This window comes from Phocaeicola barnesiae DSM 18169 = JCM 13652 (assembly GCF_000374585.1).
In the GTDB taxonomy this organism is placed as follows: Bacteria; Bacteroidota; Bacteroidia; order Bacteroidales; family Bacteroidaceae; genus Phocaeicola; species Phocaeicola barnesiae.
This window is the reverse complement of sequence record NZ_KB894648.1, coordinates 187,513-231,092: the sequence shown is the minus strand read 5'-3', so window position 1 is coordinate 231,092 and position 43,580 is coordinate 187,513. Positions and strand designations below refer to the sequence as shown.

41 protein-coding genes (1 of these 41 running past the window's edge) are annotated in these 43,580 nt (G+C 46.9%); 15 read left to right on the top strand and 26 right to left on the bottom strand.

Annotation, left to right across the window (positions count from 1 at the left end; translation table 11 throughout):
- Positions 1-614 precede the first annotated feature (614 nt).
- Positions 615-1,829: an MFS transporter gene (locus C510_RS0108060; RefSeq protein WP_018710837.1), complete on the top strand. Its 1,215-nt coding sequence runs from the start codon at positions 615-617 to the stop codon at positions 1,827-1,829.
- 177 nt (positions 1,830-2,006) lie between these two features.
- Here C510_RS0108060 and C510_RS0108055 read toward each other — a convergent pair whose 3' ends face one another.
- Positions 2,007-2,201 carry a type II toxin-antitoxin system HicB family antitoxin gene (locus C510_RS0108055; protein WP_018710836.1) on the bottom strand — a complete coding sequence of 65 codons (195 nt, stop codon included), beginning with the start codon at positions 2,199-2,201 and terminating at the stop codon, positions 2,007-2,009.
- An 87-nt stretch (positions 2,202-2,288) separates the two neighbouring features.
- Complete coding sequence (locus tag C510_RS0108050; RefSeq protein ID WP_018710835.1) at positions 2,289-2,684, bottom strand: DUF6249 domain-containing protein; 396 nt, start codon at positions 2,682-2,684, stop codon at positions 2,289-2,291.
- A 140-nt stretch (positions 2,685-2,824) separates the two neighbouring features.
- Between C510_RS0108050 and C510_RS0108045 the strand changes: the two genes are divergently transcribed.
- Positions 2,825-3,367 carry an RNA polymerase sigma factor gene (locus C510_RS0108045; protein WP_018710834.1) on the top strand — a complete coding sequence of 181 codons (543 nt, stop codon included), beginning with the start codon at positions 2,825-2,827 and terminating at the stop codon, positions 3,365-3,367.
- Positions 3,368-3,371: 4 nt separating this feature from the next.
- Positions 3,372-3,749, top strand: a complete 378-nt coding sequence (locus C510_RS0108040) for a hypothetical protein (RefSeq protein ID WP_018710833.1) — start codon at positions 3,372-3,374, stop codon at positions 3,747-3,749.
- Between the two features lie 72 nt (positions 3,750-3,821).
- Here the strand turns inward: C510_RS0108040 and C510_RS0108035 are convergent, their stop codons facing one another.
- The 5 genes from C510_RS0108035 to C510_RS0108015 all read right to left on the bottom strand — a co-directional run bounded on the left by C510_RS0108035 (position 3,822) and on the right by C510_RS0108015 (position 8,466).
- Positions 3,822-5,528 (bottom strand): acyl-CoA dehydrogenase family protein, encoded by a 1,707-nt coding sequence (locus C510_RS0108035; protein ID WP_018710832.1) that lies wholly within the window; start codon positions 5,526-5,528, stop codon positions 3,822-3,824.
- A gap of 5 nt (positions 5,529-5,533) precedes the next feature.
- Positions 5,534-6,553, bottom strand: coding sequence for an electron transfer flavoprotein subunit alpha/FixB family protein (locus C510_RS0108030; protein WP_022339527.1), 1,020 nt, complete (start codon positions 6,551-6,553; stop codon positions 5,534-5,536).
- A gap of 5 nt (positions 6,554-6,558) precedes the next feature.
- The gene (locus C510_RS0108025; RefSeq protein ID WP_018710830.1) at positions 6,559-7,446 is read right to left on the bottom strand and encodes an electron transfer flavoprotein subunit beta/FixA family protein; all 888 of its coding nucleotides are present in this window, start codon (positions 7,444-7,446) and stop codon (positions 6,559-6,561) included.
- A gap of 85 nt (positions 7,447-7,531) precedes the next feature.
- Positions 7,532-8,065 (bottom strand): TlpA family protein disulfide reductase, encoded by a 534-nt coding sequence (locus tag C510_RS16285; protein ID WP_018710829.1) that lies wholly within the window; start codon positions 8,063-8,065, stop codon positions 7,532-7,534.
- Positions 8,065-8,466, bottom strand: a complete 402-nt coding sequence (locus tag C510_RS0108015; protein WP_018710828.1) for a DUF4891 domain-containing protein — start codon at positions 8,464-8,466, stop codon at positions 8,065-8,067. The genes C510_RS16285 and C510_RS0108015 overlap by 1 nt, the downstream gene beginning before the upstream one ends.
- Positions 8,467-8,538: 72 nt before the next feature.
- Here C510_RS0108015 and C510_RS0108010 point away from each other — a divergent pair, with 72 nt between their 5' ends.
- Both C510_RS0108010 and C510_RS0108005 read left to right on the top strand, forming a co-directional pair.
- A complete protein-coding gene (locus C510_RS0108010) occupies positions 8,539-9,738 on the top strand; it encodes a mechanosensitive ion channel family protein (protein ID WP_022339525.1) in 1,200 nt (399 codons plus the stop codon).
- A gap of 10 nt (positions 9,739-9,748) precedes the next feature.
- A complete protein-coding gene (locus C510_RS0108005; protein ID WP_018710826.1) occupies positions 9,749-10,120 on the top strand; it encodes a thioesterase family protein in 372 nt (123 codons plus the stop codon).
- A gap of 87 nt (positions 10,121-10,207) precedes the next feature.
- On the opposite strand, the gene C510_RS0108000 is transcribed toward C510_RS0108005, so the two are convergent.
- From C510_RS0108000 to C510_RS16280, 3 genes are all read right to left on the bottom strand, one after another.
- Positions 10,208-11,806 (bottom strand): aspartate:alanine exchanger family transporter, encoded by a 1,599-nt coding sequence (locus tag C510_RS0108000; RefSeq protein ID WP_025892347.1) that lies wholly within the window; start codon positions 11,804-11,806, stop codon positions 10,208-10,210.
- Between the two features lie 142 nt (positions 11,807-11,948).
- Positions 11,949-13,769, bottom strand: a complete 1,821-nt coding sequence (locus C510_RS0107995; protein WP_244870466.1) for an AAA domain-containing protein — start codon at positions 13,767-13,769, stop codon at positions 11,949-11,951.
- 58 nt (positions 13,770-13,827) lie between these two features.
- Positions 13,828-14,784, bottom strand: coding sequence for a DMT family transporter (locus tag C510_RS16280; RefSeq protein WP_018710823.1), 957 nt, complete (start codon positions 14,782-14,784; stop codon positions 13,828-13,830).
- Between the two features lie 126 nt (positions 14,785-14,910).
- Here C510_RS16280 and C510_RS0107985 point away from each other — a divergent pair, with 126 nt between their 5' ends.
- Positions 14,911-15,735, top strand: coding sequence for an AAA family ATPase (locus tag C510_RS0107985; RefSeq protein WP_018710822.1), 825 nt, complete (start codon positions 14,911-14,913; stop codon positions 15,733-15,735).
- 15 nt (positions 15,736-15,750) lie between these two features.
- Positions 15,751-16,749, top strand: a complete 999-nt coding sequence (locus tag C510_RS0107980; RefSeq protein WP_018710821.1) for a DUF4435 domain-containing protein — start codon at positions 15,751-15,753, stop codon at positions 16,747-16,749.
- 87 nt (positions 16,750-16,836) lie between these two features.
- Here the strand turns inward: C510_RS0107980 and C510_RS0107975 are convergent, their stop codons facing one another.
- Both C510_RS0107975 and C510_RS0107970 read right to left on the bottom strand, forming a co-directional pair.
- Entirely contained in the window at positions 16,837-17,244 is a 408-nt protein-coding gene (locus C510_RS0107975; RefSeq protein WP_018710820.1) for a PaaI family thioesterase, read from the bottom strand.
- Between the two features lie 8 nt (positions 17,245-17,252).
- Complete coding sequence (locus C510_RS0107970; RefSeq protein ID WP_018710819.1) at positions 17,253-18,308, bottom strand: DUF2027 domain-containing protein; 1,056 nt, start codon at positions 18,306-18,308, stop codon at positions 17,253-17,255.
- A gap of 60 nt (positions 18,309-18,368) precedes the next feature.
- Between C510_RS0107970 and C510_RS0107965 the strand changes: the two genes are divergently transcribed.
- Together C510_RS0107965 and C510_RS0107955 are read left to right on the top strand one after the other, a co-directional pair.
- Positions 18,369-19,586, top strand: coding sequence for an S-adenosylmethionine:tRNA ribosyltransferase-isomerase (locus C510_RS0107965; protein ID WP_018710818.1), 1,218 nt, complete (start codon positions 18,369-18,371; stop codon positions 19,584-19,586).
- Positions 19,587-20,145: 559 nt separating this feature from the next.
- Positions 20,146-20,679, top strand: coding sequence for an NUDIX hydrolase (locus C510_RS0107955; RefSeq protein WP_025892345.1), 534 nt, complete (start codon positions 20,146-20,148; stop codon positions 20,677-20,679).
- A gap of 386 nt (positions 20,680-21,065) precedes the next feature.
- On the opposite strand, the gene C510_RS0107945 is transcribed toward C510_RS0107955, so the two are convergent.
- The 3 genes from C510_RS0107945 to C510_RS0107935 all read right to left on the bottom strand — a co-directional run bounded on the left by C510_RS0107945 (position 21,066) and on the right by C510_RS0107935 (position 23,679).
- Positions 21,066-21,533: a nucleoside deaminase gene (locus tag C510_RS0107945; protein WP_018710814.1), complete on the bottom strand. Its 468-nt coding sequence runs from the start codon at positions 21,531-21,533 to the stop codon at positions 21,066-21,068.
- A 191-nt stretch (positions 21,534-21,724) separates the two neighbouring features.
- A complete protein-coding gene (groL, locus tag C510_RS0107940) occupies positions 21,725-23,362 on the bottom strand; it encodes a chaperonin GroEL (protein ID WP_018710813.1) in 1,638 nt (545 codons plus the stop codon).
- 44 nt (positions 23,363-23,406) lie between these two features.
- Positions 23,407-23,679, bottom strand: coding sequence for a co-chaperone GroES (locus C510_RS0107935; protein ID WP_018710812.1), 273 nt, complete (start codon positions 23,677-23,679; stop codon positions 23,407-23,409).
- Positions 23,680-24,100: 421 nt separating this feature from the next.
- Here C510_RS0107935 and C510_RS0107930 point away from each other — a divergent pair, with 421 nt between their 5' ends.
- The 5 genes from C510_RS0107930 to C510_RS0107910 all read left to right on the top strand — a co-directional run bounded on the left by C510_RS0107930 (position 24,101) and on the right by C510_RS0107910 (position 30,334).
- A complete protein-coding gene (locus C510_RS0107930; protein ID WP_018710811.1) occupies positions 24,101-24,949 on the top strand; it encodes an ABC transporter ATP-binding protein in 849 nt (282 codons plus the stop codon).
- 13 nt (positions 24,950-24,962) lie between these two features.
- The gene (locus C510_RS0107925) at positions 24,963-25,844 is read left to right on the top strand and encodes a hypothetical protein (protein ID WP_018710810.1); all 882 of its coding nucleotides are present in this window, start codon (positions 24,963-24,965) and stop codon (positions 25,842-25,844) included.
- The gene (locus tag C510_RS0107920) at positions 25,841-26,209 is read left to right on the top strand and encodes a GntR family transcriptional regulator (RefSeq protein WP_018710809.1); all 369 of its coding nucleotides are present in this window, start codon (positions 25,841-25,843) and stop codon (positions 26,207-26,209) included. The genes C510_RS0107925 and C510_RS0107920 overlap by 4 nt, the downstream gene beginning before the upstream one ends.
- A 173-nt stretch (positions 26,210-26,382) precedes the next feature.
- On the top strand, positions 26,383-28,869 hold the full coding sequence (locus C510_RS0107915) for a TonB-dependent receptor (protein WP_025892341.1): 2,487 nt from the start codon (positions 26,383-26,385) through the stop codon (positions 28,867-28,869).
- 142 nt (positions 28,870-29,011) lie between these two features.
- Positions 29,012-30,334, top strand: a complete 1,323-nt coding sequence (locus tag C510_RS0107910) for a DNA recombination protein RmuC (protein ID WP_022339510.1) — start codon at positions 29,012-29,014, stop codon at positions 30,332-30,334.
- An 87-nt stretch (positions 30,335-30,421) separates the two neighbouring features.
- On the opposite strand, the gene C510_RS0107905 is transcribed toward C510_RS0107910, so the two are convergent.
- The 7 genes from C510_RS0107905 to C510_RS0107875 form a co-directional block, all read right to left on the bottom strand.
- Positions 30,422-31,348 carry a Ppx/GppA phosphatase family protein gene (locus tag C510_RS0107905; RefSeq protein WP_018710806.1) on the bottom strand — a complete coding sequence of 309 codons (927 nt, stop codon included), beginning with the start codon at positions 31,346-31,348 and terminating at the stop codon, positions 30,422-30,424.
- 27 nt (positions 31,349-31,375) lie between these two features.
- Positions 31,376-33,439 carry an RNA degradosome polyphosphate kinase gene (locus tag C510_RS0107900; RefSeq protein ID WP_018710805.1) on the bottom strand — a complete coding sequence of 688 codons (2,064 nt, stop codon included), beginning with the start codon at positions 33,437-33,439 and terminating at the stop codon, positions 31,376-31,378.
- Between the two features lie 113 nt (positions 33,440-33,552).
- Positions 33,553-34,671 carry a glycosyltransferase family protein gene (locus C510_RS0107895; RefSeq protein ID WP_018710804.1) on the bottom strand — a complete coding sequence of 373 codons (1,119 nt, stop codon included), beginning with the start codon at positions 34,669-34,671 and terminating at the stop codon, positions 33,553-33,555.
- Entirely contained in the window at positions 34,668-35,477 is an 810-nt protein-coding gene (locus tag C510_RS0107890) for a UDP-2,3-diacylglucosamine diphosphatase (RefSeq protein WP_018710803.1), read from the bottom strand. The genes C510_RS0107895 and C510_RS0107890 overlap by 4 nt, the downstream gene beginning before the upstream one ends.
- Before the next feature lie 92 nt (positions 35,478-35,569).
- A complete protein-coding gene (gene pth2 / locus C510_RS0107885) occupies positions 35,570-35,983 on the bottom strand; it encodes an aminoacyl-tRNA hydrolase (RefSeq protein WP_025892340.1) in 414 nt (137 codons plus the stop codon).
- A gap of 88 nt (positions 35,984-36,071) precedes the next feature.
- Positions 36,072-37,436: a histidine--tRNA ligase gene (gene hisS / locus C510_RS0107880; RefSeq protein ID WP_026320153.1), complete on the bottom strand. Its 1,365-nt coding sequence runs from the start codon at positions 37,434-37,436 to the stop codon at positions 36,072-36,074.
- A gap of 192 nt (positions 37,437-37,628) precedes the next feature.
- The gene (locus tag C510_RS0107875) at positions 37,629-38,309 is read right to left on the bottom strand and encodes a zinc metallopeptidase (protein WP_018710800.1); all 681 of its coding nucleotides are present in this window, start codon (positions 38,307-38,309) and stop codon (positions 37,629-37,631) included.
- A 279-nt stretch (positions 38,310-38,588) separates the two neighbouring features.
- On the opposite strand from C510_RS0107875, the gene C510_RS0107870 reads away from it, so the two are divergent.
- Positions 38,589-40,745 carry a DNA topoisomerase 3 gene (locus C510_RS0107870; protein ID WP_026320152.1) on the top strand — a complete coding sequence of 719 codons (2,157 nt, stop codon included), beginning with the start codon at positions 38,589-38,591 and terminating at the stop codon, positions 40,743-40,745.
- Positions 40,746-40,815: 70 nt separating this feature from the next.
- On the opposite strand, the gene C510_RS0107865 is transcribed toward C510_RS0107870, so the two are convergent.
- The 4 genes from C510_RS0107865 to dnaE form a co-directional block, all read right to left on the bottom strand.
- A complete protein-coding gene (locus tag C510_RS0107865; RefSeq protein WP_018710798.1) occupies positions 40,816-42,243 on the bottom strand; it encodes a methyltransferase RsmF C-terminal domain-like protein in 1,428 nt (475 codons plus the stop codon).
- Positions 42,244-42,571: 328 nt separating this feature from the next.
- A complete protein-coding gene (locus C510_RS0107860; RefSeq protein ID WP_018710797.1) occupies positions 42,572-42,907 on the bottom strand; it encodes a hypothetical protein in 336 nt (111 codons plus the stop codon).
- A gap of 34 nt (positions 42,908-42,941) precedes the next feature.
- Positions 42,942-43,259 (bottom strand): thioredoxin, encoded by a 318-nt coding sequence (trxA, locus tag C510_RS0107855; RefSeq protein ID WP_018710796.1) that lies wholly within the window; start codon positions 43,257-43,259, stop codon positions 42,942-42,944.
- Positions 43,260-43,300: 41 nt separating this feature from the next.
- Positions 43,301-43,580, bottom strand: the 3' portion of a protein-coding gene (gene dnaE / locus C510_RS0107850) for a DNA polymerase III subunit alpha (RefSeq protein ID WP_018710795.1). 3,518 nt of this gene lie beyond the right edge of the window; the window shows 280 of its 3,798 coding nt (coding positions 3,519-3,798); the start codon falls outside the window, past its right edge; its stop codon occupies positions 43,301-43,303.

The following is a 43,580-nucleotide window of genomic DNA, read 5'->3' as shown; positions in this document are numbered from 1 at the left end:
ACATCCGGCTTACACTCTGTCATCAGAATTTCATTTCTTTAGCGCGTTTCCCTCTCGAAAGCGGTTGCAAAGGTACAGACTTTTGCGGAACCTGCAAGCATTCCTCGAAACTTTTTTGAAACATTTTCTGGAATTAATTCACAAATACCTGATAAACAAAAGAATAAAATTCAACAATTTTCAAGATTCAGAATCAAAAGGTCAAAGAATGACACCATATAAATTTCGCGCACGCGCGTATATAGGCAAGCAAAAACGAACGCACGTTTCCATCCAAACGAACGGACGTTTTCATCCAAACGAACGCACGTTTTATTGAAAACGAACGGACATCTTCATCCAAACAAACGGACGTTTTCGATTGCTGGAAAACAACAGATATACACCTGCCTTAATTTTCGCAAATACTCAACAGCAGACCCTTTCATAGACAAAAAAAACTCATAATATCCACAGAATATTGTAAACTTTTATCGGATACTTAATTTTCTTTCACAAAAGCTTTAAGAATCAATTTATTTATTAAATTTGCAGTCAATATGCCCAATTAACAGAATTTATTAACCGTATGCAATTGTGTCAACCACCTACTGCATAGCTAAAACTAAGAAAAAATGAACACCCAGAAAACAAACTTCATGGTACCATTGGCTTTTGTCGGCGTAATGTTTTTTGCCATTGGTTTTGCGCTCGGAATCAATTCATTCCTGATGCCTGTCCTTGAAAAATCCCTGCAAATGTCTTCGGCAGAATCGAATCTGCTACTGGCGGCAACTTTCGTACCTTTCCTGATTTTCGGTATCCCTGCCACCAAATGTATCGAACATATCGGTTACAAACGGACAATGGCCTTGTCATTCGTTCTTTTTGCAGCCGCTTTCGGACTTTTCATCCAGGCAGCCGCTACCGCATCAATCGTCTGGTTCCTGATAGCATCATTCGTAGCAGGAGCTGCTAACGCCGTACTTCAGGCCTCCGTCAACCCGTACGTTACCATCCTCGGTCCGTTGGAATCGGCCGCCAAACGTATTTCTATCATGGGTATCTGTAACAAGCTGGCCTGGCCTGCAACGACCTTATTCATTACTTTGGTGATTGGAAAAGGCTTGGCAGACATCCAGATGGAAGACCTTTATCTCCCGTTCGAAATCATCATCGGTATCTTTATCATACTGGGTATCATTGCCCTGATGGCACCGCTGCCTGAAGTGAAAGCCGCCGGCGAAGATCCAGCCGATGAAAATGAAGCGGAAAGCCAATGCAGCTATGCAGCCAACAAGACTTCCATCATGCAGTTTCCTCACCTGCTGTTAGGTGCATTCGCCCTGTTCCTGTATGTAGGCGTAGAAACCATCTCGCTGGCTACCGCAACCGGTTACGCCAAAGCGCTGGACCTGGAAGGTGATAATTACGGATTCATCCCCTCTATCGGTATGGTGGTAGGTTATATAGCAGGAGTTATTCTGATACCGAAATACTTGAGTCAAGCTGCCGCCATGAAATTCTGCGCTATCATCGCTCTGATAGGTTCTGTTCTTGTAGCTATCCTGCCAGGCGTATGGTCTGTATACTGTATCTTCTTCATGGCATTGGGATGCTCACTGATGTGGCCGGCACTCTGGCCGCTGGCAATGGCTGATTTAGGAAAATTCACCAAAGCGGGTTCTTCCTTGCTGACTATGGCGATAGCCGGTGGTGCAGTCATGCCGTGGGTAAGAGGTGTCATTCAGGATGCAACCAGCTTCCAGACATCATACTGGATTTGCGTGCCGTGCTTCCTCTTCATCCTGTATTACGGAATGGCCGGTTATAAAATCAGAACCAAATAAACAGATTCAATAGGTCAACCATAACACACAACAAAGGGTAGTCTGAACAAACAAGCAGGCTACCCTATTTTCATTGCAAACAATTGATGCTATAAAAAAAAGCCACCTCCGTATCACACGGACATGGCCCCAGAGAAAGAGAGTTCTCAATGCTAGATATATACAACACGTTTAAAGTCAAGCATAATCTTCCAGATAATAGACGGAACTGACTTCACCGAAGAAATCTTCCGCAACATCCGCCAGATTGTCAAGTGCTTCTTCTTCTGTTTCACCATACGCACAACACTGACGATAGTCCAGCAGATAAGCATAATAGGTACCATCCGGGGTACATTCCACTACATAACTACAGTTATCAAACGGTTCCATAATGTGTTCCTCCTTATTTTTAAGACACCACAAAGTTCATCATCACAGATTACAAAACGGAGTACTACACATTACAATTCGGTGACTTTATTCCGAGTCTCTTTTACTGATTTTCCACTCTATCAAGAATGAAACCAATAAGCCCAATCCTCCACCTAACAATACACAGGCTCCATAAATCAAGGAAGTAATCTCATAAACATTCTGATAATTAGGATAAGCATTACATGTTCCCAAACCGATAAAGAATCCGGCTAAAAGTCCTAATCCCAAGCCAAGCATCAAACAGCCGAAACGCAAGGACGAAAAAGTAAAGGTAGAAAAATTAAAACCAGGACGCTTAGCCCCCCCCTTCATCAACTCTTCACTGGAAAGCTTTTCTATCAGCATCATCCGTTCCTTCTTGCCGACAAACAACTCAAACAATTTATAAACTACACCAAATATAATCGCCACATTGGCAACAACCATTAATTCTTCCATATTTCTACTGTTTTAAATTTAAAAAATTAGTTTCTTTGTCCTTTAGATGCAAGGTTACTAAAAAGGTTACAGCTAAACAAGCAAAAAAAATTTTCTGTAACCTGTGTAACCTTTCGGACGAGTGCTCGTCTAAAGAGCAAATGAAGACAGAAGAGCAACATAAAATAGAACGCATACTGGCCGGAAAGACTGAAGAATTCGCTTACTTTCTGGACACATACGGACAACAGGTATTCACGCTGATTGTCCGCATGACAGGTTCAGAAAGTGATGCCGAGGAACTGACTCAGGACACCTTTCTGAAAGCCTTCCAACACCTGTCTTCGTTCAACGGGAAAAGCCAGTTCTCCACATGGATTTACCGCATAGCTTACAACACAGCTCTGACTGCTCTCCGGAAAAAGAATATCGAACTGACCGCTGACGAGAAACTGTGGAATACCCTCTCGGACACAGAAACCGATGATTTGCTGGACGACACTTCGGAGAATCGGATTGAAAAGCTCAGAGAGGCACTGGACCGGCTTCCGGCCGATGAAAGGGCACTGATAACATTCTTCTACGAAGAAGAGAAAAATATCAGTGAAATAGCCGTCATCACCGGACAGACGGAAGGAAATGTAAAAGTTAAACTATACAGACTGCGCAAGAAACTGGCAGCCTGGATGCAAGAGGAGGATTAAAGTTATGACAGAAAAAGATAAAGGACTGAAAGAAGCCATCCGGAAACAGCCTACTTACCGGATTCCGACAAACTTTACCTACCGGATGATGCAGCAAATCAATGAAGAAATCTACCGGAAGGAAAAACAACAGGAAAAACGGTTGTTCATCCTGATGGTTATTCTGTGTGTGCTGATGATAGGTGGCTTGTGTGCCTGGCTCATCTGGCTGTTCAAACCGGACTTCCAGCATATCCGTGAGAACCTGTCGTTGCAGTTTTCTGAACTCCGGAACCTGACTTTCTACCTGCCCATGATAATGGCTCTTCCTTTATTGGCCTGGTTCAATCATTGGCTTAGAAAAAAATTCCGGTTCTTGGATAATTCATCATCCAACCTATAAAATTCAAGAAAGGCCATATCCAGCTTTATACCGGATACGGCCTTTTTCTATTCATTATTCTAACAGACAGAATCAATTACGATAGCTGGCCAATTCATCAGCCTGAAACTTGCGGATGAAATTGAAATGCTTTTCTACTTCAGATTCTGCATAGTTCACGTATACATTCAATGACTTACCGAACATTTCAGGAGCCTTTGTAGCATCCTGCAGCAGCAGGTGACTCATGACACAAACGGCAGCCATCTCGTACAAACGGCGAGATACCAAATCCAGCAATTCCTGATTCTGAGCATCTTTCACCGCATTGGTACATGCTTCCAGCTTACGGGTCATGTCCTTGATACGGTTCATATAGCCTTCGTATTCAGGAGCACAAGGAACCGATTCAAATTCATGCAGCGTAGCGGCATACGAACCGTTGGTTACATAACGGATGGCAGCCACAGTCTGCAGCTGGGTAGTACCTTCATAGATACTGGTAATACGGGCATCACGGTAAATACGCTGGCAGGCATATTCCATCATGAAACCGGAACCACCGTGAACCTGAATACAGTCATACGCATTCTGGTTGGCATATTCCGAATTCATACCTTTAGCCAGCGGAGTGAAGCTGTCGGCCAGTTTCGCATAACGTTTCTGCTCCTGACGTTCTTCCGGAGTCAGCTTGCGTTCACGGGCAATGTCATCCAAGGCCTTGTAGATATCCACATAGCGGGAAGTCTGATACAGCAAAGCACGGCCGGCATCCAATTTTGCCTTGATGGTGGCCAACATATCGTATACAGCCGGGAATTCGATGATTGCCTTACCGAACTGTTTACGTTCCTTGGCGTATGCCAATGCTTCGTTGTAGGCAGCCTGACTCAGACCGACTGACTGCGCAGCGATACCCAGACGGGCACCGTTCATCAGCGCCATGACGTATTTAATCAGACCCAACTTGCGTTCACCGCAAAGTTCAGCCTTAGCATTCTTGTAAACCAGCTCACAGGTAGGAGAACCGTGAATACCCAATTTGTTTTCGATACGACGTACATCTACACCACCGTCGTTCTTATCGTAGATAAACATAGACAAGCCACGGCCATCGTGTGTACCTTCTTCCGAACGGGCCAATACGAGGTGAAGATTAGCATCACCGTTGGTGATGAAACGTTTCACACCGTTCAGACGCCAGCAGTTGTTGGCCTCATCGTAGGTAGCCTTCAACATCACGCTCTGAAGGTCGGAACCTGCATCCGGCTCGGTCAAGTCCATAGACATGGTTTCTCCGGCGCAGATACGCGGAATGAAACGGCTGTGCTGGTCTTCGTTACCGAACTCATACAAGGTCTCGATACAGTCCTGCAATGACCAGATGTTTCCGAAACCGGCATCGGCCTGAGCCACGATTTCAGCGCACATGGTGTACGGTGTAATCGGGAAATTCAAACCTCCGAAACGGCGCGGCATGGTCATACCGTTCAGACCGGCCTTCACCATGGCATCCAGGTTGGCCTTTGTACCTGATGCGTATTCTACACGGCCATTGGCACAGTGAGGACCTTCTTCGTCCACGCCTTCCGCATTGGCCGCAATGATTTCACCGGTAATCTCGCCGGTAATTTCCAATACTTTATCGTAAGAGTCGATGGCATCGGCATAATCCTGCGGTGCATAATCGTACTCGTCTTTATCTCTGTAATCGCGTTCTTTCAACTGACAGATACGCTCCATCATCGGATTGTTCAAGTGAAACTTGAGTTCCGGATGTTCTGTATAAAAGTTTGCCATAATCTTTACTTGCTGTTCTTTTTGTAGTACTTAATCATTTTCGGAATGACCTCTTCCACGGTGCCGTTGATGACGTAATCGGCAATGGTATTGATCGGTGCGTTCGGGTCATTGTTGACAGAGATAATGATACCTGCATCCTGCATACCGGCAATGTGCTGAATCTGACCGGAGATACCGCAAGCGATATACAGTTTCGGATGAACAGTCACACCAGTCTGACCAATCTGACGGTCATGGTCGCAATAACCGGCATCGACAGCAGCACGGCTGGCACCTACTTCGGCATGAAGTTCCTTGGCCAGTTCGAACAACATATCGAAACCTTCCTTACTACCCATACCGTAACCTCCGGCTACTACGATAGGAGCACCCTTCAGATTATGTTTCGCCTTTTCTACATGACGGTCAATCACTTTCACAACATAATCCGTTTCCGGAACATATTTCGCTACATCGTGTGAAATAACCTCACCCTGATAATTGGCGTCTACGATTTCTTTCTTCATTACACCCTCGCGGACAGTTGCCATCTGCGGACGGTGTTCCGGATTTACGATGGTAGCTACGATGTTACCGCCGAAAGCCGGACGAATCTGATACAACAGGTTTTCGTAAGTGATACCGTTCTTCTTGTCTTCGTGATTACCGATTTCCAACTGCGTACAGTCGGCAGTCAGACCGCTGGTCAAAGCAGAAGACACACGCGGACCCAGGTCACGACCGATAACGGTAGCGCCCATCAGACAAATCTGCGGTTTTTCTTCCTTGAACAGATTGACAAGAATAGAAGTATGCGGAAGAGAAGTATAAGGGAACAGCCCCGGAGCGTCGAATACATGTACGCGGTCTACTCCGTACGGCAAAACTTGTTTTTCTACACCGGCCAGGTCGCTACCTGCACAAATGGCTTCCAACTGGCATCCCAGTTCGTTGGCTAACTTACGACCTTTGGTTAAAAGTTCGAGACTGACATCGGCAACGTGGTTGCCTTCCATCTCACAATATACAAATACGTTATTCATAGTCTTTATCCGATAGTATGGTTAGCCAAGAGTTCAACAATCAAGTTCTCTACGTCTGCATCGCTGCCCGAAATGGTCTTGCTTTCCTTTGCCTGGAAGATGATGTTTTCAATCTTCTTCACTTTGGTCGGTGAACCGGACAGACCGCACTGCTTGGTATCGCCGTTTACATCGGCTACACTCCATTCCACAATGTTCAGATACGGACGTTTCTCATACAGTTCGGCGTATGCCAGTTCAGCACCTTCTTTCGTCAAGGCCGCTTTTTCCTGAGCACCCAAGGCACGTTTGTATTTCTGCACCAGCTTCGCGTTACGCGGACGGCAAGGAGCAGCACTTCCGTTTACGGTAAGAACCATCGGCAACGGACCTTCTACGGTTTCCACGCCTCCGTCAATGTGACGTTTCACGCGGATACGGCCGTCGGCTACTTCCTCTACTTCTTCTACGTAAGTAATCTGAGGCAAACCAAGTTTTTCAGCCACCTGCGGACCTACCTGAGCCGTATCACCGTCGATAGCCTGACGGCCACCGATAATCAAATCGTACTCACCGATTTTACGGATGGCAGTAGCCAACGCATACGATGTAGCCAACGTATCGGCACCGGCAAAAGCACGGTCTGTCAACAGATAACCGTTATCTGCCCCTCTGTAAAGTCCTTCACGAATGATTTCTGCTGCACGCCCCGGTCCCATTGTCAGAATGGTGACAGTAGAGCCTGGATGTGTGTCTTTCAGTCTGAGTGCCTGTTCCAAGGCGTTCAAGTCTTCCGGGTTAAAAATAGCCGGAAGCGCCGCACGGTTGATGGTACCGTCAGCATTCATGGCATCCTTCCCTACATTACGCGTATCGGGAACTTGTTTTGCCAAAACTACGATTTTCAAACTCATTAGATTATTTTTTTGGTATTAGTAATTTATTGATGGCAAATTTAATGAAACCATTTGTTATGCAAAACGATAAAACAAAAAAGTTTCAAAGCGGAAGAGGCAAATCCTGTTCAACCAACACAGAGACAGCCTCGTACAAGTCGGTATAGGAGGCTATCGGGTCGTCCGTGAAAAGATAACGGACAATACCATCCGCATCAGAGATATACACCAAAGGAATCCCTTCCTCCGAGAACAAAGCGTATACATTTCTATCCGGTTGAGCCGAATAAGGGAGTGTCAGCTCGTGCTGCCGCCAATACATGGCCACCTCATCAGCCGCCTCTTCCCGACTGATACAGACGATTTCCACACGGGCATCCTCCCGGTAATACTCATACAGTTTCTGAACAACCGGAAGCTCCCGCTGACAATCCGGACATTCCGTATGGAAAAATACAAGTACGGAAACTTTACCCACCAACGAATGACGGCTGAGTATCGTACCGTCGCTCAATTCGACAGTAAAATCCGGCAACCTATCTCCCGGCTGTACATACTGAATGCTCTCCCCTACATTTTCCCGGATACAGGAGATACATCCCAACCACATCAGCAGCACAAATCCCAATCGGTTCATTATATCTGTTCTTTAAGCATCCTCAAATAAACATATTGTACACCTGGCTTGATTGAACCTTCTTCGAAGAACCGTTGCTTCACCCGGTAACGCTTCAATGTTTTACGGATATATGACTCAACAACCACCGAAGGCTGCTGGGCATATTCCAATACATTGACTGTTCCATCCGGAAGAATATCCACTTTCGTCTTGACGTTCAATACAATCTTTCCCAAAGCAGAATTTCCCCGCAAGTCAAAATCAATCCATAGAATCGCTGTAGCCTTCGGAACAGTATCCGACTCCACTTCAGTCATACGTTCTTCAGTGATTACTTCACTTTCCTTTGCCGACTTTGAAGTACAAGCCCCGAGTATAAACAGGGCACTTATCAGCAGAAAAAAACATTTTTTCATCATAGGCTAACAATTTATATCGAATAGTCAAAGATAACAAATTTTCGTATCTTTGCCCAGACAAGCAAATAGAATATGGAACAAATCAATCAAAGTATCGCCCATCTGTTATTGAATATGGGCATTGACAAAGAAAATATCGACTGGAGTTCGCAGATTCTTCTGGTTCTCGGCATCATCCTGATTTCGTATATCATCACCAAATTATTCAAACATCTGGTGATTCCGGTTGTACAAAAAATCACAGCCAAAACCAAGGCTACCTGGGACGATTACATCTTCAATGAAAAGATGATGACCAGTTTCTGCCGGATGATTCCTCCCCTCGTATATTACATTCTGCTCCCCTTCGTATTCAAAAATGTTCCCTTGCTGCTGGACATCCTGCTGAAAGCCTGTCTAATCTATCTGGTAATATCTACCGTACGGCTTGTAGGAGCTTTTCTGAATTCACTCTATGAAATATCCAACGAACACGAGGCCTTGAAGAATCGTCCGCTGAAAGGTATTTACCAGATGATTAACCTGATTTCTATTGGAGTAGGTATCATTCTCATCATCAGCATCCTGATAGATAAGGATGCAACAACCATATTGGCAGGACTCGGTGCCTCGGCAGCTGTACTGATGTTGATTTTCAAAGACAGCATTTTGGGATTGGTAGCCGGTGTACAACTCTCGGCCAACGATATGCTACGGCCGGGCGACTGGATAACCATGACCAAATATGGAGCCGACGGTTACGTCATCGAGGTTTCATTGACCATTGTCAAAGTACAGAACTTTGACAAGACCATCACAACCATCCCACCATATATTTTGGTAAGTGATTCTTTCCAGAACTGGCGGGGCATGCGCGAAAGTGGAGGAAGACGCATCAAACGTTCACTCTACATTGACATGACAACCGTCCGCTTCTGTACGGAAGAGGAAAAACAAACCTTTATCCGGAAAGGATGGATTACGGAGGAAGAAATGAAAAAAGAAACGGTCAATCTCTATGTTTTCCGCCGGTATGTACAACAATACATTGAACAACATCCGGACATCAATCATGACATGACACAAATGATACGTCAGATGGCCCCGACCACCGAAGGACTTCCACTGGAAATCTATTGTTTCACCAACACTCCCGAATGGATACCATACGAAAATATCCAAAGTGCCTTGTTCGATCATCTGATAGCTGTCATGCCAGCATTCGGGCTACGTATCTTCCAACGACCTGCAGGTACAGACATTCAAGCCGAACGACTTATCAACAGACAATAAAAATATTATTATGGAAAAAGGACTTAGTTACACCAGTAAAACCATCGTAAACAGAAACAATACAGCTATCGCCATGGGTTCAGGCGACCTGGAAGTATTCGCTACCCCCGCTCTGGTAGCATTGATGGAAAATGCTGCCAAACAGGCCGTAGAGAACTACCTTCCGGAAGGTTCCACTACCGTAGGCGCACAAATCCAGACTTCACACATCAAACCTTCGGCACTGGGAGAAGAAGTGACAGCCACTGCCGTACTGGAAGAAGTGGAAGGAAGAAAACTGACATTCAGACTAAAAGCGACTGACAGCCAGGGTATCGTTGGTGAAGGTACACATATCCGTTACATCGTAGATATCTGCCGGTTCATGAGCAAACTGAAATAAAAAAGATGGATAGACCAATATCTCATCGCTATATAACAGGAATGGGATATCGACCGATACCCCATTCCCTTATTATCAGTAACTTTTTTATACAACAGCCGAAGCGATGATTTGAATGAACAGAATCAGGAAAACCATAGCTATCGGATACACCGTAGCATAAGCCACTCCCGGAATATTACTGTCTGTCATGGAATCCGCCGCAGCCAAACCTGGAGTACTGGTCATTCCTCCTGTAATCGTACCCAGCATATCCAGCGTACTGATCTTGAAGACAAATTTCCCGACTATCGCCGCAAGCAACATAGGAACCAATGTTATCAATGCCCCTACACCGAACAACAGGAAACCACTCTCCTGAAAGGTAGAAACCAACGTCTTTCCCGCTGAAGTTCCCACTTCTGCCAGGAACAGCAACAATCCCAACTGGCGAAGCAACTGATTGGCAGGCCCGGACATCGACCACAAAATCGGACCTGTCTTTCCTATAGCACTCAAGATCAATGCCATCATCAAAACGCCACCTGTCAATCCCGGCGAGAACGATACGGTATCTCCCAAAGAAATATTCAGTTTTCCGAACAGTACTCCCAAAACGATACCCATGGCAATCGGAAAGAAATCGGTATCTGACAGACGTTTGGCATCATTTCCCAACAAACGGGCAACTGCCTGTATACCCTCTTTTTCACCTACTACCATCAGCTTATCACCGAATTTCAAAGCCAAATCGGGCGATGGAGAAATGTCGATACCGCTTCGACGGACACGGGTTACCGTACATCCGAAATTCTTCTGAAGATTCAAGTCACCCAACTGCTTGTTTATCATTTCTTTCTTAGTCAACAGCAACGATTCAATTCCCTGTGACTGTTCGAAAGGAATCTCACCTTCCACACGCTCACCAACCAAGGAACCGAATTTATTCAAAGCATCCTCACTACCGACAACCTGTACAAAATCTCCTTCAGACAATACAGTATGTGCTTTCGGAATGGTAATTTCACCTTCGTGTTTCAAACGCGAAATGACTGCTCCCGTCATTCCACGCAAATTCAGATGTTGCAAAGTACGCTGGCAGATGGAAGGATTCGTTACTTTAAACATGGCACTGGAGAGTTCAGGAAACTGACTTCTCCGCTCTTTCTCCAACTGGCGCGCTTCTTCAGTCAAATCCACACGTAACAGTTTTGGAAGTAATTTGACGAATAAAATCACTCCAATCACTCCGAAAGGATAAGCGATACCGTAAGAGATGGAAGCCAACGGAGAGTTTGTACTGTCGATAGCCACAGCCAACCCTGGTGTACTGGTTAACGCACCGGCTATCAAACCGACCAGACTCGGCGTATCAATACCGAACAGATATTTCATACCTACTCCTGTCAGACAGGCAGAAGCCACAATCAATAGAGTAATCAGAATCAACGTCTTTCCTTTGCTACGGAAAGAATGGAAAAAACCCGGACCTGCCTGGATGCCAATGGTAAAGATAAACAAGACCAACCCGAAATTACCCAATTCTTTCGGGATGGTTACCCCCCAATGCCCGAAGGCCAGGGCGATAAAAATTACGGCCGATACATCGAGAGACAATCCCATCACCTTGATACGTCCCAACATGAAACCTAAGGCCACAATCAAGAAGACAGAAAAATAAGACGATTGTAGTAAGTCGAAAAACATAAAATGTAATGAATAATAAATTATAGAAAAAGGTTATAGAACTCGGAGTCAAAGATAGCAAAAACACTCGAATTCTACAACCTTATCTATCGGATTACATGCAACTTATTTCAGTATATCACACAATCCTGCTGACTGATATTCAATGGAGGTCTTCGATATAACGATACAGTTCCGCATAGAAAGTATGACGAGTCAACGTAGAGACATCTCCCAGAATGATCAGCTTCATACGGGCACGGGTAATAGCCACATTCATCCGTCGCAAATCATTCAGGAATCCTATCTGCCCCTCTTCATTGGCTCTCACCAGACTGATGAGAATCACATCCCGTTCCTGACCTTGGAAACCATCTACGGTATTAATCGTAATGGCCGACCGATAAGGCTTAAAGAAATTATCTTTCCGTATCAGTTGGCGCAGGTATTGCACCTGTGCCTTGTAAGGTGATATCAGCCCAACATCGATTTTCTCCTCTAGGAAACGCTCTTTTCCAATCTTCAAAATATAAGCTTTCAACTGGGCAACCGACAACTCTGCTTCCGGTTTATTGATACGGCCATAATTCTCGCCAACAAATTCTTCATTACAGTCCATGCCTTCAGTATTGACCCACTCTATCGGAGTGTCAAAATCCAAGATACTCCGATACTTGACCTCTGGCGCCGATTCCAACATACCTCCATAAAACCAATTGGAAGAAAAACGCATGATTTCATCATTCATCCGATACTGTACCTTCAATAAAGAAACGGTTTCCGGACGGTTCTTTACAATAGACTGCATCAATGTATATCCCAATCCGGCCCGTAATGCCTGTGGATCTTTCACTGTAGGAGGTAACTGGCAATGGTCTCCTGCCAGGATAACCCGATCAGCCTTCCGGATAGCAATCCAGCAAGCAGCTTCCAATGCCTGAGCGGCCTCATCGATAAATACAGTACCGAACTTCTGCCCGGTCAAGATACGGTTTGCACTTCCTACCAAGGTACAAGCTATCACCCTGGCTTCACTGAATAACGCTTCATTGATGCGGATTTCCAGTTCGGTAGCCCTGTCCTTCAATGAATTGATTTTCGTCCGTATCTGTTCACGGTCAGAACTTTTCCTGATTCGGCCATAAAGTTCACGGATAGCTTTACGGATACTCCACAACTGCGTATAATCCGGATGCGATTCAAACCGACGTTCATAGGTGAAGGAAAGCATTTTGTCATTGACCCGGCTCGGATTGCCGATACGCAAAACGCTGACACCCCGGTCTACCAGTTTCTCGCTAATCCAATCGACGGCCATATTACTTTGAGCACAGACCAATACCTGATTCTCCCGATGCAAAGTCTCATAAATGGCCTCTACCAGAGTAGTCGTCTTTCCCGTTCCCGGAGGACCGTGTACGATGGCCACGTCCTTTGCGTGAAGCACTTTATTGACTGCTTCCTCCTGCGTACAGTTCAACCATGGAAACCTAACCGGCTGAAAAGAAAAAGTAGAAGCCGGTTGTGTACCATGAAAAATATCACGTAATTCTGCCAACCGGTTGTTTTTCGCCGATATCACCTGCTTCAAGGCCTCGAACATCAGCCGGTAACTGGTTTCATCGAAATAAAGCTGTACCCCTAAGACTTCACTCCGTTGCAACATCAACAGTGCATCCACATTAGGAAGAATCACCACCATTCGGTCTTCATCTACATAATTGACTGTAGCAACAAAGTTCAGGTAATTCAATTTGCCGGATAATTCCTGAGTAAAGAAACATACAGGACGACCGTATTCAAACAAGTGTTCGATTTCTTTGTCCTCACGGCGCTCTACTTCTACAACCAACTGATTCAAGGCATTGTAATAACTCCGCCCCACATTAATCGGATACCAGCACATTCCCCGCTTGATTTTCCGACCAATTCCCATCAGTTCCGTCTGTTGCCGGAATTGCTCTTTTTCATAAGCATACTCCATCTGCAACAACTCGTAGTGATGCTGTAACCAAAGGACAGGCGATTTGAAACTTTGAGCATTACTTTCCTTCATCATCTGTTCCGCAATTAGAAAGTCCCTCCTGTTGTTTCCGCTCGGCCAGTACCTGAGCGCGAGACTTGCTTTGTGTCACTACATAGACACCGACAAAAATCATGATAGCTGCAAGCGCTTTTACCCAACCGAAAGTAGCCAGCCCCATAAAGACAGCCACACTGGAACCTACCACCGGCTGTACATAATTATACATACTGACCACCGTAGGACGCAACGTCTTCTGTCCGACCACCATCATCAGATACGCAACAAACGTACCGAAGAAGACTACAAATCCTACTTCCAGCCAGACCGTCGATGTAAACATGGAAAAGTCGGTTGACGTAAAATCCCTGTATGAAAACGGAATGAAACAGATAGCCGCATAGGTAAACATCCATTTCATCAGCGTAAAGACATTATATCTGGCTATCAGTTTCTTGAAGATGGTCAGGTAACAGGCAAAGCTCAACTGGGCAGCCACACAGAGCACGTCTCCCCCGATGCTTCCTCCTTCCTGCACATTCCCGACATTACTGACTATCAACACCAAAGCCCCAATGGAACCTAAAAAGATACCGATAACCTTCATCGAAGTAACCGGTTCTTTCAAAAACAATGCAGCCAACACCATGGTGATAATCGGCATGGTAGTAGTCATAATAGAGGCATCAACCGGCGAGGTCAAAGACAGTCCGAATGTAAAGCATCCCTGGTTACAGACGATACCCAACAGCGAAGCAAAAAACAACAGTTGCAAGTCGCGGGAAGAAACTTTTTCTTTGGGAGCAAACATCGAAGCCACCCAAAAACAGACAGCTCCTCCAATCATACGCATATTGGCCAACAGAAGTCCGGTTATACCGGCATCCATTGCCGCCTTTCCAATCGGTGACATCAATCCCCACATACTGGCAGCAGCCAGCAAAGAAAGATGTCCTTTAGCAATTCTTATATCCATTTTCTTTTTACCTTATTTTATGTTACAAAGGTACAAGGTTTTTCAAAAAAACAGGTGAGAGCTTTGATTTATTCCCTGAGAATACCTAAATTTGTTAGTGTTCTACCGACAAAAACTGATACCGTCATGAAGAAACAAGCAGACTATATCAAGCGCATTGAAATAAAAAGCCTTTGGGGAAGACGCAAGAACATTTCGTGGGACCTACGCCCCGATGTGAACATCTTAAGTGGAATTAACGGAATCGGGAAAAGTACCATTCTGAACAACTCCGTACGTATGTTGGACGTACTGGAAGGAAAAGCACTGACCAACCACAGCCAACCGGGAGTTTCTTTCGTATTCTCACCCGAAGATGCTACATTCGTTCATTTCGATGTCATCCGCAGTTTCGACCGCCCTCTCATCGATTCCGGCCTTCTGGAGAAAATCGGCAATCAGAACGTCAAAAGTGAACTTGACTGGCAACTGTACCAGTTGCAGCGGAGATACCTGGACTATCAGGTAAACATCGGCAACCGTATCATCGAATTGCTGACAAGCGGCATCCCGGACGGACAAACCAAAGCAGCCGAAGTATCGCATCCAAAGACCAAATTCCAGAACCTGATAGACCAACTGTTCAGCGAGACCGGTAAGAAAATTATCCGGAAAAGCAATGAAATCCAGTTTGAGCAGGATGGAGACATTCTTTCGCCCTATCAGCTTTCTTCCGGAGAAAAACAAATGCTGGTCATTCTGCTGACCGTATTGGTACAGGATAACCAACATTACACCCTATTTATGGATGAGCCGGAGATTTCGCTCCACGTAGAGTGGCAACAGCAGCTCATCTCTCTGATTCGGAGCCTGAATCCGAACGTACAGATTATCCTGACCACCCATTCGCCGGCCGTCATCATGAACGGATGGCTGGATGCTGTGACCGAAGTAAGTGACATTACAACCTGATAAACCTTTATAACTATGGGAAAAAGACTGACCGAAAACCTTTCTTCCCTTTATATAGGGGCCGCCAATAGCCTGAAGCCCAAGCGCGCAAGAAGAAAAATCGTAGCCTACGTAGAAAGTTACGACGATATATCCTTCTGGCGCTCATTATTGGCCGATTATGAAGACAATACCCGTTACTTCGAGGTAATGCTGCCTTCACAAAGTTCCTTGGCCAAAGGAAAGAAAACTGTTCTGATGAACCAGCTGGGCAACCAGTTGGGAGAAAATATGATAGCCTGTGTAGACAGCGATTACGACTACCTGCTACAAGGACGTACCCAGACTTCCCGATACATCATCAACTGCTCGTACGTACTACAGACCTATGCCTATGCCATCGAGAATTATCATTGCTACGCCGAAGGATTACACGAAGTGTGTGTCATGGCAACATTGAATGACCACATGCTGATCGATTTTCCGGCATTCATGAAACTCTATTCGCAGATAGCATATCCACTCTTCATCTGGTCGGTATGGTTCTATCGCCAGCATAACCTTTCAGAGTTTTCGTTACTCGATTTCTGTTCATACGTCAAATTAGACCAGGTCAGCACCCGGCATCCTGAGAGAAGCCTGGAAGTCATGGCCAAAAAAGTCAACCGGAAACTGAAAGACCTGGAACATAAGCATCCGGAAGGAGTCGCAGAAATAGAGGCGATGAAAAAAGAGCTGAAAGAGCTGGGAGTCTATCCGGATAATACCTACATGTTTATCCAAGGACACCACATCATGGACAACGTAGTCATGCGTCTGCTCATCCCCGTATGTACAGTTCTACGGAGAGAAAGGGAGGAACAGATTCACCAACTGGCCCTACACGACATGCAGCTACAGAACGAGCTGACCAGTTACCAACGCAGCCAGTTAGGAGTAGAAACGGTCATCCATAAAAACACGAACTACAAGAATTCACCGTTGTATAAAAAGATTCAAAAGGATGTAGAGAATTTCCTGAAGATTATTCGATAAAAGAATATCCCCTCTCATTCCTTCAAATAACAAAAGCTTCTTTCCCTCAGCCGCTTCGCTTCTGGCTGAAAGAAAGAAGCTTTTCATTTACATCAATCCGGAAACATCCATATCTTCCCGCTTGCGATAACCGGAACTGATGAGACGGGCAATCAATTCTCCGGCCTCATCACGGACAGACACTTCTACATAAGGAATCTTCTCATGATTGGAGACCTCTACCGCCTCGGCATACACATAACCGGGTTTTGCCGCCTTCAAGTAAGTAATCATCGCATTCAGCGAAAGGGTCAGTTTCAGATGGCTGTCTACAGCGGCCGCAAAAGCAAGATCGGCCAAGGTGAAGATGGCTCCTCCGTGACACACGCCACCCGCATTGAGATGCTTCTCCGTCACTTTCATACGCAACTTAGCGTAACCCGAACAGATTGTCATCACTTCGATGCCCATGCTTGTGGCGAAATCGTCCTCTATCATCATTTTCAGTGTCTTCATTCCGCTTCTTAATGTATTGTAACCATGGTAGCTCCGAAACCGTACTCGCGGAACGAAGCGTCCTGGCTTTGGTAAGTCTTATATTTCCGTTTCAATTCATCCAGGATGGCACGACGCAGCACGCCGTCTCCTTTTCCATGGATAAACACGATTTTCTGTCCTTTCTTATGCTTGTACTCTTCCAATGTCTGACGGAACACATCCAACTGGTAATTCAGCATTTCTGCATTTCCCATTCCTGTCGTATCGTCCAACAGTTCATGGATATGCAAGTCCACTTCCACGATTTCGTTCTTTACCTGATGCTGTTTCCGTTGTACTTTGGCAGGAATATCCGTTTCCTTCTTCTGGAGCAAAGCCTCTTTAATGTCATCGGGCGAAACGACCATCGGTTGAGCCAGTTCATCGTCCTTCGCAATCTCATAGACCAAGGCCGGTTCACGGAAGAAATCAGACGGCTGGAAGGTATGCAACTTGTAGAACTTCACCGCATCCAACCGGAACACCTGATTGATGACCGGCTTCAACGTAAACGAGCGGTCATCTTTATAAGCCAGCAGCTGTACGGCAATCTGTTCCATCTGATTCAAATCGCCTTTCGTGAATTCCTCCAGATGCATCTTCATGTTCGGTTTGACTGTTCCACGGCTACGGAGTCTCCATTCCTTGCCTTCGGAGGCCAGATACAAGTAATCGATGAAATAATTACTGTCGTTCACCAGATAAGCATCGAACGGAGTCGATGAAATAGCCTTAATGTCTTGAGGTACATACGCCAGCAACACATTCAGCACGTCATTACCCCGGATTTCGGGAGCCCGATAAGTAATCGGCTTTTCCTCCTCTTCTTCCTCTTCCTCTGCTTCGACTTCCGGAGCAGCTGGTTTTGTCGATTTCAACGGAATGTTATATTCATCGGTCTGGATAACCACACATTCGCGGATGAGCATCGGTATCTCGAACCCGTCCTCATCCTCCACCAAGGCAATGTCTTTCCCACGAAATCCACGCACGGTTCCGCCCCCCACTTCACTCAGGAAACGGACTTTATCACCTATTTTCATACCTTTCGTTTTTTTGTTTCTACAAAAGTAAGTACTTTTGCCAAGATAATGAAACAAACCATGGAAGAAACCAAACATATTAAGATAAGCGATTATAATTATCCCCTTCCCGACGAACGCATCGCCAAGTTCCCCCTCCCTGTACGCGACCAGTCCAAGCTGTTGGTCTATCAGCACGGAGCAGTCAGCGAATCTCATTTCACCTCATTACCAGACTACCTGGAGCCGGGCGAACTCATGATTTTCAACAATACCAAGGTCATACAGGCGCGTCTGCATTTCCGCAAGGAAACCGGTGCCCTCATCGAGATTTTCTGCCTGGAACCCATCCAGCCGAACGATTACGTATTGAATTTCCAGCAAACCCAACATTCAGCCTGGCTGTGTATGGTGGGCAACCTGAAGAAATGGAAAGAAGGCCCGCTACACAGGGAAATGACCGTCAAAGGGAAACCGTTGACACTGACCGCTACCCGCGGAAAATGTATGGGAACCAGCCATTGGGTAGATTTTACCTGGGACAATCCGGAAGTTACCTTCGCCGATATTCTGGAAGTCTTCGGTGAACTACCGATTCCTCCCTACCTGAACCGGGAAACAACCGAAAGTGACAAAGAAACCTATCAGACCGTCTATTCAAAAATAAAAGGTTCGGTAGCCGCACCGACCGCCGGACTCCACTTCACCGAACGAGTACTGGATGCCTTGAAAGAAAAGGGTGTCGACCTGGAAGAAGTCACCCTACACGTAGGAGCCGGAACATTCAAACCCGTAAAGAGCGAAGAGATAGAAGGTCACGAAATGCACACCGAATACATTTCTGTCAACAAACAGACGATAGAGAAATTGTTGGCTCATGGTGGCGAAGCCGTAGCGGTAGGAACTACGTCAGTCCGTACCCTGGAAAGCCTATATTATATAGGTGTAACCACGCGTATGCAACCGGATGCCAGTCAGGAGGAACTACACGTCAAGCAATGGCAGCCTTACGAAACTCATCCTGAACTGACCACCGTAGAGTCTCTGCAATCCTTATTGGATTACATGAACCGTCATCAGCTGGATACCCTGCATACCAGTACGCAAATCATCATCGCACCGGGATATACCTATAAGATTGTAAAGAAGATGGTCACCAATTTCCATCAGCCACAGAGCACTTTACTGTTGCTGGTTTCTGCCTTTGTAAAAGGTGACTGGCATACCATCTACGATTACGCCCTAGCCCACGACTTCCGTTTCCTGAGCTATGGTGATTCCTCCTTGTTAATTCCCTAACAGAAAAGATTGACAGAAAGATTGACAGTTCATACTTCAGGCGACACTTTGGCAGTCTGATATTTCATTACAATTACAAAAGAGCCACTTCTCTTGATACAGGTCAAGAAAAGCGGTTCTTTTCTTATTTTCCTTCCAATAAACGCTTGAATTCCGATAAAAGGCCCTACATTTGTGTCGTACAACATAAAAACAATGAAACGGATTGGAAAAAGACTTCAATCCACAGGTAAAAAGAAAAGGATAACAACAAGCTTCTTCGGGAGAAGAAAGCAGACAACTAACAATTTAATTAAACGTTTTAAAGGAGTTTTATTATGAGACAAGTAAAAAGTTTGCTCCGTACTGTCAAGAAGAACTTGGAGTGGAGCGCAAGAGCTATGTATGGACAGTATGACAAATAAACTGACCATCGAAAATTGAACATTCAAACAGAACCATAAAGAAGAAGCTGCCGGTACAGGAAAGTCCGGTAACTTCTTCTTCTTTTTTATATCTTTTCCTCCTCCCTGACTTTTCCAAATAATCCGTACCTTTGCAGAAACCAAGCATAGAATCCATCATGAGAGATAATAACGAAGAAATGTTCCCCATCGTAGACGAAGAAGGGAATATCACGGGAGCCGCTACACGAGGCGAATGTCACAACGGAAGCAAACTGTTGCATCCGGTTGTCCACCTGCATGTTTTCAACAGCCGTGGCGAACTCTATCTGCAGAAGCGTCCCGACTGGAAGGATATCCAACCCGGCAAATGGGATACAGCCGTTGGCGGACATATCGATTTGGGTGAAAGCGTAGAGATGGCTCTGAAACGGGAAGTGCGTGAAGAACTGGGAATTACAGATTTCACACCTGTCCGATTGACCCATTATGTATTCGAGTCCAACCGTGAAAAGGAACTGGTCTTTGCCCACAAAACCGTATACGACGGTCCGATTACCCCCAGCGAAGAAGTCGCAGACGGACGTTTCTGGCCGATAGAAGAAATCAAAGCGAATCTCGGAAAGGGAATCTTCACCCCGAATTTCGAAAACGAATTCCACAAAGTACTGGCTACGGAACTCCAGACCACCGAAAGCAAACAGGCCTGAAAAGAATCAGCAATCTTTACAGTCCATCCAGCTTACGCCCCGCAAGAAATACGGGAAAAGCCTGATTTTTGATTTAAATCAAGAATTAGGCTTTTTTTGTAAGAATTCAGACCTTCGGAGAATAACGGATATAAATTAGCCGTAAATTTGTGCTGTAAAACATAAGGAACTAGACAATATGATTAAAAAAATGAAAAATTTCTTTGTTAGAGGCCTCCAGCACATGGGAGAAAACGAACTCCAGGCTTGGAAGTTGAATAACAAATAAATCCGTACATCATTAGGATGTAAAACTTTACAGTGTATCTATAGAAAGCAAAAGAAAGCAAAGAAAATGAAGAAGGCTGCCCTGACGAAGATGTCAAAGCAGCCTTTGTTGGTTTTAATCAGTAACGTACTTTATCGTCCTTCTGTTCCCAATCCTGGAATGCCTGGATGGCTTCATTACCCAACAGATGTTCCGAAGGAAGTTTCCGGTCCTCCGGTTTCAAATCCAGTTCCTCATAGATGAACGCGTCGTCGAATCCGATGGCCGCCGCATCGTGTTTGGTATTTCCGTAATAGATACGGTCAAGGTGTGCCCAATAAATGGCCCCCAGACACATCGGACAAGGTTCACAAGAGGTAAAGATTTCGCAGCCGCTCAAGTCGAATGTACCCAGTTTACTGGCAGCCGCCCGGATAGCGCTCACCTCCGCATGGGCTGTCGGGTCACACGAATCTGTCACCCGGTTCACTCCGGTTGCAACAATCTCCCCGTTACGGGCAATGACAGCCCCGAAAGGACCTCCGCCTTCCGCTACATTCTTTCTGGAAAGTTCGATGGCTTTCCGCATCAATTCTTCGTTTGTCATATCAATCAGTTTTTGGCAGCAAGATATAAAAAAACGACATACAAAGTCCCTGATTCCTGAAATTTCTTTTACCGCACAAGGGCAAAATATTTCTCCACGCTTGTTTTCCTCCATATAAAAAATTCCCTGCCCGAAGGGAAACCTCCAGACAGGGAACTCATTTATAACTATTTATATGGTTAAGGGGAAGATTACATCATGCCGCCCATACCGCCCATTCCCGGAGCAGCCATCGGCATTTCAGGTTTGTCTTCTTTCTTTTCTACGATAACACATTCGGTAGTCAGGAACATACCGGCGATAGAAGCCGCATTTTCCAAAGCTACACGGGTTACCTTAGCAGGGTCAACCACACCGGCAGCATGCAGGTGTTCGTAAACATCGGTACGTGCATTGTAACCGAAGTCACCCTTACCTTCACGAACCTTCTGAACCACAACAGCACCTTCCTTACCGGCATTGGCTACAATCTGACGGAGCGGTTCTTCGATGGCACGTTTGATGATTTCGATACCGGTTGTTTCGTCAGCGTTGTCACCCTTCATGCCTTCCAATGCGTCGATGGCACGGATGTAAGTTACACCACCGCCCGGTACGATACCTTCTTCGATAGCGGCACGGGTTGCGCACAAAGCGTCGTCTACACGGTCCTTCTTTTCCTTCATTTCCACTTCGCTGGCAGCACCTACGTACAGGACAGCTACACCACCTGACAACTTAGCCAGACGTTCCTGCAATTTTTCCTTGTCGTAGTCAGAAGTAGAATTCTTCATTTCAGCCTTGATCTGGTTGATACGTTCCTGAATCAGTTCCTTCTGGCCTGCACCGTTTACGATAGTGGTATTTTCCTTAGAAACAGTTACCTTGTCGCAAGTACCCAACATTTCGATGGTAGCCTGTTCCAGTTTCAAGCCTTTTTCTTCGCTGATAACTACACCACCGGTCAATACGGCGATATCTTCCAGCATAGCCTTACGACGGTCGCCGAAGCCCGGAGCCTTCACAGCACAGATCTTCAACTGGCCACGCAGACGGTTCACTACCAATGTAGTCAACGCTTCGCTATCTACATCTTCAGCGATAACCAACAACGGACGTCCGCTTTGAGCAGCCGGTTCCAGGATAGGCAAGAAATCTTTCAGGTTAGAAATCTTCTTGTCATAAATCAGGATATACGGATGTTCCATCACGCATTCCATCTTTTCGGTATCGGTTACGAAGTAAGCTGACAAGTAACCACGGTCAAACTGCATACCCTCTACTACACCGATGGTAGTATCAGTACCTTTTGCTTCCTCGATGGTGATGACACCGTCCTTAGAAACCTTACGCATGGCGTCGGCAATCAGTTTACCGATAACCGGATCATTGTTGGCAGATACGGTAGCTACCTGTTCAATCTTATCGTAGTTGTCGCCTACAGTTTCAGACTGAGACTTGATAGATTCAACAACTTTGGCAACGGCCTTGTCGATACCACGTTTCAAATCCATCGGATTTGCACCGGCCGTAACGTTCTTCAAACCTACGCCTACGATAGCCTGAGCCAGTACAGTAGCGGTTGTTGTACCATCGCCCGCATCGTCGCCAGTTTTTGAAGCAACTGACTTCACCAGCTGTGCACCGGTATTCTGGAAAGGGTCAGCCAATTCCACTTCCTTAGCTACAGTCACACCGTCCTTTGTGATGTGAGGAGCACCGAATTTCTTTTCGATGATGACGTTACGTCCTTTCGGACCCAGAGTTACTTTAACGGCGTTAGCCAATTCGTCTACACCTTTTTTCAACTGATCGCGAGCGTCGATGTTGAAGAGAATATCTTTTGCCATAATACTTATTACCTTTCTATTTTATTTATGAATTCATTAAATGTTTATCCCAGAACTGCCAATACATCGCTCTGACGCATCATCAGATATTTCACGCCATCGTGTTCGATTTCAGTACCGGAATATTTTCCATACAATACGGTATCACCTACCTTCAGGACCATTTCTTCGTCTTTTGTACCGTTACCTACGGCAACTACTTCACCTTGCAATGGTTTTTCTTTAGCTGTGTCAGGAATAATGATACCACCGATTGTTTTTTCTTCTGCAGGAGCCGGAAGAATCAGGACTCTGTCTGCTAATGGTTTAATGTTCATAGTTGTTATATTTTTCTGTTATTATTCATGTTATTTGCTTCTTACAAGCGATAACCCTACTGCCAAAAGCGTGCCAAACATGTCTTGCTGACAAACTGACAGAATGCCGGCCGAGCCTGACGGATAAGGCACCAAGATGGCAGTCCTGTTTTATCCCCAAACGGACTGAAAGCAAAAACGAACGGACAAAGCCCTCCGAACGAACGTTCGTTTTACTCCAAACAAACGTTCGTTTGACATAAAACGTCCGGACGTTTTGATTCATTCGTCCGAACGTTTTTCAGACACTTCCATCGACTCTACCTTCCAAACTTTTTTCAAAAAAAATCATCCGAACGTTTGTTTATCCCAAAACAATCACTACTTTTGCAGTGTACTATTAAACTAACACACTAATAAACGAAATAAAAACAGCCGTAACATGAACACAACACTGATTCACATCGACAACCTGAGTTTTGGCTACCGCAGAAAGGCTCCGCTCTTCAGCCAATTCAACCTGGACATTCCTACCGGAGAAATCATCGGTCTGCTGGGAAAGAACGGAACCGGAAAATCCACCTTATTATATCTTATCTGCGGATTGCTCCGGCCGAAACAGGGTACCATCACCATGCAAGGTACAGACGTAAAGAAACGCCTACCCCTCACCCTTTCAGAAACTTACCTGGTTCCCGAAGAGTTCAACCTGCCCAACGTATCGATGAAACAATTCGTCAAACTGAATGCCGGTTTCTATCCGAGATTCAGCCAGGAAATCCTGTCTGCCTGCCTGCAGGACTTTGACTTAAACATGGACATCCATTTAGGAGAACTCTCCATGGGACAGAAGAAAAAGGCATATCTCTGTTTTGCCTTGGCCACCAATACGGCCCTGCTACTGATGGACGAGCCGACCAACGGACTGGACATCCCCTCGAAGAGCCAGTTCCGGAAAGCCATCGCTTCCGGTATGACCGACGAAAAGACCGTCATCGTATCGACCCACCAAGTGAAGGACATCGACCGCCTGCTGGACCATGTCGTCATCATCGAAGGGACGGACATCCTGCTGAACCAGCCGGTAAAGGCCATCACCGAGAAACTCTACTTCTGTGAACAGGGCATGAACGAACCTACCGACGGTGCCCTCTATATCCAGCCCTCGGTAGCCGGAAACAGCCTCATCCTGCCGAATACCTATGGCGAAGAAAGCCCGCTGAATCTGGAAGTGCTGTTCAATGCCATGCTGGCAGAACACGAAAAAATACAAACCTTATTCAACCGATAAAACAAAGAGCACCATGAACCACCTTATACATTTCAGCTTTTCAAGACTGGTATCAGTCATCAAACGCGACCTGGTAGAGAACTGGAAGACAAACCTTTACCGAATACTTACTTGCTACATCATCTTCGGTCTGATTTTCATCTTCATGATGTATGGCATGAATCATTCCTCAGGCAGCTCGGCAGAATACTTCTACGAACGGTTCTGTGGCAACGTGACAGGTATCATATACATCGCATTGAACCTTTATATGTGCTATTTCGCCTCACTGATTCTGGAACCAATGAGAACAAAAGAGAGACGTATCTCCTACCTGATGCTGCCGGCCACACTCGGCGAGAAATTCGTGAGCCGTGCCCTGTATGTCACGATAGGCACCCTGATAATCTTCGGTTGCGGACTTCTGATGGCTGAACTTACGCGCCTTCTGTTCGTGCCGATACTCGGTATATCGGAAGAATTCGGCCGTTTCTGCCTCGCCGATGTATGGCATCGGATACTGGCCGAAAACCAGGAACCTACTTTCTATGGAGAATCGGACTATAGTTATACGCTCTTGATAATGTTCTTCACAGTACTTATCACATGGAGTCACTCCTTATACATCCTGGGAGGTTCCTTTTTCCGGAAAAAAGCTTTCATCAAGACCATGGGGCTCTGCTTCCTGTTGATGATCTTGTTCGGGAATTTCTTCGTCCAGATTTTCGAAGGGACTGAACCAGAACTTATCAAATGGCTGGAAGACTGGACAGAAGCAAATCCTACACAAGCTGCCAATACCTTCCTGAGTATCGGTTTCAGCTTATTCCTCTTGCTGACCGTACTCAACTGGGGATTGAGTTACAAATTGTTTGCAACATCACAAATCACCGAACGAAAACTTTTCAGACGATGAATTTCAAGGAGAACAAACCCATTTACCTGCAGATAGCCGACCGGATTATGGATGAAATCCTGTGCAACGTTTACCGGGAAGAGGAACGCATCCCCTCCGTACGCGAATACGCCGCTACGGTAGAGGTGAATGCCAACACCATGGTACGCTCCTACGATTACCTTCAGAATCAGGAAATCATCTACAACAAACGGGGAATCGGCTATTTCGTAGCCGGAAACGCACGTGAAAAAATCATCGCTCTCCGGAAAGAATCGTTCCTGAACGAAAGCCTTCCAGAAATGTTCCGGCAAATGCAATTGCTGGACATTCCGGTTTCGGAAATCTCGGCACTCTACCAACAGTTCCTAAAGGAAAATAAATAAGCCGCATCCGATTTTTTCGTATTTCTTTATAAACGGATGTTAAGATAAACAAATTACCAACATAAAACACGACAAACAATAAACAATGGAACCGAAAATATATTACTTTCGGTCCATTGTTTATCATTTTGGAAACAAACCGGACATACGGCATTTCTAACCCAACCTATATTATGAAGACAAAGTATTACAACGGAGTGCTCTGCATCCTGCTATGCCTGTTTGCCAGCATGGCATACGCACAAAAACAAGGCGGAGCCTACACCGTCAAAGGAGTATTGGCAGACTCCATCCTCAACGAGAGCGAACCCTATGCTACCATCCGAATTTCGAAAGTACAGACTCCCGACAAGGCTGTCAAATTGTCTGTCACCGATGAACAAGGGAAATTCAGCGAAAAGCTCAACGCACCGGGAGAATACATTATCAGTTTTACCTCGGTGGGGAAACTTACCGTGACCCGTAACTTCTCGGTTTCCGACACCCGGAAGCTGGTAGATTTGGGAACTGTCTTCACCGCCGAATCCAGCAAAATGCTGAAAGGAGTGGAAGTAGTGGCTCAGAAACCGCTGGTGAAAGCCGAAATCGACAAAATTTCCTATAGCATAGAAGACGACCCGGACTCAAAAACGAATACGACCCTGGAAATGCTCCGCAAAGTTCCCTTGGTGACCGTAGACGGAGAAGACAACATCCAGGTAAACGGTTCGAGCAACTTCAAGGTACACGTCAACGGAAAGCCGAATACCCTGATGAGCAACAATCCGAAAGAAGTCCTGCGAAGCCTGCCGGCCAACTCGGTGAAATCCATCGAAGTCATTACCGAACCGGGGGCGAAGTACGATGCCGAAGGTATCGGCGGTATCCTGAACATCATCACGGACGATGCCAAGATGCAAGGCTATAACGTGACCGTAAGCGGACGGGCCAGCAACACAAGTATCGGCGGAAGTGCCTACGGAACAGTACAGGTAGGTAAATTCACCGTCACCGGAAACTATTCGTATAACTACAACAACCAGCCGACAGGCTATAGCCAGAGTACCCGTGAGGACTTCACCTCAAAGGACTTCCACTACCTGAACAGCCAAGCGTCCAACGACAGCAAAGGTAATTTCCAGTTCGGTAACCTGGAAGGAAGTTACGAAATCGATACGCTGAACCTCATTACCTTCTCGGCCAACCTGTTCGGCGGAAAATTCAAAAGTAACAACAATACCTTTACCGAAATGCTGAACGATGCACGGGAACATACTTACAGCTACCGTACCTTATCGGACAACACGTCTAATTTCAGTAACCTAGGGGTGAACTTCGACTATCAGCACTCGTTCAAGAAGAAAGGGGAATACCTCACCCTCTCCTACAAGTTCAACAACTCACCCGACGGTGGCGAGGCTACAACCTCCTACCAGGATATTGACAATTATCCAACAGACCTTTACGGAGAGCTCCGCAAACAATATTATGACAACGATGCACATACCTCGGAACATACCGCACAGGTGGACTACGTAAACCCCATCAACGACATGCATTATGTGGATGCCGGATTGAAATACATCTACCGGTTGAATGCCAGCGACAGCAAGTATTACCGGGAAGACGACAACGGCGCCATGCAACCGGCCGAAGACCTGAGCAGTAAGTTCGACCAGGGACAGAACATCCTGGCCGCTTACGCCGACTATCAGCTGAAATGGAAAAAACTCGGTTTCAAGGCCGGTGTACGCTACGAACATACCATCATGGATGTGAAATATGCCTATATGCCCGACCGGAACTTCAACGCAAATTTCGACGACATCGTACCATCGGCCAATTTCTCCTACATGTTCGGTACGTCCATGTCCCTGCGAGCCAACTACAACCTCCGTATCAACCGTCCGGGTATCTGGTACCTGAATCCGTTCCGCGATGTCAGCAACCCGACTTCCATCAGCTACGGTAATCCAAACCTGGATACGGAAAAGGCACACAACCTGGGAATGACCTTCAGCAGTTTCTCGGCCAAGTTCAGCGTCAACCTCAACCTGAGCTACATGTTCATCAACAACGGCATTGAGGGATACTCGTTTGTGAACAACGGCGTCATGGAAAGTACTTACGGTAACATCGGAAAGAGTAACCGTACCCGCCTGTCGCTCTGGATGAACTGGAACCCGGGAAGCAAAACACGTATTTCCATTAATGCCGGAGGTTCGTATTCCGACTTCAAGAGCAGTGAGTATGCTGCCGGAAACCACGGTTTCCAAGGGAATTTCTTCGGGAATATCCAGCAGACACTCCCATGGGATTTACGTTTCAGTGTCTACGGTGGAGGAAGTACTCCTTACATCTCCTTGCAAGGAAAAGGTTCTTCATACAATTACTACGGATTCAACCTGAGCCGTTCGTTCCTGAAAGAGAAACGTCTGACCCTGTCGGCCTATGCCAGCAACGTATTCTCGAAATACCTCACCTACTCCAACGAAACCGTAACCGATACATTCCGTTCCTGGAACGAATCGAAATCGCCTTCACGAAGTTACGGACTCAGCATCAGCTGGCGCTTCGGCGAGCTGAAGGCTCAGGTGAAGAAAACCGCCCGTAGCATCAGCAACGACGATGTGAAGGCAGGCGGTGGCGAAAGTGAAGGAAGCATCGGCGGAGCGCAATAATCCTCATCGGTCTGTATCGAAATGACAAAAATTCCCTTCTTTCATCTGATGAATCAGTTCCTTGGACGAAAGAAGGGAATTTTTGTTCCGGAACCGTTATTTTCGTACATTTGCTTTCCGAACCTCAAAAAACCGAATCATTATGGAAATCGTATACATCCTTATCGGCATCATTGCCGGAGGCCTCATCGGCTATCTGATTGCGGCCCGAAAGACAGCCCTGTTACGCACCCAATTGGCCATGCTACAGGAACATGACCGTGACTTGCTTCGCACAAGCCAACAACAGGCTACCCAATTGAGTGCCTCGCAACAGGCACTGGCCGTTTCTCAGACGGAAAAGAAGGCACTGGAAGAACGTCTTCAGAACCAGAAACAGGAAATCGAAACCCTGCATAAGCAGTTCAACCTGGAATTCGAGAACATCGCCAACAAGATTTTCCAGCAAAAGACCGAAAGCTTCAACAAGTTAAGTACCGAGAAACTCACCCTTCTCCTGAAGCCCTTCGACGACAACCTGAAGGAGTTCCGCCACCAGGTGAACGAAGTATATGACAAGGAATCCAAGCAACGGTTCTCGCTGGAGGAGAAAATCAAGGAACTGGCCATGCTGAACAAACAAATCAGCGATGAGGCGAACAACCTGACAAAAGCTTTGAAAGGCGACTCGAAAGCACAAGGAAACTGGGGAGAAATGATTCTGGAATCCATCCTCGAAAACTCCGGCTTGCGCGAAGGTGAAGAATATTTCCGCCAGGAATTTCTGAAAGATGAACAAGGGGAAGTCCTGAAGAATGAATCGGGCCAGCGAATGCAACCGGACGTACTCGTAGTCTATCCGGACAACCGCCAGGTTATCATCGACTCGAAGGTATCACTTACCGCCTACGCCAACTATACCGGAAGCACCGACCCCAAGGAACGGGAACAGTATCTCCGCGCACACCTGGCCTCGGTCAAGGCCCACATCGACGAACTGAGCAAGAAAGATTATTCGCACTATACCACGAAAGCCCTCGATTTCGTCATGATGTTCATCCCCAACGAGCCGGCCTATGTACTGGCACTCCAGACCGACCCGAATCTTTGGAACTATGCTTATCAGAAAAAAGTGGTTTTGATGAGTCCCACCAATCTGATTGCCGCCCTGCGTCTGGCCCTCGACCTGTGGAAACGGGAATACCAGGAAAAGAACATCCAGGAAATCGTCAACCGGGGAACGGCCTTGTACGAGAAACTGGTTTCCTTCACCGAAACTTTTGCGAAAATAGGCGATACCCTGAATACGGCTTCGGCGGCCTACAATGCGGCATTCGGCCAGCTGTCCACCGGAAAAGGAAACGTCATCCGTCAGGCCGAAATGCTGAAAGGACTCGGTATCACCCCCAAGAAAAAATTCGCTCCCCGCTTCCTTGACAACAATGAGGCGGAAGACAATCCCACCCCCTCTACACTTCCGGAATAAATCGGATATCTCTTTAAAAATGAAATGTCCCCGACCGCCTCATTTCTGAAGCAATCGGGGACATTTCTTCTTTATTACATCGGAAGCTTACATCACGCCTACGATTTTATTCTTATGTTTGGCATAGAGTTCATCAATGATACCGTCGGCCAGACCGATAACCGGTACATAGACATATTCCGCCTTGATGATGTCACCGATGGTAGTGAAGATATCACCTGCCGGAACAATTACATCCGCACGGTCAGGCTTCAGGTCGAACTTCTCCATACGTTCTTCCACGGTCAGTTTCTTCAGCGCATCGTGCAATTCATGCAAGGTCGCCATAGACATGCGCAGGTTCTTTTTGTCTTTCTTCTCGGCCAGTCGATACAATTTATTGATGTTACCGCCCGAACCGATAATATTAGTTCCCGGATAAGACTGAGCCAGTTCCGTCATATCCTCTTTCAGACGCATCCATTCGGAGTCACGTACTACCCGATTCAGAATACGAACGGTACCGATATTATACGAACGGCTGCATACCAACTCGCCCTGCGAAAGCAGATTGATTTCTGTACTACCACCTCCGACATCAACATACATATAATTCCCATTACGGTCCTCCATACACTCAATATGGTTATTGTATACCATCTTCGCTTCCTGTTGACCGTCAATGATATCAATACGTATACCCGCCTCTTTCCTTATCTGCTTGATGATTTTCGGACCGTTCTTGGCATCACGCATGGCCGAAGTGGCACAGGCACGGTAATCTTCCACATCATAAATCCGCATCAGATGACGGTATGACTTCATCAGTCGAATCATGTTCCTTGCACGCTGGTCAGTAATCTTTCCTTTGGCAAATACATCAAACCCCAGACGCAACGGTACACGCAACATCAGGACTTTCGAAAACTTAGGACCGTCAGCCCCTTCCTTCACATTCTTGATAAGCAGACGAACGGCGTTCGAACCGATATCAATGGCCGCATAGTTTGCGCCGCATGAACCTTCATTAGACATAGCTCTCTTTCTTTTACGTTAATATATTCAATCTTTCTGATTCTCTGCCAGGTAATAATCATACAAGGCTTCCTGTGAACGGAATAAAGTACCGTCGGCCGATGGCCAGAATTCATTTCCGCCTCTACCGTCGACAATGCGTCCCTGCATGGTATCCGCCAATCCGTATTCTACCACGCGTTTCATCTCTTCCTTGATAGCCGGATCATAAACCGGTGTAATCACTTCCACCCGGTTATCCAGGTTACGCGGCATCCAGTCGGCAGAACCGATAAAGACCTTCTCCTCACCTCCGGCCGCAAAGACAAAAATCCGCGAATGTTCCAGGTAACGGTCGATGATACCATGAATCCGGATATTGCTGCTTACCCCCGGAATACCGGTCACCAACGAGCAGTTACCACGGACTACCAGGTCGATGTCCACTCCGGCTGCCGAAGCCTCATAAAGTTTGTTGACCATGACCGGATCGGTGATATGATTAATCTTGATTTTGATATAAGCCGGTTTTCCAGCTTTCTTATTCTTGATTTCGTTGTTGATAAGCGTAACGAACTTGTTCTTCATTTCATTAGGCGATACCAGCAGTTCCTTGAACTTGACCGGACTATACGGACGTTCGATGAAGTCAAATACGGCATTCACATCCTTCACCAAACGGCTGGAAGCCGTCATAAGCATACAATCGGTATACGAACGGGCATTCCCTTCATGAAAATTACCGGTACTGATACAAGCGATATCCGGTCCATTCTTCATGCTGATGTGAGTAATCTTGGAATGCACCTTCAGACCTTCCACTCCGAAAATGACTTTGATTCCCGCATCCTGCATCCGTTTGGACCAGTTGATGTTGGAAGCTTCATCAAAGCGTGCCAGCAGCTCGATGACCACCGTCACCTTCTTCCCGTTTCGGGCAGCTCCTATCAAGGCCTTGACAACCTTCGATTCTTTGGCCAAGCGATAAAGAGTTATCTTGATACTCCGTACCTGCTTGCTTACGGCCGCCTCCTGCAAGACACGGATGAAAGAATCGAAACTATGATAAGGAACATGGATGAAACGGTCCTTGTGCTGAATTTTCTCCAATACACTTTCCGGACCATCCAATTCCTTTTTCAGGATAGAGGGCCAAGCCGGATATTTCAGGTTATGCCGTCCACAATCGGGGAAACGCATCAAGTCCTTGTGGTTCTGATAACGTCCGCTACCTAACACCGTATCCAAGCTATCCAAGTCAAGCTTGTTCAATACCCGTTTCAACAGGTCTTTCGGCATATACGTATCATAAATTACCCGCAAAGGCTCACCTTTTTTCCGGCTCTTCACTCCTTTCGAAATCTTCTGTAACGTACCGCTCCGCAAGTCGTTATCGATTTCCATTTCGGCATCCCTTGTAAATTTGAAGGCATAGGCCTCGAAACGGGTATATCCCAATCCTTCGAACACAATCGGCAGACAATAACGGATGACGTCGTCCAGATACATCAGGTAACTCTTTCCGTCACTATCCGGCAAGCGGACGAAGCGTCCGCAGATTCCTACCGGAAGTTCCAGAAAAGCATAATCTACGCTTGCCTTTCCATTCTCCTTGGCCGCCTTCACCGCCAGGTAGATATTTTCGTCGGTCTCACTATCCAGCAACTTGATGGCTGAGAACCAGACCGGAACGATGAATCCATTCAATTTTTCACGGTAATACGCACGCACAAACTCGCCTTGTTCGGGTGTCAGCTCCGTATCATTGACCAAGAATACATTCTCCTTACGGAATTCCTCAATAACATCGTGTACGGCTTGTTCGTATTCCTTCACATAACGGGCATTGATTTTACCGATCTCCCGAATCAGCTTTTTCGCATGTTCACGCTCCTTGGCCGCCGACTTGTCGGTATACTCCGCCACCCGGCTTTGCGTAGCCATACGGACACGGAAAAATTCATCCAGATTATTCGAATAAATACCCAAGAAAGCCATCCGTTCCAGCAAAGGTACATGCGGACGGGTAGCTTCCTGTAAAATGCGATGATTGAAATACATCCAACTGATATCTCGCTCCAAATACGGATTCTGTTTTTTCTTTGGTGCCATACTTATCTTCTTTTTCTGCAAAGAAAAGAAATAAGTGTGACAATGATGTTTCAGCGACAAGAAAATTTACAAAAAAGTAGTTTTATCCTCATTCTTAAATAGATAACATGTTTTCAAACATATTCCTCCACCAGATACATGTGTTGCAGGAAATCGTCGGGAATCATCCGTTCCAACTCGTTCAGGATAAGGGTTTCGGCCGATTCCACCCATCCGGCAAACTCTTCGTTCCGCTGATATGTCTCCGCAAAACCAAGAAGTTTTCCCAAATCGAATTTATCATCCACGATTCCGGCACGACTCTGCATCGCATCATACGCATTGCATTCCTGTTCGATGTGGGCGGGCACCATCAATATCGGTTTACCCAGATACAAGGCTTCACACACCGATTCGAAACCGGCCGTACTGGCGTATGCCTTGCAACCTGCCATCTGGCGCAGGAACTCTACATCATCCAATTGATAGAAGCTCAAAGTATCGTCCACCTGTTTGACCGCCGGTTCCTGCCAGCGGTCCCAGAAGAAACGTAAAGGAACTTCCGGACAAGCCTTGTGCCACTGGAGTACACTCTCCGAAAAACCGGAATTCAACAGATAGCCATGGATATAATTGCCAGCCACAGGCTCTACCTGAAATACATCACGCCTCAACAACGGAGGAACCACCCGGATGCGGTTAGTCGAATCGTCCGGCATCGAACGGAATGAAAGAGCCAGGTGTTCGGAAGCTCCCAAGGCGGTCAGGCGGGAAAAGAAATTCAGGCAGAGCAATTTCTTCCGGAAAGCCTGAGGAAGCTTGAAATCCTTATGTAGAAACAAATACTGATGCCCGATACAGATATGAGGGACAGAAGGACGATAGAAAAAATAAGTCAGACCCGTCAGTAATTCATAAAAATTGATGACCATATCGGCTTTGGTCTCACAGATACGCCGGTAGATGAAACGGATACTCTCGGCATACGTGGGTAGTTTCATCAAATTATAAAGGACACTTCGGGTCAGATTCACCCGTTTGTTGTTGTGCGTGGGTAAGAAATTAGGACTTACAAACTGCTTGATAGGAGCCTGGATACTCCGGTTGAAGAAACCGGGTAAACGACGGGATTCGCTCTTACCCACCAACACTTCCACTACTTCATGTCCCGAACGGCGAAGAATACTTTCCAGGGTAATGGCCTGGGTCAGATGTCCCCTTCCCTCCCCTTGAACGATAAACAGGAATTTCATGAGGCTACAGGGATAATGGGTAAGACATGCGATTCTTCGTTCCGACCGGAAGCCAGCATCCAGTCTGTATAATAGACAACGTTCCATTGTCCTTCGGCATCTTCGGTCAAGGCCGACAAGGTTTCTACCCAATCGCCGGAATTCAGGTAATGGATACCTTCTACCATCCGGTTTTCCGGATGATGAATATGACCACAAATCACACCGTCACATCCACGGTCGCGGGCAAATCCGGCAAGGACCGACTCGAAATCAGAGATATACGATACCGCCCGTTTCACCTTCTGCTTAACGACCTGCGATAACGAATAGTACGGTTTTCCCCAACGAGCCCGATAGCGGTTATAGAAACCGTTCAACTTGAGCAGAAGGGTATAACCCACATCACCCAACTTAGCCAACCACTTCATACCGGAAGTTATCTTGTCGAATACATCACCGTGAGTCACAAAATAGCGCTTATTCCCGCTATCCAGCACGTACGAATGGACTATCTGTATACCACCGAATTGCAAAGGAACCAGGTTATCCAGGAAATCATCATGATTTCCACGGACATAAATCACCTCAGTTCCGCAATTCTCCATCATTTTCATGAGAATCTTGAAGAAGCGGGTATGTTCAGACTTCCATTTCTTTACCCCCGATTTCTGCAGGTGCCACCCGTCTATGATATCTCCGTTCAGGATGAGACGGTCACAATTCACGCCACTCAGAAAGTCACTTACCTCGGTTACCTTCGAGTAGGCAGTACCCAAATGAATATCCGACAGAACAATTGTCCGATAATAAGGTCTAGAATCCATAATCTCAGTTCAATAATTTTTCTTATCTGATACAAAAGAAGCGGATTCATATTACAGGTTCACAACGGACTGATAACAATCCGATGTAAGAGTTATAACAATTTCAAGTCACCGGTGAAATGGTCGATTTCTTCCGACCACCAGGGACCGATTCCCAGACAGGTTTTGGTAGGAACACCGTGAAACTCCGTCAGTCCGGCATCTTCGATAAGGGCTACAGGAATCTCAGGATTCTCCCGACAGATACGTTCATAAATTCCCATCAACTCTTCTTCCGAGTTCACATACACACAGATTTTGGCATACATGCCTCCCAACCATTCGGCCAGCGGAGAATCTTCACCGTAGGTCAGGGTATACGTGGTCTTTCCCGACTCTTCCCGCTCCGAAAAAAGCGAAAGCAACGCGTCGACCGACGCATGGGCTCCTTGGGCTATCATCTTTCCTTTGCGCATATTCAGGTCCTTACGCATGACGATAACCTGTTTTACATTTCTTGGTTCCATATCTATACAAAAAAGACGCGGGAAGAAAAGGTACAGGTGTCTCCACCGGCCTTCCTCTTCCCTGCGTCACGGCTTATCTGTTAGAGATTCAAGCTTTTACTGTTGCAATCAATTCTTCCGGCGATACCAGCGATTGTTCACCGGTAGCCATGTTCTTCAAGGTAACTTTACCTTCCTTCATTTCGTTCTCGCCGATGATAGCCACAAAAGCGATAGCCTTGCTATTGGCATAACTCATCTGTTTTTTCATCTTCGTGCTATCCGGATAGATTTCGGCACGGATACCAGCCTCACGTACCTGCTGGAGAATCGGAAGCGCATAGGCTGCCTCGGCCTCTCCAAAGTTCACGAAAAGGAGTTGTGTACCGTTCACGGCATCCTTCGGATACAAATCGAGTTGGTTCAATACATCGTAGATACGGTCGGCACCGAAAGAGATACCTACTCCCGACATACCGTCCATACCGAATACACCGGTCAGGTTATCGTAACGGCCTCCACCGCTGATGCTACCAATCTGTACATCGAGCGCCTTCACTTCGAAGATGGCACCGGTATAATAGTTCAAGCCACGGGCGAGGGTCAAATCCAGCTCTACTTCCGATTTCACACCCAGACGAGCCACGGTATTCAGGATAAATTCACTTTCCTCTACCCCTTTCAGACCGGTTTCGCTAGCCGCCAATACCGTCTTCAGGGTCTCCAGCTTTTCAGCGTTTGTCCCGCTCAGCATGATAATCGGCTGGAGCTTGTCGATAGCCTCCTGAGGAATCCCTTTCGAAGCCAGTTCGGCATTCACATTGTCCAGACCAATCTTGTCCAACTTATCGATAGCTACGGTGATGTCTACTATCTTATCGGCTTCCCCGATAATCTCGGCGATACCGGTCAGAATCTTACGGTTGTTAATTTTGATAGACACCCGGATGCCGAATTTCTGGAACACGGCATCTATCATCTGTACCAGTTCCACCTCGTTGAGCAACGAATTGCTACCCACTACATCGGCGTCGCACTGATAGAATTCCCGGTAACGTCCTTTCTGCGGACGGTCTGCACGCCATACCGGCTGAATCTGGAAACGCTTGAACGGGAAAGTCAGTTCGTCACGGTGCATCACCACGTAACGGGCAAAAGGCACGGTCAAGTCATAACGGAGTCCTTTCTCACAGAACTTGCTGGCCAGCTTTGCGGCATTACGGCTTAACAATTCCTCGTCGGTCAGTCCCGAAAAGTAATCACCGGAGTTCTGGATTTTGAACAACAACTTATCACCTTCTTCCCCGTATTTTCCCATCAGGGTAGACAGGTTCTCCATCGAAGGAGTCTCAATCTGTTGAAAGCCATACCGGTAGAACACTTCACGGATGGTATCGAATATATAATTACGTTTCGCCATCTCTACCGGCGAAAAGTCTCTGGTTCCTTTAGGAATTCCTGGTTTTGTTGCCATAACTCATTTGTCATTAAATTCTACCTGCAAAAGTACATGAAATATTTGATACAGAAAATCAATGAGACAAACTTTCTGAATGTGAAGACACAAAAGAAAACAAAGTTTCCCAAAACAAAACAGGAGCACATAAAAATTAATCCTTACGTGCTTCTGCCTTGTTTATTCTTAAATTCTTCCGTCAAACAGGTATTACTCCCGGCGGTTGGTGAATATCATGATATAATAAACCAGCGTAGCCAGTGAACCCAAGGCGGCAACCACATACGTATAGGCGGCCGATTTCAAGGCATCCTTTGCCTGGTTATGATTAAAGGCGTTTGTCACACCGGCACTGTTCAACCATACCAGCGCACGGCGACTCGCATCGATTTCTACCGGCAAGGTGATGAAACTGAACAAAGTAGTCATGGCAAACAGACAGATACCGATGAGCAACAATTGCGGGAAAGTATTCAGCAACAGGATACCTCCCAGCAACACCCATTGCACGATGGATGAAGAGAACTGAACTACCGGAACCAAAGCCGAGCGCATCTGCAACGGAGCATAAGCACGGGCATGCTGCACGGCGTGACCACATTCGTGGGCGGCTACGGCGGCGGCCGCTACACTACACGTTCCATACACATCCTCGCTCAGATTCACCGTCTTGTTGGCGGGATTATAGTGGTCGGTCAGCATTCCCGGAGTACTGATGACACGCACGTCGTAAATACCGTTGTCACGGAGCATCTTCTCGGCTACGTCGCGTCCCGTCATTCCGTTGGAAAGCGGTATCTGCGAATATCGTTCGAACTTGTTTTTCAGATTGGCCTGCACCAGATAACTCAGAATGGCCACGCCAATAAATATTACCCAACTTAACATCATAATAAAAAAATTCTTTTCAAATTAATATCCAGTAATCTCTATACAAATACTTTGCCAAGATAAGCAGAAGTGACGATTCCGACAATACGTGTCACTTTATTTTGACGTATATTATAGAATTTGAATGTTCCTATACAAAAATGGAAGATGAACCTTGACATTCCACCACCTTTAGGTAAGACAGGATATGCTTCGGAAGAGTCAGGCCTGAAAAACTCGGTTTTTCGTTTGCCTCTACACGTACCTTTCCGTATCTTTGTCCATTCTAAAAGACAGATTATGATAGTTTGCATTGCCGAAAAGCCCAGTGTGGCACGCGACATCGCCGAAGTGCTGGGTGCCAGAAACCGTAAAGAAGGATACATCGAAGGGAACGGGTACCAAGTGACCTGGACCTTCGGACACTTGTGTACGCTCAAGGAACCACACGAATACACGCCCTCCTGGAAAACCTGGAGTCTGGGCAGCCTACCCATGATTCCACCCCGGTTCGGCATCAAGCTCATCAACGATCCGGGAATCGAAAAACAGTTCCACATCATCGAATCGCTCATGTCGAAAGCCGACCTGATTATCAATTGCGGGGATGCCGGTCAGGAAGGAGAGCTGATACAACGCTGGGTAATGCAAAAGGCCGGAGCCAAATGTCCGGTGAAGCGCCTTTGGATTTCATCGCTGACCGAGGAGGCCATCCGTGACGGGTTCGCACACCTGAAAGACCAATCCGAATTCCAACCTCTGTACGAGGCAGGACTGAGCCGTGCCATCGGCGACTGGACGCTGGGGATGAACGCTACACGCCTCTATACCTTGAAGTACGGACAAAACAAACAGGTGCTCTCCATCGGGCGGGTGCAGACTCCCACCCTGGCCTTGATTGTGAAGCGCCAACAGGAAATCGAGCATTTTGTTCCCAAGCAATATTGGGAACTGAAGACCGTCTACCGCGATACGGTCTTTTCCGCCATTGTCCGAAAAAGCGACGAAGAACTGGCCGAGGAAGCCGAAAAGGAGAACCCTGCGAAGAAGAAAGCTCAACCCGTCGAAAACCGGGGAATCCCTCCCATTACCGACGAACAGACCGGACGTGAATTGCTGGAACGCATCCGCCAGGTACCCTTCGAGGTAACGGACATCTCGACCAAGAAAGGTACGGAAGCTCCGCCCCGTCTGTTCGACCTGACCTCCCTCCAGGTGGAATGCAACAAGAAGTTCAGCTACTCGGCCGATATGACCCTGCAACTCATCCAGTCACTTTACGAAAAGAAAGTGGCCACCTATCCGCGTGTAGATACCACCTTCCTGAGTGACGACATCTATCCCAAATGCCCCAACATTCTGGCGGGACTGAAGGACTATGCGGCTTACACGGCTCCGCTGGCGGGAGCTCCCCTGATAAAATCGAAGAAAGTATTCGATAATTCCAAAGTAACCGACCACCATGCCATCATCCCTACCGGTGTACAACCGCAAGGCCTCACCGATATGGAGAAACGGGTGTTCGACCTGATAGCCCGCCGCTTCATTGCCGTCTTTTATCCGGATTGTAAGTTCTCTACCACTACCGTACTGGGAGAAGCAGACAAGATAGAATTCAAGGTAACCGGCAAACAGATACTCGACCCGGGATGGCGGGTCATCTTCGCCAAGGACCAACAGGACGAAGCCAAGGAAAACACCGAAGAAGAGCGCACATTGCCCGTCTTCCACAAGGGAGAGAGCGGCCCACACGAACCCATGCTGAACGAGAAATGGACCCAACCGCCACGTCCCTATACCGAAGCAACCCTGCTCCGTGCCATGGAAACGGCCGGAAAACTGGTAGACAACGACGAACTCCGCGATGCGATGAAAGAAAACGGAATCGGACGCCCGTCTACCCGTGCCGCCATCATCGAAACCCTATTCAAACGTCATTACATCCGCAAGGAACGGAAAAACCTGATAGCTACCCCCACCGGAGTGGAACTGATTCAGCTTATCCACGAAGAATTGCTGAAATCGGCCGAACTGACCGGTATCTGGGAAAAGAAATTGCGTGAAATCGAACGGAAGAGCTACGATGCAGGTACCTTCCTCACCGAACTGAAGCAGATGGTAACGGAAATCGTCTATAGCGTATTGAGCGACAACAGCAACCGCCGGGTGACGGTGGTAGAAGACAAGCCGGTCTCCATCCCGAAAGCCAAGGAAACCACGGAGACTCCGAAGAAACGGACCCGCAAGTCCACTCCAAAAGCCGCCTCGAAAACGACTCCGAAAACGGGTTCTCCCCCGAAACCGAAGGAAGAACCGGCTACTCCAGCCCTGCCCGAAGGCGATGCCATCATCGGTTGCCGGTGTCCGCTCTGCGGAAAGGGGACCATTCTGAAAGGGAAAACCGCCTACGGATGTTCCGAGTGGAAAAACGGCTGTACCTTCCGGAAACCGTTCTAAACTGAGATACATAGAGAATCAAGGAAATCAAAAAAGGCCTTACCCGGTAACTCGGATAGGGCCTTTTCTTTCAATCCACAAGAACGATTTCTTCCGGCAGGTAGCCGCTCCGAATGCGCCATTCGTTGGGATACAGGTTGTTCACCCGGTTACCGATGTTCTTTCCGAATCCCAGCGGCACTCCACGGTACATAAGCAAGACATATCCTTTCGGCACCGAAGCGTCCAGTGTCACCGCCTCCTTACGCAAGTAAGCAATAGCCTGCTCATACGTCAGTTCCGCTTCCGGAAAAGCCTCCTTCTTCAATGCCGCACTCATGGCCAGCGAATGATGAGGCTGCCAGTCCTTCCCTTTCAGTTCGCCCAGTTCTACACCAGCATGCAAAATGCGGAGCTGGTCTTTCAAACGGTCGTACAAGGCACTCCAGGCTTTCGGCAAAGCCAAACAGACCGTTCCTTCCACCCGGCAATCGTACGCCTCATCTTCGCGAAGCCACTGCTTCACCAAAGAAGGGACCGTAAGCGTCTGTACTTTTTTTCCACCTTTTTCCTTCGCTCCCTTACGCGGTTTTTCCCGTCGGACAGAAGTTTCCGAAACCTCGGCCTCAACGGCCTCTCCGTGTTTACGCAGAACAGCCAGGAACAAGCCTTCGCCCTGCATTCTATGCGGCAGGAAACGGTAAACCGGAAAGGCATTCCCCGTCAGATTGCCCGTAATGTGCCATTCCTCCGGTACCTCCAGCGGAAGCACCTCCGCACCCAATGTTTCGGCTATCCACGCCACATTATCCTCGTTCTCCTCCCGGTTATAGGTACACGTGCTATAGATAAGCAGACCACCCGGCTTCAGACAAGGCCAGATGTCACGCAGGATGCGGCGCTGGCGTTGCCAGCAGGTATCTACGTTCTCCAGGCTCCATTCCGATACGGCCACAGGGTCTTTACGGAACATGCCTTCTCCCGAGCAGGGCACATCGGTCAGCATCACATCAAAGGTATTTTCCAGCGGTGTGAAATCGGCCGGATCGTTGTTCGTCACGATGACTTCCGGATGTCCCCATTTCACCAGATTCTCCGCCAGCACCTGCGAACGATTGCGCATCACCTCGTTGGCTACCAGCAGACTTCCCTCCGGCAATACGGAGCGGCACAAAGTAGACTTTCCGCCCGGAGCAGCACACAGGTCGAGCATGACGGAAGGTTCCGTCACATACTGCCGGAGCGCCTGTTCCACAAACATGGAGGAAGCCTCCTGCACGTAGTAGCATCCGGCGTGGAAAAGCGGGTCGAACGTAAAGGTAGGACGTCCGTCCAGGTAATATCCCTGTTCCGACCAAGGTACTGCCGACCGGTGCGCCGGTACATGCTCCCACTTGGCCGTGTTCATGCGTACACTCACCGGCGTGTCCTGTTGTTCCAACGCCTCGCACAAGGCGTTACACATCTCTTCTCCCATCAGCCGACGGGTACGTTCCACAAATAATTCGGGTAGATTCATATCGTTTTCTTACATCTGTTCAAGGTGAATGGGTCAGAGGAAATGGAATCTCCGGAAAACAAACGGACGTTTTGCTTGAAACGAACGTTCGTCTTGCATCAAACGTCCGTTTGTTTTGAATAAAACATCCTCGCGTTTTCAACAAAACGCCCAGACGTTTTCCGGGACTCCGCCAATCAAGCCTCGTTCCCGCTACAAAAATACAGATTCCCCTAATCAGTTAAAAGTGAATGGGAGAAATTTAAACAGAGTAACCGGTCAATACACGAAAAAGGTGTACCGATAAAAAACCGATACACCTTTTCCAAATCTTTTTATTGTCAGAAGATTATTCCACTTCACCCAACTGGTTGCCATACTCCATTTCGCCCTGTACCACGAAGAATACATCTTCCGGATCGTACGGACCCATTTCGTTCTTGGCAGCCTCTTTGACTATGAAATCTACGATTTCATCCTGGTCAATGTTGATATAACCTTCTTCATCAGGCTGAGCATCCAGACAGCCGCTGGTGGTATAATACTCCACAATCAGGTCGAGTATGTAATACAGATCGTCGTCTGTAAACTTGTCCTTCAAATCCTGAGGCAAATAGTTCTTGATGAACTCTACCGTCTTTTCATCATCCTCATCTTCCAACAAGAAATCGTCTTCGCTTCCCATAGCCGTATACGTTTTAATGGTTTAACAGATATAATTACTTCAGCAGATTCTCTACCTTAGCCTGTAAAGCAGCCTTGGTAGTAGCGCCTACCTGCTTGTCGACTACATTACCGTCCTTGATAAAGAGGACTGTAGGGATGTTACGAACGCCAAACTGGGCAGGCAGATCCGCATTGTCGTCTACATCACACTTGCCGATATTGACCTTATCCTTATATTCTTCTGCCAACTCTTCGATGTATGGAGCAATCTGTTTGCAAGGACCGCACCAAGTTGCCCAGAAATCCAACACTACCGGCTTGCCTTCAGCCAGAATTGCTTCAAAATTGTCATCTTTAATGTTCAGTGCCATAATTCAAATCAATGTTTTAAAAATTATCTACGGCAAATATACTAATTTATTTTATACTCCAATAGGGGTTGGCTCTTTAAATAATTCATCAGGTCTTTCTGTACGCTGACCTTCAAAGTACGCGACATCAGGTTGACATGCATCTGCCCGTCCTCATCGCGGATGAAGAAGCAGAGTTCGGCATTGCCCGGATGAGCCTTCACCAGCGAAGCGAGTTCCATAATCATCTCGTCGTCCACGGCCGATAGCGGAGCGGTTACCGTCAGTCTTTCGATGACACGGTCCTTCACTTCGGGCAGAAGCTCGATGGTATTGATTTTC

What these genes read in the sequence shown, in the direction of transcription:
- C510_RS0108035 (WP_018710832.1), bottom strand. Translation starts at nt 5,528, where the DNA reads ATGGCAAACTTTTATACAGAACATCCGGAACTCAAGTTTCACTTGAAC.
- C510_RS0107995 (WP_244870466.1), bottom strand. Translation starts at nt 13,769, where the DNA reads ATGGAGTATGCTTATGAAAAAGAGCAATTCCGGCAACAGACGGAACTG.
- C510_RS0108040 (WP_018710833.1), top strand. Translation starts at nt 3,372, where the DNA reads ATGACAGAAAAAGATAAAGGACTGAAAGAAGCCATCCGGAAACAGCCT.
- C510_RS0107975 (WP_018710820.1), bottom strand. Translation starts at nt 17,244, where the DNA reads ATGAAGACACTGAAAATGATGATAGAGGACGATTTCGCCACAAGCATG.
- C510_RS0107860 (WP_018710797.1), bottom strand. Translation starts at nt 42,907, where the DNA reads ATGGGAAGCGAAGACGATTTCTTGTTGGAAGATGAGGATGATGAAAAG.
- C510_RS0107870 (WP_026320152.1), top strand. Translation starts at nt 38,589, where the DNA reads ATGATAGTTTGCATTGCCGAAAAGCCCAGTGTGGCACGCGACATCGCC.
- C510_RS0107865 (WP_018710798.1), bottom strand. Translation starts at nt 42,243, where the DNA reads ATGAATCTACCCGAATTATTTGTGGAACGTACCCGTCGGCTGATGGGA.
- C510_RS0108060 (WP_018710837.1), top strand. Translation starts at nt 615, where the DNA reads ATGAACACCCAGAAAACAAACTTCATGGTACCATTGGCTTTTGTCGGC.
- C510_RS0107935 (WP_018710812.1), bottom strand. Translation starts at nt 23,679, where the DNA reads ATGAACATTAAACCATTAGCAGACAGAGTCCTGATTCTTCCGGCTCCT.
- C510_RS0108045 (WP_018710834.1), top strand. Translation starts at nt 2,825, where the DNA reads ATGAAGACAGAAGAGCAACATAAAATAGAACGCATACTGGCCGGAAAG.
- C510_RS0107895 (WP_018710804.1), bottom strand. Translation starts at nt 34,671, where the DNA reads ATGAAATTCCTGTTTATCGTTCAAGGGGAGGGAAGGGGACATCTGACC.
- C510_RS0108005 (WP_018710826.1), top strand. Translation starts at nt 9,749, where the DNA reads ATGGAAAAAGGACTTAGTTACACCAGTAAAACCATCGTAAACAGAAAC.
- C510_RS0107930 (WP_018710811.1), top strand. Translation starts at nt 24,101, where the DNA reads ATGAACACAACACTGATTCACATCGACAACCTGAGTTTTGGCTACCGC.
- hisS (WP_026320153.1), bottom strand. Translation starts at nt 37,436, where the DNA reads ATGGCAACAAAACCAGGAATTCCTAAAGGAACCAGAGACTTTTCGCCG.
- C510_RS0107900 (WP_018710805.1), bottom strand. Translation starts at nt 33,439, where the DNA reads ATGGCACCAAAGAAAAAACAGAATCCGTATTTGGAGCGAGATATCAGT.
- C510_RS0107920 (WP_018710809.1), top strand. Translation starts at nt 25,841, where the DNA reads ATGAATTTCAAGGAGAACAAACCCATTTACCTGCAGATAGCCGACCGG.
- trxA (WP_018710796.1), bottom strand. Translation starts at nt 43,259, where the DNA reads ATGGCACTGAACATTAAAGATGACAATTTTGAAGCAATTCTGGCTGAA.
- C510_RS0108000 (WP_025892347.1), bottom strand. Translation starts at nt 11,806, where the DNA reads ATGTTTTTCGACTTACTACAATCGTCTTATTTTTCTGTCTTCTTGATT.
- C510_RS0107945 (WP_018710814.1), bottom strand. Translation starts at nt 21,533, where the DNA reads ATGACAAACGAAGAATTGATGCGGAAAGCCATCGAACTTTCCAGAAAG.
- C510_RS0107965 (WP_018710818.1), top strand. Translation starts at nt 18,369, where the DNA reads ATGGAAGAAACCAAACATATTAAGATAAGCGATTATAATTATCCCCTT.
- C510_RS0107985 (WP_018710822.1), top strand. Translation starts at nt 14,911, where the DNA reads ATGAAGAAACAAGCAGACTATATCAAGCGCATTGAAATAAAAAGCCTT.
- C510_RS0107910 (WP_022339510.1), top strand. Translation starts at nt 29,012, where the DNA reads ATGGAAATCGTATACATCCTTATCGGCATCATTGCCGGAGGCCTCATC.
- C510_RS0107875 (WP_018710800.1), bottom strand. Translation starts at nt 38,309, where the DNA reads ATGATGTTAAGTTGGGTAATATTTATTGGCGTGGCCATTCTGAGTTAT.
- C510_RS16280 (WP_018710823.1), bottom strand. Translation starts at nt 14,784, where the DNA reads ATGGATATAAGAATTGCTAAAGGACATCTTTCTTTGCTGGCTGCTGCC.
- pth2 (WP_025892340.1), bottom strand. Translation starts at nt 35,983, where the DNA reads ATGGAACCAAGAAATGTAAAACAGGTTATCGTCATGCGTAAGGACCTG.
- C510_RS0107915 (WP_025892341.1), top strand. Translation starts at nt 26,383, where the DNA reads ATGAAGACAAAGTATTACAACGGAGTGCTCTGCATCCTGCTATGCCTG.
- C510_RS0108015 (WP_018710828.1), bottom strand. Translation starts at nt 8,466, where the DNA reads ATGATGAAAAAATGTTTTTTTCTGCTGATAAGTGCCCTGTTTATACTC.
- C510_RS0108055 (WP_018710836.1), bottom strand. Translation starts at nt 2,201, where the DNA reads ATGGAACCGTTTGATAACTGTAGTTATGTAGTGGAATGTACCCCGGAT.
- C510_RS0107905 (WP_018710806.1), bottom strand. Translation starts at nt 31,348, where the DNA reads ATGTCTAATGAAGGTTCATGCGGCGCAAACTATGCGGCCATTGATATC.
- C510_RS0107980 (WP_018710821.1), top strand. Translation starts at nt 15,751, where the DNA reads ATGGGAAAAAGACTGACCGAAAACCTTTCTTCCCTTTATATAGGGGCC.
- groL (WP_018710813.1), bottom strand. Translation starts at nt 23,362, where the DNA reads ATGGCAAAAGATATTCTCTTCAACATCGACGCTCGCGATCAGTTGAAA.
- C510_RS0107890 (WP_018710803.1), bottom strand. Translation starts at nt 35,477, where the DNA reads ATGGATTCTAGACCTTATTATCGGACAATTGTTCTGTCGGATATTCAT.
- C510_RS0108010 (WP_022339525.1), top strand. Translation starts at nt 8,539, where the DNA reads ATGGAACAAATCAATCAAAGTATCGCCCATCTGTTATTGAATATGGGC.
- C510_RS0107970 (WP_018710819.1), bottom strand. Translation starts at nt 18,308, where the DNA reads ATGAAAATAGGTGATAAAGTCCGTTTCCTGAGTGAAGTGGGGGGCGGA.
- C510_RS0108025 (WP_018710830.1), bottom strand. Translation starts at nt 7,446, where the DNA reads ATGAGTTTGAAAATCGTAGTTTTGGCAAAACAAGTTCCCGATACGCGT.
- C510_RS0108050 (WP_018710835.1), bottom strand. Translation starts at nt 2,684, where the DNA reads ATGGAAGAATTAATGGTTGTTGCCAATGTGGCGATTATATTTGGTGTA.
- C510_RS0107925 (WP_018710810.1), top strand. Translation starts at nt 24,963, where the DNA reads ATGAACCACCTTATACATTTCAGCTTTTCAAGACTGGTATCAGTCATC.
- C510_RS16285 (WP_018710829.1), bottom strand. Translation starts at nt 8,065, where the DNA reads ATGAACCGATTGGGATTTGTGCTGCTGATGTGGTTGGGATGTATCTCC.
- C510_RS0108030 (WP_022339527.1), bottom strand. Translation starts at nt 6,553, where the DNA reads ATGAATAACGTATTTGTATATTGTGAGATGGAAGGCAACCACGTTGCC.